Source organism: Flavobacterium chuncheonense (assembly GCF_042686145.1).
In the GTDB taxonomy this organism is placed as follows: domain Bacteria; phylum Bacteroidota; class Bacteroidia; order Flavobacteriales; family Flavobacteriaceae; genus Flavobacterium; species Flavobacterium chuncheonense.
This window is the reverse complement of record NZ_JBHUPC010000010.1, coordinates 283,953-341,623: the sequence shown is the minus strand read 5'-3', so window position 1 is coordinate 341,623 and position 57,671 is coordinate 283,953. Positions and strand designations below refer to the sequence as shown.

The 57,671-nt window shown below is 34.2% G+C and carries 46 protein-coding genes (1 of these 46 only partly in view); 37 read left to right on the top strand and 9 right to left on the bottom strand.

What is annotated here, in order from left to right:
• From eno to ACFS5J_RS03400, 12 genes are all read left to right on the top strand, one after another.
• Positions 1–879, top strand: partial view of a phosphopyruvate hydratase gene (gene eno, locus ACFS5J_RS03455; protein ID WP_379810605.1) — the 3' portion only. It extends 414 nt beyond the left edge of the window; 879 of the gene's 1,293 nt are visible here — the last part of the coding sequence; its start codon lies off the left edge, out of view; the stop codon is at positions 877–879.
• 146 nt (positions 880–1,025) lie between these two features.
• A complete protein-coding gene (locus ACFS5J_RS03450) occupies positions 1,026–2,987 on the top strand; it encodes a tetratricopeptide repeat-containing sensor histidine kinase (protein WP_379810604.1) in 1,962 nt (653 codons plus the stop codon).
• Between the two features lie 28 nt (positions 2,988–3,015).
• Positions 3,016–3,777 (top strand): LytR/AlgR family response regulator transcription factor, encoded by a 762-nt coding sequence (locus ACFS5J_RS03445; protein ID WP_379810603.1) that lies wholly within the window; start codon positions 3,016–3,018, stop codon positions 3,775–3,777.
• Between the two features lie 85 nt (positions 3,778–3,862).
• On the top strand, positions 3,863–6,457 hold the full coding sequence (locus ACFS5J_RS03440) for a T9SS type A sorting domain-containing protein (protein WP_379810602.1): 2,595 nt from the start codon (positions 3,863–3,865) through the stop codon (positions 6,455–6,457).
• Between the two features lie 158 nt (positions 6,458–6,615).
• Complete coding sequence (locus ACFS5J_RS03435; RefSeq protein ID WP_379810601.1) at positions 6,616–7,899, top strand: citrate synthase; 1,284 nt, start codon at positions 6,616–6,618, stop codon at positions 7,897–7,899.
• Between the two features lie 125 nt (positions 7,900–8,024).
• The gene (locus ACFS5J_RS03430; protein ID WP_379810600.1) at positions 8,025–8,939 is read left to right on the top strand and encodes a dimethylarginine dimethylaminohydrolase family protein; all 915 of its coding nucleotides are present in this window, start codon (positions 8,025–8,027) and stop codon (positions 8,937–8,939) included.
• 1 nt (position 8,940) lies between these two features.
• Positions 8,941–9,879, top strand: a complete 939-nt coding sequence (gene ctlX / locus ACFS5J_RS03425) for a citrulline utilization hydrolase CtlX (protein WP_379810598.1) — start codon at positions 8,941–8,943, stop codon at positions 9,877–9,879.
• A gap of 2 nt (positions 9,880–9,881) precedes the next feature.
• On the top strand, positions 9,882–10,292 hold the full coding sequence (locus ACFS5J_RS03420) for an RrF2 family transcriptional regulator (RefSeq protein ID WP_379810595.1): 411 nt from the start codon (positions 9,882–9,884) through the stop codon (positions 10,290–10,292).
• A 69-nt stretch (positions 10,293–10,361) separates the two neighbouring features.
• Positions 10,362–10,595, top strand: coding sequence for a DUF2061 domain-containing protein (locus ACFS5J_RS03415; protein WP_379810593.1), 234 nt, complete (start codon positions 10,362–10,364; stop codon positions 10,593–10,595).
• Complete coding sequence (locus ACFS5J_RS03410) at positions 10,583–11,308, top strand: phosphoadenylyl-sulfate reductase (RefSeq protein ID WP_379810592.1); 726 nt, start codon at positions 10,583–10,585, stop codon at positions 11,306–11,308. Before ACFS5J_RS03415 ends, ACFS5J_RS03410 begins: the two co-directional genes overlap by 13 nt.
• A 17-nt stretch (positions 11,309–11,325) precedes the next feature.
• Positions 11,326–12,219: a sulfate adenylyltransferase subunit CysD gene (gene cysD / locus ACFS5J_RS03405; RefSeq protein ID WP_379810590.1), complete on the top strand. Its 894-nt coding sequence runs from the start codon at positions 11,326–11,328 to the stop codon at positions 12,217–12,219.
• 2 nt (positions 12,220–12,221) lie between these two features.
• A complete protein-coding gene (locus ACFS5J_RS03400) occupies positions 12,222–13,466 on the top strand; it encodes a sulfate adenylyltransferase subunit 1 (RefSeq protein WP_379810588.1) in 1,245 nt (414 codons plus the stop codon).
• A 32-nt stretch (positions 13,467–13,498) separates the two neighbouring features.
• On the opposite strand, the gene ACFS5J_RS03395 is transcribed toward ACFS5J_RS03400, so the two are convergent.
• On the bottom strand, positions 13,499–14,122 hold the full coding sequence (locus ACFS5J_RS03395) for a MarC family protein (protein WP_379810586.1): 624 nt from the start codon (positions 14,120–14,122) through the stop codon (positions 13,499–13,501).
• 112 nt (positions 14,123–14,234) lie between these two features.
• Between ACFS5J_RS03395 and ACFS5J_RS03390 the strand changes: the two genes are divergently transcribed.
• Positions 14,235–14,591, top strand: a complete 357-nt coding sequence (locus ACFS5J_RS03390; protein ID WP_379810585.1) for a CoA-binding protein — start codon at positions 14,235–14,237, stop codon at positions 14,589–14,591.
• Here ACFS5J_RS03390 and ACFS5J_RS03385 read toward each other — a convergent pair.
• Positions 14,562–16,082: a sodium:solute symporter gene (locus ACFS5J_RS03385; protein WP_379810584.1), complete on the bottom strand. Its 1,521-nt coding sequence runs from the start codon at positions 16,080–16,082 to the stop codon at positions 14,562–14,564. The genes ACFS5J_RS03390 and ACFS5J_RS03385 overlap by 30 nt on opposite strands.
• Before the next feature lie 73 nt (positions 16,083–16,155).
• Here ACFS5J_RS03385 and recR point away from each other — a divergent pair, with 73 nt between their 5' ends.
• The 6 genes from recR (at position 16,156) to ACFS5J_RS03355 (ending at position 24,007) form a co-directional block, all read left to right on the top strand.
• The gene (gene recR, locus ACFS5J_RS03380) at positions 16,156–16,776 is read left to right on the top strand and encodes a recombination mediator RecR (protein ID WP_379810583.1); all 621 of its coding nucleotides are present in this window, start codon (positions 16,156–16,158) and stop codon (positions 16,774–16,776) included.
• A gap of 68 nt (positions 16,777–16,844) precedes the next feature.
• Positions 16,845–17,636, top strand: coding sequence for a polysaccharide biosynthesis/export family protein (locus ACFS5J_RS03375; protein ID WP_379810582.1), 792 nt, complete (start codon positions 16,845–16,847; stop codon positions 17,634–17,636).
• 4 nt (positions 17,637–17,640) lie between these two features.
• Entirely contained in the window at positions 17,641–20,082 is a 2,442-nt protein-coding gene (locus tag ACFS5J_RS03370) for an exopolysaccharide transport family protein (protein WP_379810581.1), read from the top strand.
• Positions 20,067–21,044, top strand: a complete 978-nt coding sequence (locus tag ACFS5J_RS03365) for an SDR family oxidoreductase (RefSeq protein WP_379810580.1) — start codon at positions 20,067–20,069, stop codon at positions 21,042–21,044. The genes ACFS5J_RS03370 and ACFS5J_RS03365 overlap by 16 nt, the downstream gene beginning before the upstream one ends.
• A gap of 46 nt (positions 21,045–21,090) precedes the next feature.
• Positions 21,091–22,482, top strand: coding sequence for a UDP-glucose 6-dehydrogenase (locus tag ACFS5J_RS03360; RefSeq protein WP_379810579.1), 1,392 nt, complete (start codon positions 21,091–21,093; stop codon positions 22,480–22,482).
• 247 nt (positions 22,483–22,729) lie between these two features.
• Positions 22,730–24,007 carry a nucleotide sugar dehydrogenase gene (locus ACFS5J_RS03355; protein ID WP_379810578.1) on the top strand — a complete coding sequence of 426 codons (1,278 nt, stop codon included), beginning with the start codon at positions 22,730–22,732 and terminating at the stop codon, positions 24,005–24,007.
• A 132-nt stretch (positions 24,008–24,139) separates the two neighbouring features.
• Here the strand turns inward: ACFS5J_RS03355 and ACFS5J_RS03350 are convergent, their stop codons facing one another.
• Positions 24,140–26,458, bottom strand: a complete 2,319-nt coding sequence (locus tag ACFS5J_RS03350; protein ID WP_379810577.1) for an SLBB domain-containing protein — start codon at positions 26,456–26,458, stop codon at positions 24,140–24,142.
• Between the two features lie 295 nt (positions 26,459–26,753).
• Here ACFS5J_RS03350 and ACFS5J_RS03345 point away from each other — a divergent pair, with 295 nt between their 5' ends.
• The 18 genes from ACFS5J_RS03345 (at position 26,754) to ACFS5J_RS03260 (ending at position 49,768) form a co-directional block, all read left to right on the top strand.
• The gene (locus ACFS5J_RS03345) at positions 26,754–27,800 is read left to right on the top strand and encodes a lipopolysaccharide biosynthesis protein (RefSeq protein WP_379810576.1); all 1,047 of its coding nucleotides are present in this window, start codon (positions 26,754–26,756) and stop codon (positions 27,798–27,800) included.
• 86 nt (positions 27,801–27,886) lie between these two features.
• Positions 27,887–28,696, top strand: a complete 810-nt coding sequence (locus ACFS5J_RS03340; protein ID WP_379810575.1) for an acyltransferase — start codon at positions 27,887–27,889, stop codon at positions 28,694–28,696.
• 2 nt (positions 28,697–28,698) lie between these two features.
• Positions 28,699–29,847: a dTDP-4-amino-4,6-dideoxygalactose transaminase gene (rffA, locus tag ACFS5J_RS03335; protein ID WP_379810574.1), complete on the top strand. Its 1,149-nt coding sequence runs from the start codon at positions 28,699–28,701 to the stop codon at positions 29,845–29,847.
• On the top strand, positions 29,840–31,018 hold the full coding sequence (locus tag ACFS5J_RS03330) for a TDP-N-acetylfucosamine:lipid II N-acetylfucosaminyltransferase (RefSeq protein WP_379810573.1): 1,179 nt from the start codon (positions 29,840–29,842) through the stop codon (positions 31,016–31,018). The genes rffA and ACFS5J_RS03330 overlap by 8 nt, the downstream gene beginning before the upstream one ends.
• Positions 31,009–32,292, top strand: a complete 1,284-nt coding sequence (locus tag ACFS5J_RS03325) for an MOP flippase family protein (RefSeq protein ID WP_379810572.1) — start codon at positions 31,009–31,011, stop codon at positions 32,290–32,292. The genes ACFS5J_RS03330 and ACFS5J_RS03325 overlap by 10 nt, the downstream gene beginning before the upstream one ends.
• A gap of 80 nt (positions 32,293–32,372) precedes the next feature.
• Positions 32,373–33,530, top strand: coding sequence for a hypothetical protein (locus ACFS5J_RS03320; RefSeq protein WP_379810571.1), 1,158 nt, complete (start codon positions 32,373–32,375; stop codon positions 33,528–33,530).
• Positions 33,523–34,698, top strand: a complete 1,176-nt coding sequence (locus ACFS5J_RS03315) for a glycosyltransferase (protein ID WP_379810570.1) — start codon at positions 33,523–33,525, stop codon at positions 34,696–34,698. The genes ACFS5J_RS03320 and ACFS5J_RS03315 overlap by 8 nt, the downstream gene beginning before the upstream one ends.
• Positions 34,691–35,881: an alginate lyase family protein gene (locus ACFS5J_RS03310; protein WP_379810569.1), complete on the top strand. Its 1,191-nt coding sequence runs from the start codon at positions 34,691–34,693 to the stop codon at positions 35,879–35,881. Before ACFS5J_RS03315 ends, ACFS5J_RS03310 begins: the two co-directional genes overlap by 8 nt.
• Before the next feature lie 20 nt (positions 35,882–35,901).
• Positions 35,902–37,029 carry a glycosyltransferase family 4 protein gene (locus tag ACFS5J_RS03305; protein ID WP_379810568.1) on the top strand — a complete coding sequence of 376 codons (1,128 nt, stop codon included), beginning with the start codon at positions 35,902–35,904 and terminating at the stop codon, positions 37,027–37,029.
• A complete protein-coding gene (locus ACFS5J_RS03300) occupies positions 37,030–38,250 on the top strand; it encodes a glycosyltransferase family 4 protein (RefSeq protein ID WP_379810566.1) in 1,221 nt (406 codons plus the stop codon).
• Positions 38,243–38,848 carry a sugar transferase gene (locus ACFS5J_RS03295; RefSeq protein WP_379810564.1) on the top strand — a complete coding sequence of 202 codons (606 nt, stop codon included), beginning with the start codon at positions 38,243–38,245 and terminating at the stop codon, positions 38,846–38,848. The genes ACFS5J_RS03300 and ACFS5J_RS03295 overlap by 8 nt, the downstream gene beginning before the upstream one ends.
• 280 nt (positions 38,849–39,128) lie before the next feature.
• Positions 39,129–39,740 carry an acetyltransferase gene (locus ACFS5J_RS03290; protein WP_379810563.1) on the top strand — a complete coding sequence of 204 codons (612 nt, stop codon included), beginning with the start codon at positions 39,129–39,131 and terminating at the stop codon, positions 39,738–39,740.
• A complete protein-coding gene (locus tag ACFS5J_RS03285) occupies positions 39,733–40,311 on the top strand; it encodes a sugar transferase (protein WP_379810562.1) in 579 nt (192 codons plus the stop codon). Before ACFS5J_RS03290 ends, ACFS5J_RS03285 begins: the two co-directional genes overlap by 8 nt.
• Before the next feature lie 880 nt (positions 40,312–41,191).
• A complete protein-coding gene (locus ACFS5J_RS03280) occupies positions 41,192–45,139 on the top strand; it encodes a T9SS type A sorting domain-containing protein (protein ID WP_379810561.1) in 3,948 nt (1,315 codons plus the stop codon).
• Positions 45,140–45,151: 12 nt separating this feature from the next.
• Positions 45,152–45,340 carry a hypothetical protein gene (locus ACFS5J_RS03275; RefSeq protein WP_379810560.1) on the top strand — a complete coding sequence of 63 codons (189 nt, stop codon included), beginning with the start codon at positions 45,152–45,154 and terminating at the stop codon, positions 45,338–45,340.
• A gap of 249 nt (positions 45,341–45,589) precedes the next feature.
• Positions 45,590–46,228 carry a hypothetical protein gene (locus tag ACFS5J_RS03270; protein ID WP_379810559.1) on the top strand — a complete coding sequence of 213 codons (639 nt, stop codon included), beginning with the start codon at positions 45,590–45,592 and terminating at the stop codon, positions 46,226–46,228.
• 371 nt (positions 46,229–46,599) lie between these two features.
• On the top strand, positions 46,600–47,736 hold the full coding sequence (locus ACFS5J_RS03265; protein WP_379810558.1) for a DegT/DnrJ/EryC1/StrS family aminotransferase: 1,137 nt from the start codon (positions 46,600–46,602) through the stop codon (positions 47,734–47,736).
• Positions 47,737–47,803: 67 nt separating this feature from the next.
• Entirely contained in the window at positions 47,804–49,768 is a 1,965-nt protein-coding gene (locus ACFS5J_RS03260) for a polysaccharide biosynthesis protein (RefSeq protein ID WP_379810557.1), read from the top strand.
• Between the two features lie 60 nt (positions 49,769–49,828).
• Here the strand turns inward: ACFS5J_RS03260 and ACFS5J_RS03255 are convergent, their stop codons facing one another.
• The 6 genes from ACFS5J_RS03255 to ACFS5J_RS03230 form a co-directional block, all read right to left on the bottom strand.
• Positions 49,829–50,563, bottom strand: coding sequence for a tyrosine-protein phosphatase (locus tag ACFS5J_RS03255; protein WP_379810556.1), 735 nt, complete (start codon positions 50,561–50,563; stop codon positions 49,829–49,831).
• Between the two features lie 722 nt (positions 50,564–51,285).
• Positions 51,286–51,486 (bottom strand): hypothetical protein, encoded by a 201-nt coding sequence (locus ACFS5J_RS03250; protein ID WP_379810555.1) that lies wholly within the window; start codon positions 51,484–51,486, stop codon positions 51,286–51,288.
• A 1,370-nt stretch (positions 51,487–52,856) separates the two neighbouring features.
• On the bottom strand, positions 52,857–53,714 hold the full coding sequence (locus ACFS5J_RS03245; RefSeq protein ID WP_379810554.1) for an HAEPLYID family protein: 858 nt from the start codon (positions 53,712–53,714) through the stop codon (positions 52,857–52,859).
• 81 nt (positions 53,715–53,795) lie between these two features.
• Complete coding sequence (locus ACFS5J_RS03240; RefSeq protein ID WP_379810553.1) at positions 53,796–54,131, bottom strand: hypothetical protein; 336 nt, start codon at positions 54,129–54,131, stop codon at positions 53,796–53,798.
• 233 nt (positions 54,132–54,364) lie between these two features.
• Positions 54,365–55,750 carry a S41 family peptidase gene (locus ACFS5J_RS03235; RefSeq protein ID WP_379810552.1) on the bottom strand — a complete coding sequence of 462 codons (1,386 nt, stop codon included), beginning with the start codon at positions 55,748–55,750 and terminating at the stop codon, positions 54,365–54,367.
• A gap of 203 nt (positions 55,751–55,953) precedes the next feature.
• A complete protein-coding gene (locus ACFS5J_RS03230; protein ID WP_379810551.1) occupies positions 55,954–56,622 on the bottom strand; it encodes a hypothetical protein in 669 nt (222 codons plus the stop codon).
• Positions 56,623–57,671: the final 1,049 nt, after the last annotated feature.

Below are 57,671 nucleotides of genomic sequence, written 5' to 3'. Positions count from 1 at the left end.
AATACTTTACCAGTTCCAATGATGAATATCATCAACGGAGGTTCACATTCAGATGCGCCTATTGCATTTCAAGAGTTTATGATTATGCCAGTTAAAGCGCGTAATTTTACACATGCAATGCAAATGGGAACTGAAATTTTCCACAACCTAAAGAAGGTTTTACACGATAGAAATTTAAGTACAGCTGTAGGTGATGAAGGTGGTTTTGCACCAAATTTGGCTGGAGGTACAGAAGATGCTTTAGATTCGATTAAGTTGGCTGTTGAAAATGCAGGTTATACTTTTGGTGATGATATCATGATTGCTTTAGATTGTGCTGCTTCTGAATTTTATGTTGATGGTAAATACGATTATACTAAGTTCGAAGGCGAAACTGGTAAAATCAGAACATCTGAAGAGCAAGCCGCTTATTTAGCAGAATTAGCACAAAAATATCCTATTATTTCTATCGAAGACGGAATGTATGAGGATGACTGGAATGGTTGGAAATTATTAACCGAAAAAATTGGAGATAAAGTACAATTAGTAGGGGATGATTTATTTGTAACGAACGTAGAGCGTTTGTCAAGAGGAATCAACGAAGGTATTGCTAACTCTATTTTAATTAAAGTAAACCAAATCGGAACACTTACCGAAACAATTGCTGCTGTTAACATGGCGCATAATGCAGGTTATACTTCAGTTATGAGTCACCGTTCTGGAGAAACAGAAGACAATACAATTGCAGACTTGGCAGTTGCATTGAATTGTGGACAAATCAAAACGGGTTCTGCATCGCGTTCAGATCGTATGTCAAAATACAATCAATTACTTAGAATAGAAGAAGAATTGGCACAAGTAGCTTATTTTCCTCAAGAGAAAGCGTTCAAAGTAAAATAATTTACCACAGAATATTAAAAAAACACCTGCTTAAAATTAAGTAGGTGTTTTTTTATGCGTTAAATTCTAATTCAAATGCAGCAAATTCTCAAGCACATGAAATTTAATAAAACTAAATATTACATTTGTTTTACAACACTCGCATAATGAGAACTAAATTAACACTTTTTTTATTTTTATTCCTTTCTTTTGTTTTGCAAGCTCAAAATAACGTTGTTTTGGATAGCTTAGAGTTACAATTGAAAAGTGTGAAAAATGATATTGATAAGGCCAAAACACTTAACGCTTTAGCTAATCAATATAAATATTTTGATCCTAAAAAAATGGTGCAATATGCAAATGATGCTTTATTGTTATCAAAACGTATAAAATACCATAATGAAGAGGCCTATGCCTATTTGAATATTGGGGTTTCGAATATTATTACGGGCGATTATAAACTAGCTATGGATAATTTTATTTTGGCCAAAAGTGTCTTTGAAGACATTCAGCTTTCAAATACAAATGCTGAGGAAGTGCAAATGGGATTAGCTAAAACCTATGGAACTATGGGGATTGTTTTTTCAGAACAGAGTAATTATCCCAAAGCGTTACAATACTATTTGAAATCGGTGAAATTGTATGAAAATTTAAAAGAAGAAGAAAATTGTGCTAAAATTTACAACAATATTGGTGTTGTGTATAAAGCGCAAAGTACATATTTTAAAGCATTGGAATATTTCATAAAAGCGCAGAAAATACAAGAACGCTTGAGTGATTCTAACATAGGAATTACTTTTACTAATATTGCGAATATTTATTTTAGTCAAAAAAATAATGAAAAAGCGATTGAATATTATAACTTAGCTAAAGCAAGTCTGGATAAAAATGAAGATTTTAGGGCTTTAGGCGAATGGTATAATAATATGGGGCTTTATTATGAGCAAAGTGGTAATTCAAATAAAGCCATTGAAAGTTGGAAAAGTGCCATAGTTACTTTTGAAAAAGTTGGAGATCGTTTTGGACTTACGGATACCTATATTTATATCGCCCAATTTTATCTTAGAAAAGAGAAACTTCATGATGCTTTACAAGTGGTAAACAAGGCCTTGGTATTGGCGACAGAAGTTGATGTATTGGAACAAAAAGTTTTGGCGGAAAAATTGTTAAGCACAATTTATGAAAAGCAAGGAGATGTTTCTAATGCGTTATTGCATCTAAAACGCTATTCAGTTGCAAAGGATAGTTTAACAAACGAGGAAAATATTCGTAAAGCTGTAGAAGCAGAAATGAATTATGAGTTTGATAAAAAAGAAATCATTCAACGTGAGGAGAATAGTAAAAAGGAATTGCGCTTAAAGCAAGAGTCGGAGAGTTTGAAAATGAAGCTGTTGTATGGAACTTTAATTGCAATTTTACTATTCAGTGTAGGTTTTTTGATTTTTAATCGAATGCAGCTTAAAAAACGTTTTACGTTACAAAAAGAATTAGCAGAATACGAACAAAAGGCATTGCATTTGCAAATGAATCCTCATTTTGTGTTCAATTGTTTGGGGTCGATATCTAGTTTTATTGTGCAAAATGGTACCGATTCGGCTATTAAATATTTGGCTAAGTTTTCAAAGCTAATGCGATTAACGTTAGAGTATTCAAAAGAAACCTTAATACCTATTGATAAAGAAATAGAGAGTATACGAAATTACTTAGAATTGGAACAACTTCGCTTTAATCATAAGTTTAACTTTACGATACACAAGAGTGATGAGATAGAAGATGATGTGGCTTTGCCACCCCTAATAATTCAGCCTTTTGTTGAGAACGCGATAATTCATGGGGTTATTCCGAATAAAGGAATTGGTTCAATACTTTTAGATTTTTCAATAGTAAACGATATGCTGATATGTAAAGTGATAGATGATGGTGTAGGGATTAATCAATCCAAAAAGAATAAAGAAGGTTCAGTTATTGCTCACAAGTCAATGGCACTGGATATTATCCAAAAGCGTTTGGAGATGATTGCTTCTACAACATCAAAAACAGCTACTTTGGAAATTAATGAGCGGGTTGAACGAAATATAAGTCTTGGTACCAACGTAGTTTTAACATTGCCATTACAATATGCGCAATAATGAATTTAAGGTTTGAAATAGATAATAAATGATAAAAGCAATTTTAATTGACGACGATAAAAATTTAAGAGATGGTATGAAAAGCCTATTAGCGCGTTTTGCACCAGCAATTAAAATTGTCGGAGAAGCGGATAGTGTAGCTACAGGAATTCAAGTTATGGATGCATTACAACCTCAAGTTGTTTTTTTGGATATTCAATTAAACGATGGGACGGGGTTTGATATTTTAGATCGTGTAGCACATAAAAACGGCGCTATTAAATCAAACATTGTTTTTATAACGGCGCACGAACAATATGCCATTAAAGCATTTCGATTTAGTGCATTAGATTTTTTACTAAAACCAGTTGATCCGGATGAGCTTCAGAAAGTTATAAAAAAAATAGAATCTGTTTTAGATAAGTCAAACGATTACGCGCATATCGATTTATTGCTAGAAAATATCAGAAAAAAAGTAGATAATTTCAAGAGAATTGCGCTGTCTACTTCGGAAGGTATACATCTTTTTGATATTAGTGATATTATTCGTTGCGAAAGCGCAGATAATTATACAAAGTTTTATATAAAAAATAATAAGCCTTTGTTGATTTCGAAGACATTGAAAGAGTATGAAGAATTATTAACAGAGCATGGATTTGAACGTATTCATCAATCCCATTTGATAAATTTAAATTACTTGAAATCGTATATAAAAAAAGATGGCGGGTACGTGATAATGGCTGATGATAGCCATTTGCCGATTTCACAACGAAAAAAAGAACGATTACAGGAAATATTGAAAAGTTTCTAGCGAATTCTAATTCAAATAGCTAGTTTACTCATTCACTAATGATTATTAAGATAATGATACTATTTTTATATAAATTCTTATGATAATGAAACGAATACTATTCTGCTTGTTTTTATTTGCAACAGCTTTGTTTCAAGCTCAGATAGTTAATATACCAGATGTTAATTTTAAAACTAAATTATTACAAGCCAATTCTAATTTGCAAACGGCTACTGATAGTAATAATAATAATATAAAAATTGATTTAAATAACGATGGTGAAATTCAGGAGAGTGAAGCGTTATTAGTGTATGGTTTAAAAGTGCCTTATTCTAATATTAGTAGCGCAACGGGAATAGAAGCTTTTGAAAATCTAAGAAAGTTAGAAATAGGAAATAATGCGTTAAGCAGTTTAAATGTGTCAAATTTGATAAACTTGAATTATTTGGCATGTAATAATAATCAAATTACTAGTTTAAATTTAAGTAATTTAACCACACTAACTTTTTTAAATGCAAGATCTAATCAATTGATGCAGTTGGATTTGTCAAATTTAGCACTTATGGAATATTTGTATTGTCAAAGTAATAATTTGACAACTTTAAGTTTGAATAGTGCTGCAAATTATAAAAAAATATATTGTGGATACAATGCGATTACTACTCTTGCAGTAAACACTTTTAATCAATTAATTGATTTATATTGTGAATATAATAGTCTTGGCTCTTTAAATGTTACGGGATTATCCAATTTAGAAAATTTAAGTTGTTCAGGAAATCAAATTACAGCTTTAGATTTAAGTACATTGTTTGCATTGAAAAATTTAAAATGTGGTGTCAATCAATTATCAGTTTTAGATTTAAATGGACCAATAGCTCTGTTGTCTTTAGGTTGTCAAAGTAATTTACTTACATCGGTTGATTTAAGTCCTTTAGACTATATACAAGAACTTTTGATTGGGAATAATGGCTTGGCTGCTTTAGATTTTACAGTTTTAACGAGTCCTGAAGAGTTGGTGACTTTGCAATTTTGTGGAGGTGTTCAAACCAGTATGGATGTGAGTGTATTTAATAATCTTCAATCGGTTGTTTTGTTGAATACCAATTTGACAAGCTTTGATATTTCAAATAATATTTATGTAGAAAATGTAAACGCTTTAAATAATCCATATCTCGATTATTTAAATTTAAAAAATGGAGCATTAGGTTATTTAAGTTTGTATTTATGTCAAAACCTTGATTTTGTTTGCGCAGATACGGATAAAATACAAATGGTGCAAAGCGAACTTAATAGTAATGGTTTAACAAGCACGGTTTGTAATGCATATTGTTCATTTACTCCAGGTGGGGTATATAATACCATTACTGGTCATGCGCAATTTGATGCCGATGGAAATGGATGTGATGTGGGTGATAGCATGACGCGTTATGTGGGGATGAAATTGAGTTACAATAATGTTCCTTCGGATTCTAGTTGTTATACCAATACGCAAGGGATTTATAAATATTATACGCAAACTCCAGGAAGTTATCAAATGGTGCCATTATTAGAACATCCCTCATATTTCTTTGTAAACCCTATTGCTTCAAATGTTGTGTTTTCATCAATAAACAGCACAGTCACAACACAAAATTTCTGTTTAGAGGCAAATGGCATAAAAAAAGATTTGGAAGTTGTTGTTGAACCAATAGTTCCCGCACAACCAGGTTTCAATGCGGTTTATAAAGTTGTATATAAGAATAAAGGGAATCAAACCATGAGTCAGCTTGATGGTGTAAGTTTTTCGTATAATCCAGATCTTATGACTCTGGTGTCTTGTAGTGTCCCGTTTTCTTCTCAAACAAATGGATTGCTGAAGTGGAATTTTGCAAATTTGGAGCCTTTTGAAAGTCGAAGTATCATAGTAGAGTTGAATGTTAATTCTGCTGCTGCTGTGAATCCAGTTGCCGTTGATGATATTTTAATATTTAATGTAAACGTATATCCGCAAGCAGGTGATGAAACTGTTGCAGATAATTCTTTTTCTTATAATCAGAAGGTTGTAAGTTCGTATAATCCTAATGATGTATACTGCATTGAAGGTACAATAGCACCACCTTCGTTGATAGGAGATTATTTGCATTATGTTGTAAATTTTGAAAATACGGGAACTGCTACTGTTGAAAACATTGTGGTGCAGTTGCAAGTTAATCCCTTGCAATTTGACATTAATACTTTGCAATTATTAGAAAGTTCTCACGACGCAGTTATTAGGGTAAAAAATAATATCATTGAAATTATTTTGCAATCAATTTATTTGGACACAGGAGGGCATGGAAATATACTACTGAAACTGCAATCACAAGAAACTTTGGATGTTAATGATTCAGTATCCAAAAAGGCAACAATTTATTTTGGTTATGATGCTCCTTTAAGTACGCATGTTGAGAGTACAATTTTTCAAAACCTAGCAAGTGAAATGTTTGTGGGGGATAAAAAAATAACCATTTACCCTAATCCAGTAAGTGATTTTATAAATATTTCAGCTGATGAAACTATAAGTTCATTGGAAATGTATGATGTGCAAGGAAGGTTGGTTATGGTTAAAAAGATTGATGCTGAGAAAGTTAGTTTTGATGTTGAAAGATTCTCGAAAGGAATTTATTTTATACGAGTAGTAACCCCTAAATATAAGTATGTAGAAAAAATCATTATTAATTAGTTTAGTTATTTAACAAAGGCTCGCAATTGAAAATTGCGAGTTTTTTTTTGCTATATCAATTAAGCATAATTTATTCTTAAATCTTTTAGAATTACAGTAATATTCATTAAATTCGCAAAGTTCATTAAAAAAAAATTCTAAAAAATAGATTTACAAATATGTCAAAAACTGCAGTATTAGAGCTTGATGGCAACAAATATGAGTTTCCTGTAATTGTAGGAACAGAAAATGAAGTTGCTATCGATATAGAAAAGTTGCGTGGAGCAACAGGTGCTATCACAATTGATCCAGGATATAAAAATACAGGTTCTTGTAAAAGTGCAATTACTTTCTTAGATGGTGAAGAAGGAATTTTACGATACAGAGGATATGCTATTGAAGATTTAGCGGATAAAGCAAACTTTCTAGAGGTTTCTTACTTGTTAGTTTTTGGAGAGTTACCAACAAGTGCTCAACTTGAAAAATTTGAAAACGATATTAGAAAATATACGCTTGTAAATGAAGAAATGAAAACCATTTTAGAAGGTTTTCCTAGAACAGCACACCCTATGGGAGTGTTATCAGCGCTTACAAGTGCGTTAACAGCATTCAACCCAAAATCGGTTAATGTTGAAAACGAAAAAGAAATGTATGAGGCAGTTTGTAAAACAATGGGTAAATTCCTTGTTATTGCAACGTGGACATTCAGAAGAAGAATGGGGTATCCTTTGAACTATTATGATAATACGAAAGGATATGTGGACAACTTCATGCGTTTAATGTTTGAATTACCTACTGGACCTTATAAAATGGACAGTAAAGTAGTGGCTGCTTTAGATAAATTGTTCATTTTACACGCAGATCACGAACAAAACTGTTCTACTTCTACAGTTCGTATCGTAGGTTCTTCTCATGCAGGTTTATTTGCATCAATTTCTGCAGGTGTTTCTGCACTTTGGGGGCCATTACATGGAGGTGCAAATCAAGCGGTATTAGAAATGCTTCAGGAAATCCACGATAATGGTGGTGATGTTGCGAAGTTCGTATTGAAAGCAAAAGATAAAGATGATCCATTCCGTTTAATGGGATTCGGTCACCGTGTGTATAAAAACTTTGATCCAAGAGCTACAATTATTAAGAAAGCGGCAGACGATGTATTAACAGCTTTAGGTGTTGATGATCCGTTATTGGATATTGCAAAACAATTGGAAAAAGTAGCTTTAGAAGACGAATATTTCAAAGCAAGAAATTTATATCCAAATGTAGATTTCTATTCAGGAATCATTTACCGTGCTATGGGTATTCCAGTTGAAATGTTTACAGTGTTGTTTGCAATTGGTCGTTTACCAGGTTGGATTGCACAATGGAAAGAAATGCGTACAAGCAAAGAACCAATCGGACGTCCACGTCAAGTGTATACAGGTTCTCCTTCAAGAGCATTCAAAAACATACAAGACAGATAAAATATTGAATAAAAGAATCCTGAGCAATCAGGATTTTTTTATATAAGAGAAATTTTTTTCTATTCAGGGCTTTGTTATCTTTGTTGCACAACTGGCAAAAGATAGACCTAATAAAAGCCAAAACTATGTTACAATTAAATGTAAAAAATGAAAGCGCTCGGTTAAGAGCGGTAGTGCTTGGAACTGCTGAGAGTAATGGGCCAACACCAACAATCGAGGAGGCATACGATCCCAAATCGCTAGAACATATTAAAGCGGGTACCTATCCAGTAGAGGCGGATATGGTAAAAGAGATGGAAGCTTTTAATCAAGTTTTTCAAAAATATAATGTTACGGTATTTCGTCCACAAGTAATTGAAAATTACAATCAAATTTTTGCCCGCGATATTGGATTTGTTATAGATGATATTTTTATAAAAGCAAATATATTGCCGGATCGCGAAAGAGAATTAGAGGCTATTCAGTATGTAATTGATCAAATAGATCCTAAAAAAGTAGTACGTCCACCAGAAGAAGTACATGTCGAAGGTGGAGATGTTATGGTATGGAACGATCATCTTTTTATTGGGACGTATAAAGGTTCAGATTATAAAGATTACATCACAGCACGTACCAATATGGAAGGGGTAAATTATTTGAAAGCACTTTTTCCAAACAAAATTGTAAAAGAGTTTGATTTGGTAAAATCAAAAATAGAACCACGTGATAATGCGTTGCATTTAGATTGTTGTTTCCAACCAGTAGGCGATAATTTAGGAATTATTTACAAGAGTGGTTTCAGAGAAGAGTCAGATTATATGTATTTGGTAAACTTATTCGGAATGGAGAATTTGTTCCACATTGAAAGAGAGGAAATGTACCATATGAATTCGAATATTTTCTCAATCGCGCCAGATGTTGTCGTTTCAGAACGTAACTTTACACGTTTAAACAATTGGTTGCGTAGTAAAGGAATTACCGTAGAGGAAATACCATATGCAGAAATTGCAAAACAAGAAGGTTTATTACGATGTTCAACATTACCACTAATAAGAGATTAAGATGAGTCAGACTACTAATACAATTTTAATGATTCGTCCTGTGGCTTTCCGCATGAACGAACAAACGGCTGTAAACAACTACTATCAAAAAGTGTTAGATGGTTTATTACCAGCAACGGTAAATGCAAAAGCACAAGAAGAGTTCGATGCCTATGTAGCAAAACTTCGTGCTGTTGGAGTGAATGTGATTGTAGTGGAAGATACGGTAAACCCTGATACCCCAGATAGTATTTTTCCAAACAATTGGGTGTCTTTTCACGAAACTGGGGATGTTGCATTGTATCCTATGTTTGCAGAAAATCGTCGTTTAGAACGTAGAGAAGATGTTTTGGATATCTTGGAGGATCAAGGTTTTCAAATCAATGATATTATGGATTATACATCTGCCGAAGAAGATAATATTTTTTTAGAAGGTACGGGAAGTATAATATTGGATAGAGAAAACGAAAAAGCATATTGTGCGTTATCGCCACGTGCTGACGAAGAGCTATTTATCGAGTTTTGTGAGGATTTTGAGTATTCACCAGTAATTTTTGAAGCATTTCAAACAGTTGATGGAGAGCGTAAACACATTTATCATACCAATGTGATGATGTGTATTGCAGAAACATTTGCGGTTATCTGTGCCGATTGTATTGACGACAAAGCAGAACGTAAAATGGTGTTGTCGAGCTTGAAAGAAAGTGGTAAAGATGTTATCTTGATCACAGAAGAGCAAGTAAACAATTTTGCAGGTAACATGCTACAAGTACGTGGAGTAAATGATGAATTATTTTTGATAATGAGTAATGCGGCCTACCAAAGTTTAACCCAATCGCAAATTGATAAAATTGAAAAACACTGTAAAATCATTCACGCAAGTTTAGATACCATTGAAGCTTGTGGTGGTGGAAGTGCACGTTGTATGATGGCAGAAGTGTTTTTACCAAAAGCAGAATAAAGATGTTAACCAGAAAGACGAAATACGGATTAAAAGCATTGATTTATATTGCCAAGCAAGCTAAATCAATGCCCGTATTGATTTCTGAGATTGCGGAACACGAGAATATTTCCAAAAAATTTTTAGAGGCTATTCTGTTAGATTTAAAAAAGAATGGAATTGTAGGTTCCAGAATGGGAAAAGGCGGAGGCTACTATTTGTTGAAAGATCCGAAGGAAATTAAAATGGCAACGATCATCCGTATCTTAGACGGACCTATTGCTTTGTTGCCTTGTGTAAGCTTAAATTTTTATGAAAAATGCGACGATTGTCCTAGTGAAGAAACCTGTTCTCTTAATAAAATTATGATCCAAGTTCGCGATAATGCATTGGCAATTTTGGAACATAAATCCTTATTCGATTTATCGCAGTAAAAAAATTTATTTCAATAATCTACTAAGTCTATGGATTAATTGTATATTTGAAAAAAATTAAAAATCAAAATGATTTTAGAGAGTATACTATCAAAGAAACAGGCATCTTGGGGAAAAGAAGTGAAAATTTCGGTTTTTAAAACCTTGACATGGAGATTGCTAGGAACCTTAGATACTATGGCAATTTCCTATTGGATGACGGGCAGTTTTACTGTTGCATTTTCCATAGGAGGATTTGAGGTTTTTACAAAAATGATATTGTATTTTATTCACGAAAGAATTTGGGCAAGATGGACGAAATAATAAAGAAATTAAGCGATTACAATGCGCGTTTGGCAGATGTCAGCGTAACGGATGGTATTAAGATTGTGTTACAAGATTTTTCAGGTATAAAAAAATGTTCCACTTCCTTCGGGATTGAAGATCAAGTATTGACGCACATATTGTACCCACATGCAGCGGAAGTTTCGTTTTTTACTTTGGATACAGGAAGACAATTCAACGAGACTTATGAAGTGTTTCAAAAAACGCAAGACAAATACCCAGCAATAGATTTCAAAGTGTATTATCCGCAAGAACAAGACGTTCGCAATTATGCAACGACTGACGGAATAAATGGTTTTTACAACAGTATGGAAAGTCGTATAAAGTGTTGTCATGTTCGAAAAGTAGTGCCATTACAAACGGCTTTACAAGGAACCGCGATTTGGATTACGGGTTTACGTGCCGAACAATCTAATAATAGAGAAACCATGCAGTTTTTGGAATGGGACGATACCAATAAGGTAATCAAGTTCAATCCATTGCTAGAAATGACTTTAGTAGAATTGGAAGAGTTAGTAGCGCAACACAATATTCCCATTAACAGCCTGTATAAAAAAGGCTATCTCAGTATCGGTTGTGCACCATGTACACGTGCAATTGCTGAAGGCGAAGATTTCAGAGCAGGCCGATGGTGGTGGGAATCGAGTAAAAAAGAATGCGGCTTGCATGGGCAAGCCAATCGAAATAATTAATTTTTAAAACAAGTATAATGCGTAATCATTTAGAAGAATTAGAAAACGAGAGCATTTATATTTTGAGAGAAATTGCCGCACAATTTCAAAAACCGGTTTTATTGTTTTCAGGTGGTAAGGATTCCATTACGGTAGCCCGATTGGCACAAAAAGCCTTCTATCCGGCTAAAATACCATTCCCTTTTTTGCATATTGATACCGGACATAATTTTCCAGAAACCATTGATTTTAGAGATAAATTGGTAAATGAACTGGGGGTGGATTTAATTGTGCGCTATGTGCAAACCAGTATCGATGAAAATAAAGTGCAGGAAGAATCGGGTAAATACGCCAGTAGAAATGCATTGCAAACCGTTACACTATTGGATGCAATTGAAGAATTCGGTTTTGACGCTTGTATCGGAGGGGCGCGCAGAGATGAAGAGAAGTCAAGAGCCAAAGAGCGAATTTTCTCGGTAAGAGACGATTTTGGACAGTGGGATGCCAAAAAGCAACGTCCCGAAATGTTTACGATTTTAAATGGGAAAATCAACTTTGGTGAAAACGTAAGGGCTTTTCCAATAAGCAATTGGACAGAGGAGGATGTGTGGAGCTATATCCAACAGGAAAATTTAGAATTGCCATCCATCTATTTTGCACACCACCGTAAATTGGTAAAACGTGATGGAGCCATTTTAGCCTTTTCAGAATATTTAAATATTGTGGATACAGATGAATTGGTTACTGGGCAAGTACGTTTTCGTACAGTGGGAGACATGACCTGTACGGCAGCCATGTATTCGGAAGCGACAACTGTAGCAGCAATTCAAAATGAAAACAAAGCATCCAAATCTTCAGAACGTGGAGCAAGGATAGACGATAAACGATCAGAAGCAGCATTGGAACAACGAAAAAAAGGAGGGTACTTTTAAAAATGGAGTTACTAAAAATAAATACAGCAGGAAGTGTAGATGATGGGAAAAGCACATTAATAGGTCGTTTGTTATACGACAGCAACGCTTTAACCATAGAACAAGAAGAATTAGTAAGACGCAAAACCCAAGAAAAAGGATTGGAAGATCTTGATTTTTCGGTGGTAACGGATGGTTTAATAGCCGAACGCGAACAAGGAATTACCATCGATGTCGCGCATATTTATTTCGCTACAAATACCAGAAAGTTTATCATTGCCGATAGTCCAGGTCATGTGGAATACACGCGGAATATGGTAACAGGAGCTTCCAATAGTGAGGTGTCTATTATTTTAATTGATGCCAGAAAAGGATTGTTGGAACAAACCCACCGACACTATTTTATCAGCCGCTTATTGCGATTACCGGGTATTATATTTTGCATCAATAAAATGGATAAGGTAGACTATAGTGAAGAGGTGTATTGGCAAATAACCGCTGACATCAACAAAATGATACAGCAATGGGAGTATTTGGAACAAGACATTGCAATTATACCGATTAGTGCCTTAAAAGGGGATAATGTAGTGCAGCCATCATCAAATATGAATTGGTATCCGGGTGGTACCGTTTCCGAAAAGTTACACGAGTTTCAGAAGAAACCCTACCAGATGGAAGAGTTTCGAATGGATGTCCAACAAGTATACCATGTCCAAAATGAGGAATTTGTAGATTACCGTGCTTATGCCGGACGAATTGCCTCTGGTGCAATAGCGGTAGGTGATACAATTACCGTTTTGCCGTCAGGGAAAAAATCAGTAGTAAAAGCAATTCGAAAGTTTGACCAACTATTGGAGAAAGCCACCAAAGGAGAATCCATTCAATTGCTCTTAAACGATGAAATTGATATTTGCAGAGGCAACATGTTCGTAAAAGAGGAAAAGGAAGGCTTGTTTGCAAAAGAGTTAACAGCACAAATCGTGTGGCTGGATGAAAAACCATTACAGCAACAGTTAAAATACTACATACAATCAGGAGCACGAGTAGAATTTTGTAAAGTAGAAAATATTGGGAACACCATTGCGCCTGAAACGGCTATATCAAACGAAGCGGTCACAGCGGTGCAATTGAATGATATAGCAACGATCAGTTTGAAATTGGCAAAACCACTTTTTCTAGATAAACATGCAAACAATAAAAATAACGGATCCTTTATTATGATTGATCCGAAAACCAACAATACAGTAGCAGTGGGTTTTCTAAGTTAAAAAAAATCCCAAACCTAAGGTTTGGGATTTTTTTATACGATTTTGAAAATATTGACCAGTGCACTCGTGATGTATTGTATACCGATGGCAATTACAATAAAACCAATGATACGCGATATGGCAACAATACCAGAAGCACCTAAAATACGGGATAAATAATGAGCGCTTTTTAAAATGATAAAGATGACCAAAGCCACACTAAAAATAGCAATACAAGTAATGATTTTTTGCGAAATACTAGTGTGTTCTTGATACAAGGCAATCAATAACGACATAGAGCCGGGTCCCGCAAGCATGGGGATGGCTAATGGGCTTAAAGCAATATCGTTGCGCTGACGGGCATCTTTGGTGACTTTTTTATTAACACCTCTTTTTTTGCTGAAGTTTCCTGTTAACAGGGCAAAACCAGAACTTACAATTACAATTCCTCCCGCAATACGCAAAGCATCAATACTGATGCCAAAAAAAGCCAATACATACTCTCCAATGAAATAGGAAATAACCAGAATGATAAATACATTAAGGGCAGTCCATAAGGAAATTCGAGAACGCTCTTGTTTGGTGTCGTCTTGGGTAAGTCCCACAAAAATAGGAATAGCACCTAAAGGGTTCAGTACCGAAAATAACGCGGCGAATACATAAATAAATAATTCCATAAGTTTTTTTGCAAAGGTAAACCCGCAAAGGGTTAAGGTGTTTTAAAATATTGTTATTTCAAAGTTATGATTAATATTTAAATTTAATTAAATTTATGAAAAAATAGTCGTCATGAAAACCTTAGTTATTGGAGCCACCACAAACAAAGAACGCTATGCGTACAAAGCCATTTCAAATTTAATTGGGAAAAGCCATCAAGTGGTAGCAATAGGGAAGGAACCGGGTATGGCGATGGACATCAAGATTGAAACAGAAAAACTACCTTTTCATGGAGTAGATACCGTAACACTATACATCAATCCGAGGCATCAAGTGGAATATTATGATTATATCATAAGCTTAAAACCCCGACGTGTAATCTTTAATCCGGGTACCGAAAATCCAGAGTTTTATGCGTTATTGTCGGCTAATAATATCCAATATGAGGTTTCGTGTACCTTAGTCTTGTTGGCGACGAATCAATATTAATCCAATAAAAGTCAGCAAACCGTTCAAAAGCAACAATTCGAAACCAAACTGGTAGTAATGCGCTTGCGCGTATTGTGTGGCACATTCCCACTTACTGTTAGTACAATCAGTAAAAGGAAGCGTGTAATACGCATACAGTGTGGAGGAAATACTGATGAGATAAGTCAAAATAGGAGCCAAAATGGCTACTACGGGAACAAAAACATCTTTAACCTTCCATTGGGTGAACAAACCAAAACTGTACAAGCCAAGTAGCGGTCCATACGTATACCCAGCAAAAGTGAACAGTTTTGAAATAACACTCGCGTCTTGTATCAAATATTTAAAAGTGATAATCACCAATACTAAAATAAGCGAAATCAAAACATGAATTTGTTTACGAACTTTTACTTGTGTAACAGCGTCGTATTTTTTCTCAATATCCAAGATGTCAATACTGAACGAAGTAGTCAACGAAGTCAATGCACTATCAGCGCTACTATAGGCAGCAGCAATCAAACCAAGTAGGAAGAAAATAAAAACACCAGTACCCAAATAATCTTTAGCCAAAACGGGGAACAAATCATCGCGGTGCGCGTCAATGCCATATTGTTGGGCATAAGCTGTTAACAAAAGACCCAAGACCAAAAAAATCAAATTGACAATGGTTAAAACAATGGTAAACCAAAACATGTTTTTCTGTGCATCCTTCAACGTTTTACACGTCAAGTTTTTTTGCATCATGTCTTGATCAAGCCCCGTCATCACAATGGCAATAAAGGCACCGGAAATAAACTGTTTCCAGAAGTAGTGATTCGATTTAATATCATCAAAAAAGAAAGTTTTAGAAAGGGAACTTTCCGATACATAGCGAATAAGGGAGCCACTGTCTAATGCCAAAGCATCGTAAACGGAATAAAGCGTTACCCCAAGTGCAATAAGCATAAACAGCGTTTGCAAAGTGTCCGTCCAGACTATAGCTTGAATCCCCGATTTAAAAGTGTACAGCCAAATCAGTAAAATGGTAATGGTCACCGTTTGCCAAAAAGCGATTCCTAGTGCGTCAAATAATACAATTTGCAAGACATTGGCCACCAAAAACAAACGAAAACTAGCTCCCACTATGCGGGAAAGCAAAAAGAAAGAAGCGCCTGTTTTATAAGAAAAGCGACCAAAACGACCCTCTAAATACGTATAAATAGAAGTCAGGTTCAAGCGGTAATAGAGAGGAAGTAATACGGTAGCAATAACAAAGTACCCCACTATATAACCCAAAACGACTTGCATATAGCTAAACTGAGAATGTTCAACCCATCCCGGAACTGATATAAAAGTCACCCCAGATAGTGATGCTCCAATCATTCCAAAGGCTACCAAGTACCATGGCGATTGTTTGTTACCTTTAAAAAAAGAATCATTGTTGCTACTAGATCGTCTTCCGATAAAATACGAAAACAAAACAAGAATTGAAAAATAACCGAGAATTAAAAGTATAATGGAAAAGGGTTGCATAACGACTGATTTGCAACAAAGATAAAAGAATAAATATATTTTTTGGTAGTGCATATTTTGTATTTTTGTAAGCATGGAATTACCGTCTAAATTATTGGAAAACGCTGTAAATGAAATTGCGCAGTTACCGGGTATTGGAAAGCGTACAGCCCTGCGTTTGGCGTTACATTTGTTAAAGCAACCTAATACACAAACGGAAACTTTGGTAACATCCTTAGCCAAGTTGCGTTCAGAAATACAGTACTGCAGCAATTGTCACAACATTGCGGATGCAACACGTTGCGAAATTTGTAACAATACAACAAGAGAAGCATCAGTAATTTGCGTGGTAGAAGATGTACGCGATGTAATGGCAATCGAAAATACAGGTTTGTTCAAAGGACACTATCATGTATTAGGCGGTAAAATTAATCCTATGGAAGGAGTAGGACCGAGCCAATTGAATATAAATACTTTAGTAGAAAAAGTAAAGTCGGGGGCGGTCACGGAAATCATTTTTGCACTCAGTTCTACCATGGAAGGCGATACCACTAATTTTTACATTTACAAGCAAATTCAAGAATGCAATATTATCACGTCAACCATTGCCAGAGGAATTGCTATTGGAGACGAATTGGAATATGCCGATGAGGTAACCTTAGGCCGAAGTTTAATACATCGAATCCCTTTTGAAAAAGCAATCAAACAAGTTTAGGGCTTTTTTAGTGTAGAGTTTCAAAAATTGAAGGGGAAAAACTATATTTGTTTCCTAAACAGATGAAAATGAAGAAATTTTTTTTCGTATACCTTATCATTTCCCTTTTATCGGTTTCCTGTATCCCAAATAAAGACCTGGTTTATTTGCAAAAAGGAAACGAAAAAATGAATTCCATAGAAATCAATCCTTCCAATACGAAACCCTATCGTGTACAAACCAATGATGTGTTAAGTATAACCATCAAAGCATTGGATCAGAAATTGGTCGATATTTTTACGCCTTCTACAACTGGAAATCAAAATCAAAATTCGGCACAGAGTTTATATTTTAACGGATTCACGGTAGACGATCATGGAAATATCAGAATTCCGGTTCTAGGGGAGTTAAACGTTTTAGGCTATACCACAGAGGAAATTCGCACCACCATAGAAAAAAGATTATTAGACGAATATTTCAATACGCAAGCCCGTTTGTTTGTCAATGTTAAAATGGCAGGCTTAAGCTATACGATTAATGGGGAAATTGGAAGTACAGGCACACAAGTAATTTTCAAAGACCGAGCAAACATTATGGAGGCTATTGCCAATTCCGGAGATATTACCTTTACAGGAGATCGTAAAAATGTGCAAGTAATACGCAAAGTGCCACATGGTTTTGAAACCTACTATTTAGACCTAACGGATGCTGACGCGGTGAATTCACCAGCCTTCTACCTGCAACCAAACGATTATATTTACATTAAGCCGCTACGTCAAAAGTCTTGGGGTACCGGTACTACCGTTATGCAAAGTGTAGGGACTATCATGACGGCTTTGTCATTAATTACCACAACCATTTTACTAACCCGAAACTTGTAACCTCATGTTAGACGCAAAAGATTTTAACTTTTTAGAAAGTCAGTCAAGTTTCGATTTTAAAGGGTTTTTACTAAAATTACTAGCCAATTGGAAGTGGTTTGTGCTGTGTTGCATCATCACCTTTACCATCGCCTATAATGTAAACATCCGAAAAGAAAAGGTATACGGGATGGAATCTTTTATTGTGGTAAAAGACGAAAACAATCCTTTCTTTACCTCAAACACCAGTTTAGTGTTCAACTGGGGAGGCGTGTCCGATAAAGTGCAAACGGTCATCACCACTTTAAAATCACGTTCACACAATGAGGTGGTGGTGGATAAGTTGGAATATTACATCAGCTATCTCAAACAGGGAAAGTACAATTATGAAGATGTATACGGTACGGCACCTTTTTATTTGAAAATAGACAAAAACAAAGGGCAACTTTTAGGTGGACTGATAAAAATTAAATTTGTATCGGATAAGGAGTACGAGTTAAGCGTTGATTTTAGAGAAAGTCCTACACGAACTTTAGTACACTATGTCGATAATTCCAGAAGTCAAATCGATATGGGGGAAACGCTTTTCGTGAAAAAGTACGGTATTGACCAAGAAATACAGTTGCCGTTCTTTCACGGGCGCTTGCATTTGAAACCCGATGCAACAAATTATGCCAACCAAGAATACTACATCCGATTTGAAGATTTTAACGGTACTGTAGCGCGTTACAAAGGTGTAGATGTTGCGGCAGATATGAAAGCGGCTTCGGTTGTGGTTTTAAGTTTAAATGGAACAAACAAGCATCGTTTAGTAGAGTTTTTGAACACAACTGTTGAGGTGTTGCGTAAAAATCAATTGGATAGTAAAAATTTATTTGCAACCAATACAATCAGTTTTATTGATAGTACATTGTTAGAAATGGAAACCCAATTGAAGGCTGCTGAAGACGAATTAAAAGACTTTAGAAGGGGTAAAAATGTGTTCGAATTAAAAGGAAGTGGAGGACAACTGACGGAGAAATTGACAGATTATGACGCTCAGAAGGAGTCAATTGATCGCAAACTGAAATATCTGAATTATTTAAAGTCCTATTTAGACAAGAGTACTGATTTTTCAAAGTTACCGGCTCCTGCTGTTGCTGGAATTGATGATCCTAATATTTTAACCAATGTCTCGCGTTTAATTCAGTTATCGGGACAACGTGCAGAAATGGGATATGCGGTAAAGAGTAATAAACTTTTTACTGAATTTGATGTAGAAATGGAAGCGGTGAAAAAGGTCCTTTTGGAGAATATTGCAAGTGTCAAAACTGCTACTTTAATTGATTTGGAAATTGTAAACCGGAACATAAGGATCACTGAAGGAGAAGTAAGCGAGTTGCCAGAGTTGCAGCAAGAGCACCTTAAAATAACACGCAAATACGATTTAAAAGACAATATTTACAATACGTTTTTAAAAAAACGCAGTGAAGCTGAAATTGTAAAGGCAGCGAATATTTCCGACATCGAGTTCATCGATCCAGCAAAAGATGTGGGGGGAGGATTAAGAGGACCAAAGACAAGTGTTAATTATATTTTGGCAGCAATTTTAGGAATTGTAATTCCTTTTGTGATTATTTTCATCGGAACCTTATTGGACAACAATCTACATACGGTTGACGACATACAAAAGTTAACCAAAATCCCAATTATAGGAGTTGTAGGGAAGAAGAATACAGAGAGTAATTTATCAGTTTTTGAAAGGCCTAAAACGCCATTGGCAGAATCCTTCCGAGCAATACGGTCTTCCCTCCAGTTTTTGTACAAAAAGCAAAAAAACACTGGTGCAAAAATTGTAATGTTGACCTCTTCAGTAAGTGGAGAAGGAAAAACTTTTTGTTCAATTAATTTAGCAACTGTTTTTGCCCTTAGTGAAAAGAAAACCATCATTATTGGTTTGGATTTACGCAAACCGAGAATTTTTGGCGATTTCAACGTGGACAATGTAACGGGAGTGGTAAATTATTTAATTGGGCAAAAAAGCATTGAAGAAGTAATACAGTCCACACATATCCCGTATTTGGATTTAATTTCCTCAGGGCCCATTCCGCCCAATCCATCAGAATTATTAATGGGAGAGGCCATAAAAGAGATGATGGACGAGTTGAAATTACGATACGATTACATCATTTTAGACACACCACCAGTTGGATTAGTGGCAGATGCATTAGAACTGGCACAATTTTGTGATGCAACCTTGTATGTAACACGTCAAGGATTCACCAAAAAAGGAATGCTAAGTGTAGTAAATGAAAAGCACAAACGCGGGGAACTACACAACATTAGTATCGTGTTAAACGGATTCCAAAACAAAGCGAAATACGGCTATGGTTACGGCTACGGCTACGGTTATGAAGAAGCGTATCTAGAAGATCAACAACAAACCAAAAGATGGGAAAAAATCATGAGGAAATGGAGAAAAAAGTAAAAATTTTGATTACTGGAGGGGCTGGTTTCATTGGATCCAATTTATGTGACTATTTTTTAGAAAAGGGGTATGCAGTTACTTGTTTGGATAATTTTGCAACGGGACATAGGCATAATATAGAGCACTTGTTGCAAAATGAAAATTTTGAATTGATTGAGGGAGATATCAGAAATCTTGAAGATTGTAAAAAGGCAGCAGAAGGGGTTACTTATGTTTTGCATCAAGCAGCTTTAGGTTCCGTACCACGCTCAATTGAGGATCCAGTCACATCAAATGAGGTGAATATATCAGGTTTTTTAAATATGTTGGTAGCAGCTCGTGATGCAGGGATTAAAAGATTCGTATATGCAGCGAGTTCGTCAACTTATGGAGATTCTGAAAATTTACCTAAAGTGGAGAAAATAATTGGAAAACCATTATCACCATATGCAATTACTAAATATGTCAATGAATTGTATGCAGATATTTTTAGTAAAACATATGGTTTAGAGACAATTGGGTTGCGTTATTTTAATGTTTTTGGAAGAAGGCAAGATCCTAATGGAGCTTATGCTGCGGTGATTCCACTATTTGTAAAACAGTTGATGATGCATGAAAATCCTATTATTAATGGAGATGGAAGTCAGTCAAGGGATTTTACCTATATAGACAATGTGATTCAAATGAATGAATTAGCAATGTTAACTAATGATACCGAAGCCATTAATACTGTATACAATACAGCTTTTGGAGATAGAACTACTTTAAATGATTTAGTGAAAGAGTTAAAATTAAATTTAACTTTTTATGATCCAGAAATAAATGAAGTTAACGTAATTTATGGTCCTAGTCGGGTTGGGGATATTTCTCATTCATTAGCGGATATTTCAAAAGCAAAGCTATTGTTAGGTTATAATCCAAAATATTCATTGAAAGAGGGGTTGAGAGAAGCTATAAGTTGGTATTGGGAAAATTTAAAATAATTGTTTTAATGATTGGTTAAAACTAATTTAATATTGTTGATATAAAATGAAAATAAAAAAAATATGTTGCATTGGTGCAGGGTATGTAGGTGGGCCAACAATGGCAGTTATTGCACAAAAATGCCCAGACATAAAAGTGACGGTAGTGGATATGAATGCCAATCGCATTGCAGCCTGGAACGATGAAAATGTAGAAAATATTCCCATTTACGAACCAGGATTAAGTGACATAGTGGCCGAAGCAAGAGGACGTAATTTGTTTTTTTCTACCAACGTAGACCAAGCAATCGAAGAGGCGGATATGATTTTTATTTCAGTAAATACGCCAACGAAAACCTATGGGGTTGGAAAAGGGAAAGCGGCCGACCTAAAATACATCGAATTGTGTGCCCGTCAAATTGCACGCGTAGCAAAAACAGATAAGATTGTAGTGGAAAAATCAACGCTTCCAGTACGTACAGCAACTGCCATTAAAGATATTTTGGATCATACGGGTAATGGAGTTAAATTTCAAATTCTATCCAACCCGGAATTTTTAGCAGAAGGAACGGCGGTTCCAGACTTAGTAGCGCCAGATCGCGTTTTAATTGGTGGGGATACTACACCAGAAGGGAAAGAAGCTATTGCAAAATTAGTGGAAGTTTATGCCAATTGGGTACCACAAGAGCGCATTTTAACGACTAATGTCTGGTCGTCAGAATTGTCAAAATTGACCGCGAATGCTTTCTTAGCCCAACGCGTTTCATCGATCAATGCCATGAGCGAATTGTGCGAAAAAACAGGAGCAGATGTAAATGAAGTAGCCCGTGCTATCGGTATGGACACTCGCATCGGGTCTAAATTTTTAAAAGCATCAGTAGGTTTCGGGGGATCTTGCTTTCAAAAAGACATCTTAAATTTAGTATACATCGCACAATCGTATGGTTTAAAAGAAGTAGCGGATTATTGGGAGCAGGTCATCATCATGAACGACCATCAGAAACGACGTTTTGCCACCAATATCATCAAGACTTTATACAACACGGTTTCAGGTAAAAAAATTGCTTTCTTGGGTTGGGCCTTTAAAAAAGACACCAACGATACCCGAGAATCAGCGGCTATTTATGTGGCGGACGATTTATTGGCAGAACAAGCCAATATTGCGGTATACGATCCCAAAGTAAAAGCGAGCCAAATCCAGTTTGATTTAAAAGAATTAGGAAGCCGAACGGATGCAGAAAACGAAGTCCTAGTAACAGTGACCGATTCGGTTTACGATACGTGTAAGGAAGCACACGCCATTGCCATACTAACCGAATGGGATGAGTTCAAAACCTACGACTGGCAACGCATTTACGACAATATGCAAAAACCAGCCTTTGTATTCGACGGCCGTAACTTGTTAGACCGTGAAGCTCTGGAAAAAATCGGTTTTGTATACCAAGGTATTGGAAAGTAGAAAAAAATGTAAGTAAAATACAAAATGCAGAAAGTTTTTTTTGCTCTTCTTATCGTTGAAGTTTTAAAAATTAAGTTACTTGAAATGTTAATAAAGTAGAATCTTGTTTTCTATAGAAAATAAGATTCTACTTTATTGTTATTATACCGTTAGGGGACTTGTTTTTTAATAAAGAAAGGTTAGATTTGCAAATTGAAATTTACAGACTAGTAGCTATGGTTAACTAGTATAATTATTGATTTAAAAAATGTACACAAAAATTGCAATTATAGGTTTAGGATATGTAGGGTTGCCATTAGCAAGATTATTTGCAACTAAATATCCTGTAGTGGGTTTTGATATTAATCAAAATCGCATTAACGAGTTAAATGAAGGAATTGACAGTACTTTGGAAGTAAGTAATGAGGAATTAAGTGCTGTGTTAAAAAAGAAAAATTCAGGAGATGTAGGATTGTATAATTCTAAGAGTTTGGAGGATATTAAAGATTGTAATTATTATATAGTTACAGTACCAACTCCTGTAGATAAAAATAATCGTCCCGATTTAACCCCTCTTTATAGAGCAAGTGAAACTGTTGGGAAGGTTCTTAAAAAAGGTGATATTGTAATCTATGAATCTACTGTATATCCAGGTGTAACAGAGGAAGAATGTGTTCCTGTACTAGAAAAAATTTCGGGACTTAAGTTTAATGTAGATTTTTTTGGAGGATATTCACCTGAAAGAATTAATCCTGGGGATAAAGAGCATACTGTTGAAAAAATATTAAAGGTTACTGCAGGTTCTACTCCTGAAATAGGTTTGAAGGTTGATGACTTATACAAAAGTGTTATCACAGCGGGTACACATTTGGCGCCTAATATTAAGGTGGCGGAAGCTGCAAAGGTAATTGAGAATTCTCAAAGAGATATTAATATTGCTTTCGTGAACGAATTGGCTAAAATTTTTAATTTGTTAGACATTGATACCCATGCAGTTTTAGAAGCTGCAGGGACTAAATGGAACTTTTTACCTTTTAAGCCAGGTTTAGTAGGAGGGCATTGTATAGGTGTGGATCCATATTATTTGGCGCAAAAAGCACAAGAAAAAGGATATCATCCTGAAATTATTTTAGCAGGTCGACGCTTAAATGATTCAATGGGAGAATATGTAGCTTCTCAAGTTGTGAAATGTATGATTCGAAAAGGGATACAGATTAATGGTGCGCAATTATTAATGTTAGGAATCACTTTCAAAGAGAATTGTCCAGATGTAAGAAATACAAAAATTATTGATGTAATTTCAGCTTTAGAGGATTATGGTATAAATGTTGTAACTTATGATCCGTGGGCTTGTCCTAATGAGGTTAAACACGAATACCGTATTGAAACAGTTAAGGAGTTACCAAATAATAAATTTGATGCCATTGTATTAGGTGTGGCACATCAAGAGTTTAAACAAATTGATTTAAGTAATTTTAGAAAGGATCAGTCAGTTATTTTTGATGTAAAAGGGGTGATTGAAGGTGAAATTGATGGTAGGCTTTAAAAATTTTGATTAGAAACGAGCTCTCATTAAAGATATGATAATTTTAATTTGAGCACGACTTAAAAAAAAGCCCAAAATAGTAAATCTATTTTGGGCTTTTTTTGTTGCAATGTTTTATTTAGTTTGTGTTGGTTACTTCATTATTGCGAATAAAATACCTGCAAGACTTGTTAAAACGCTTCCAATTGTTACGACTTCAGTTGTAGTTAGTTTCTTTTGTTCTGGTTTTTCAGGTACAATAATTATACTTCCTGGTTGTGGTTCAGGGTAAAACCTGAAGAACAAGAAATTTCCAATTGTGCTAGCTGAACCGTTAGGATGAACAATATAAGATCTTTTTAACCAACCCTTATCGGATATGTTTCCAGCATTTTTTAGATAATATTTCAATTTTTTACCCTTATTATAAGGCACTTCAGTTTCAAACATTACATTGCCAGTAACATGAACTGTTTGCATTCTTCTAGGAATAATAATGTTGTCACCTTGTTGGATGACAATATTTTCCGAAGTATTTTTATCTTTATTTATTTCAGCCCAATTTATTGGTATATTGATGTTGTTTCTTCTGATTTTAATACTACTAGGATCAGCTTCATCGGTTAATCCGCCTGCTCTTTTAATAAAGTTAAAAATACGTTCTTCTTTACTAACAATTGCATAGTTTCCAGAATATAATACTTCACCTGTAACTGTTGCCATTTGAGGGACTTCATAGGAAACTATCTTTCTAACAACGACTCTATCATTGGCTTGAAGCATAAATGATATAAGGTTTTCAAAAGAATCTGAATCTTGAGTTATAGTAAATGATTGTATCTTTTCACTATCATTAGGATTGAATTGATCACTTTTTTTTGTTCTAAATATTTGGATAACATTTGAGGCCTTGTCTGTTAAGTATTGGGCTTCTAAAAGTAAATCATATAAGGACATACCTTGTATGAAATCGTAATTGCCAGGTTGTCGAACTTCACCATCAATCGAAACTTTGTAGGTGTCTAATAATTCTTGATTGTAAAAAATTGTGATAACATCTTCTTTTTGAAGAACCTTGTTTTCATCTTCGTTTCCGTTTAAAGCAGCTTCTAAATTTATGCTTATGTATTCTTTAGTTAAATCACTTTTTTCTCTAATTAAAGAGGCTTTTTTTAGAAATACATTCTCTTTTAAACCATCGGCTTTTTCAATCAAATCTTTAATTGTAAGTGTTTCGTTATCTTTTAAGCTATAATTACCAGGACGATACACGGCTCCTTTAATTTGAACCCTGTTTTTATAGCGATTTAAGATTTTGTCTACATTGATTACATCGCCCGCCTTTGGATTATAGTTAGAATAATTTGTTTCATTCAAATCAGTAATTTCTAATTCAGAATTACTTTTTTTATAAACTATAATTCTGTTTTTGTAAGCATTTTCGGTAAAACCTGAGGCGTATTGTAAGATTTGTTCTAAGTTTTCGTTTGGTAAAACTTCAAAAATTCCAGGACGTTTAACTTCGCCTTCTAGTGTGATACGAGAATCATAGCTAGGAATGCGAATGATGTCATTATCTTGTAAAACGATGTTGTCACTTTGGTCTCCTTTTGCTAAAAATTGGTATAAATCTATTTGCTTTAAAATTGAATTGTTTCTGATAAGTTCAATTTTACGATAACTTCCTATTTCGTTTGGTCCACCTGCAACATGTAAAGCGTTGTAAATTGTACTCATAGAACTCAATCTGTAATTTCCAGGTTGTTGAGCACCAATAATAGTTACTGTTATACTTCTATAATTAGCAATTGAAACAGCAATTTTGCTGCTTCCATTTTTTAAAGTTGTAAAAATTGTGGAGATTTTACTATTCAATTTGGTTTTTGCAGCATCAAAAGTTAATCCACTTAAGTTAACATCGCCTACATTAGGTATTGTAAGCGTTCCATTTTTGTTTATTTTACCACTATAATTAAATTGTTGTACGCCAAAAACTGCTATTTCAACAGTATCATTTGGGCCTAAAATATAGTTATTGGGAGTTGGCATGTTTTGATTTGGTTCAAAACTTAAGCTCTTGGAGTTAAAAAGTTCAGCGCCGAAAACCTGTTTGTTAACATTTTCAATTTCAATTTCATTTTGTAAATTGTCTTGTGGACTGTCTTGCTGATTTGTGATCTGTTCTTCCTCTGAGTATTGAGTAGTTGCAGTTTCACTTTCTAAGGGTAAATTTTGAAGCCTTGATTTTAATTTGTTGAACTCCTCTTCTTGCATTCCTTTCGAGATTGCTAGAGCTTGAGCTTGTTCAAGTGTTATTTGCTTGTTGTTAAGTTCGGTTTTAAATTGTCTTAATTGTTTGTCATTAATTTGATCCGAAGTAAGTAGGCTTAAGTCTTTTTCATTGAATAGACTTTGTGAGAATCCACTAAAGGAGAAACAAATTATAATGAAAAGTAATTGTAATATTTTCATGCGAGTAAATAATTAAGACGCAAATATAATTGGAATTGTTGGATTAAAAAAAACCTTACGGTTTGATGTTTTTTCAAAAAAAGCAATCGGGGTAATTGTTTAAAGTAGAGGTTAAATTTGTGTTGCTTTTGGATTATTATGGTAGTGAATGTTTTTTTTAGTCTTAATCTTGTCAAAATTCAAGATTGTAATTTGTGATTTTGTAATAAAAAACAAGTATTTTTGCCTCATCTCCTTTATAACGGAATGTAGGTTATTTTTAAAAAAAGGAGGGATTATTCTTTAATTTAGTTTTATGATAGAAGAAAAAGAAGAACTTACTTTTAAGACAATGATAATTTTGATCCTAGAGTGGTATCATTATTTGAAGAGTAAATGGAAAGTGCTTTTTATAGCTGGTTGTTTAGGCGGTGTATTAGGATTAGTATATTCAGTATTAAAAAAGCCAGTGTATGTTGCAACGTTGACTTATGTGGTTGAAGACGCCAAGTCTTCGGGCGGAGGTTTAGGGGTATTAGCGAGTTCTTTCGGTTTTAATGTTGGAGGTGGAGGTCCCGCAGGAGTTTTTTCAGGTAATAACCTAATGGATTTTTTCAAATCACGTTCAATGGTTGAGCGTACGTTATTGTCACCTGTTCAGAGTAATGGAAAGACTATTTCATTAGCAGAGATGTATATTGATAATATGGGGTGGAAAGAAGATGATAAATTGAGTAAGATTATATTCAACCCGGGTAGTAAGAGGGAAGGGTTTACAAGGGCTCAAGATAGTATACTAGGAGTTATTTATAATAAAATAATCAAAGAGTCGCTTTCTGTTGAGCAAAAAGATTTAAAAACGGGTATTGGAACGATTACTTTTGTGGATGCGAATGAATCTTTTGCTAAGTATTTTACAGATAATTTGGTGAATACGGTTACAGAATTTTACATTGAAACACAAAGTAAAAAAGCAAGAGAAAATGTTGAAATTTTAGAGAGACAAACGGACTCTGTTAGGAATGAATTAAATAATGCAATAAAAGGAGTTGCCGTAGCAAATGACAATGTTTATGGATTGAATCCTGCATTAAATGTTAATAGGGTGCCTTCTGCCCGACGTCAAGTAGATGTGCAAGCCAATACAGCAATTTTAACAGAGATTGTAAAACAGTTAGAATTAGCAAGAGTTACTTTACGCAAAGAAACACCTTTAATTCAAATAATTGATGAACCAATTTTACCTTTGAAGATAGAACGTTTGGGTAAATTAAAAGGAATCGTTGTGGGTGGCTTTTTATTTGGATTTTTTACGCTTATATTTTTAATATTAAGAAAAGTATTCAAAGATTTACTAGTTTAAAATTAGCATTTAAAGCTGAGAAATTTTTTTAAAAATTAGAAAATAGATTTATTTAAGAATAGCATATATAGATATTTAATATACAAATGACAAATACTAAAGAAACTGCAACTATTCTAGCAGATGAAATTATTATAGGGGAAGGTACTATAATTGAACCAACGGTTGTAATACGAGGAATTAATGGTAATGCTAAGCGTATTGTAATTGGTGATAATTGCTATATAGGTCATAATGTTCAAATAATTTGTGATGATTTTGAAATAGGTGATTACAGTAAAATTCAGCACGACTGTAATATACATGGTTATAAGCCTTGTAAAATAGGTCATAATTTATGGATGGGACAGTTTTCAATTATAGATTCTATTGGTGGTTGCACAATTGGTGATAACTGCGGTGTAGGAGCTCATTCTCAATTATGGAGTCATATTAAGTATGGTGATACATTGGAAGGTTGTAGGTTTTTAATGGAGAAACCATTAAATGTTGGTAATGATGTCTGGTTTGTAGGGCATTGTATTGTTTCTCCAGTAAATGTGCAAGATAAGGCAATGGCTATGGTAGGATCTGTTATTACAAAAGATATGGAATATAATACCATTTATGCAGGATCACCTGCTAAATCAATCTCAGATAAGGTGGGGTATCAATTCAATAATGTTTCTATCGATGAGAAGTATGATAAAATGTTAGAGTATTTAAAGGAATGGAACGGTGATAAAGATTCAATTAAGATAATTAAAGATGTGTCAGAAATTGATTTAGCCGATGAAAAAGTTACTTATTTTAATGTAAGTGAAAGAACATATACGAAGAGGAAATCTGCCGCGGAAATAAGTTTTATGAAGTTTTTATTGCCTGCAAAAGGTAAATTTACCCCATCTAAAAATTAATTATGAATATACCGTTTAATAAGCCATATTTAACAGGAAAGGAATCTCATTATTTGTACGATGCAGTAAGTACAGGTAAATTGTCAGGTAATGGGAAGTATACACAGTTGTGTCAAAGTCATTTAGAAAATACTTACGGTTTTGAAAAGTGTTTGTTAACGACATCTTGTACAGATGCTTTAGAAATGGCTGCAATTTTAATAAATATAGAACCAGGTGATGAAGTTATTATGCCTTCTTATACTTTTGTGTCTACAGCTAATGCATTTGTTTTGAGGGGTGCTAAGATTGTTTTTGCAGATAGTAGATCGGATCATCCAGGTTTTGATGAAGCAACTTTAGAAAATTTAATAACGGATAAGACTAAAGCTATTGTACCAGTACATTATGCAGGGGTGGCTTGCGATATGGATTGTATAATGAAAATTGCAGATAAGCATAATTTATTTGTAATTGAAGATGCTGCTCAAGCAATTGATAGCTATTATGTGTTCAAAGATGGCAGTAAGAAAGCTTTGGGAAGTATTGGACATTTGGCTGCTTTTTCCTTCCATGAAACAAAAAATATAATTGCAGGTGAAGGGGGAATGTTGGTTGTAAACGATAATCAATTTGCAAAAAGAGCAGAGATTATTTGGGAAAAAGGAACCAATCGTTCTGCATTTTTTAGAGGAGAAGTAGATAAGTACGGATGGGTTGATGTAGGATCTTCTTTTTTACCTTCGGAATTGATTTCAAGTTTTTTATGGGCTCAGATTGAAAATATACAAAGTATACAGAATAAAAGAAAAGTATTGTGGGACCTGTATTACAAGTTACTTCAGGTTTGGGCAAATGATAATGAAATAAAAATGCCATTTGTTCCAAATTTTGCTACCAATAATGCTCATATGTTTTATTTAATCTGTAAAAATGTAAAACAACGTACAGTTATAATAGATACACTAAGGAGTGCAAATGTACATGCTGTTTTCCATTATTTAAGTTTACATAAAAGTCCTTTTTATTCCGACAAGCATGATGGAAGAGACTTGCCATATACCGATAATTATTCAGAGTGTTTAGTGCGTTTACCTTTGTTTTATGAATTATCTACAGAAGAGATATATCACATAGTGAAGGTTTTGTTAAATTGCAAATTTGATGGATAAACCTGTTAAAATTGTTCATGTTGCTAGTGATGAAAAATTTATAAATAGTGCGTTTGCCCAATTTGAAGCAGTTTATAAAGGAGCTAATTTCTTTTATTTAATTGTTGATGATATTACAGCACCGTTAAAATACGTAAATCCAAATAATCAAATTTTCTTAGAAACTAATGCTGTTGCCAATCTAAAAAAGTTACATGAAAAATTCAAAGATGCAACATTGATATGCTTTCACAGTTTAAATTATTTTAATAGTATTGTTTTAAATCATACCCCTTCATATTATAAAACGTTATGTATGTTTTGGGGACTTGAATTTTACAATAATCCTATTTTTTTCAATCAACAGGATGTTTTAGGAATACAAACCTTTGGTGCATATTTTAAGAAAGACTTACAGGAGAAATTATTAACCAGTTTTAAAGATGTTTTCAGACAGTTAAAATACCGTCTCATAGATGGTACGAATAGCCCTCATACGGAAGTTGCGAAAGCCATACGGAAGGTTGATTTTTGCGGTGCGTTATACGAAGAAGAGCATGAACTCATGAAGATAAAAGCAAGTGTGAATTTTGATTTTTTTAAATTCACTTATTATCCTCTTGAATTAATGATTGGAGAAAATTCTGATTGGGTAACGGGGACTGATATTATGCTAGGAAATTCTGCAAGTTATTCAAACAATCATTTAGAAGCATTTGAATTACTCAACAAATTTAATTTGGAAAATAGAAAAGTAGTTTTGCCTTTAAGTTATGGGAACCAAAGTTATAAAGAGGATATCCTCAAAAAAGGAGAGACTGCATTAAGAGATCATTTTGAACCTTTAACTACTTTTCTGGGTTTACAGGAATATAATAATTATCTAAAACGTTGTGGTATTGTAATAATGAACCATTATCGCCAGCAAGCTTTTGGTAACATTGTGGTGATGTTATTTATGGGAGCTAAGTTGTATTTAAATGAAAACAATACAATTTATAGGTTTTTAAAAAGAATGGGTATACACGTTTATTCTATTTCTGATGATTTTAATGCAGATAATATTAATGCTTTAGAAGTGTTAGACAATGATAAAAGGATTCATAATAGAGAAGTTTTAAAAAGTTTGTTGTCAAGAAACTTGTTGGAAGATGCACTAGTTAAACAATTAGAGAAAATACAATGTCGATAGAGAAGCAAGTTAAAAAAGGAGTAAAGTGGACGACTATTAGCACAATAGTATTGGCTCTTGTTGCGGTATTGAAAGTTTCTATTTTAACTCGTTATCTTGATAGAGCAGATTTTGGATTAATGGCTTTGGTGACTTTTGTAATGGGGTTTATGGAGCTGTTTAATGATATGGGGTTGACCTCTGCAATATTACATAAACAGGATATTACAAAACAACAATATGCAAGTCTTTATTGGATAAATTGGCTGGCTAGTGGGGTTATGTATGGGATAGTAGTAGCGTTAGCACCTTTCGTTGCTTCTTTTTATAATCAAGAAGTTTTATATGATTTAATTGTACTTATAGGGGTTAATCTTTTGTTATCAGGAATCGGGAGACAATTCAAAACAATTGAGCAAAAAAAATTACAATTTAATATAATTAGTTCAATTGATATTGGAGCAGCATGTTTGTCATTAGTTACGGCTATTTTATTAGCGGTTAAGGGGTTTGGAGTGTATGCCTTGGTGTATTCCCTTTTACTGCAATCATTTTGTTCTAATCTTTGCTATTTATTTATTGGATTAAAAAAGTATGGTTTACTTTTTCACTTTAAGTTTTCAGATACACGTTCATTTTTGAGAATTGGAATGTATCAAGTAGGAGGGCAAGTAGTAAATTATTTTAATAGGGATTTGGATATTTTAATTATTGGAAAATTCTTCTCTACGGATGTTTTAGGTCTTTACAGTTTGGCAAAACAATTAGTTTTTAGACCAGTTCAAATAATTAACCCTATTCTTGTTAAAGTTGCAACACCAACTTTAGCTTTGTATCAATCAAATGCAGATGAGCTCAAAAAAAATTATTTAAAGTTGATTAATATAGTAGCCTCAATTAATATTCCTGTGTATTTTGGTTTATTAGTATTTGCTCAAATAGTAGTTAATGTGTTTTATGGAGACGGTTTTGAAGATGCTGTTGTTTTAGTAAGAATATTGTCTGTTTATATGATGTTAAGATCTTTAGGTAACCCTATTGGTAGTTTAGTTGTTGCCAAAGGGCGTACAGATTTGGAATTTTTCTGGAACATATTTACGTTGATAATAACTCCTGGTTTTATTTTTGTTGGTTCATTGATAAGTATTGAATGGGTTGCGGTTGCTGTAATGTTATCAATGTTTTTTTTGTATTATCCTTCTTGGAGGTTGTTAGTGTATAAACTCACAGGTGCATCATTTAGAGAATATTTCGTTGCTTGTTTCAGACTTAATTTTAATTTTTTAAAATTATAGGAAAGTAGAAAATGAATATAGCGAATTTTATATTTTATGTTGTGATTTTTTTTGGCTTTTTTTTGCCAACAAATAATTCATTGGTAATACCTTTACCTGGGGTGCAACTAGAATTGAATGAGTTTGCTTTTCTATTATTACCATTTATAAATCTATTTTGCACTTCACCATATAAAAAATATAGAGTAAACGATTCAGTTAAAGCAATTATTATTCTTTATTTAGGGGTTGTTTTTTTCACAGAATTTTTTATTAAACCTTTTGTGTTTTCACAATCATTAATGGATTCCTTTAAAGCTTTTCGATTGGGAATACCACTATATTCGTCTTTGATTCTCTTATTATTTGGTATTAAGGCTGATGTTAAAAAAGTTTGGATGGTGTTATTAAGTGCAATTGGAGCCTCCGTTTTAATTTCGCTATTATCTCTTTTTGTTTCAATACCCATTTATAATACGGAAGGTCAAGACGTATTAACGGCAATGAAAGGACGCTTAATGAATTCTAATGCTTCATTTGGGGCCATTGGCCTTTTTCTTTTATTTGTGCCTAAAAGCTTATGGTATGCTAATGGACCTCTGGTAAAATGGGTGTCGTTTTTAGGTATTATTAGCTTATTAATGACTTTTAATAGGACATTTATGGCGCTTTTAGTTATTCAACTGTTGTATTTGGGATTGAAAAATTTTTCTTTTAAATTGGTTTTAAAAGCTTTTGCAACTTTCTTTGCTTTCATAACAGTTGGTATATATGTTTACCATACGTCTGAAAGTATTCAAAAACAGTTGGACAAGCGTATTTTAACAATAATCTTTCAGGAAAAATCAATCGTAGAGTCTACAGTTTCAAATAATAGAGATGTTATTTATCAAGGTGTTGAAAATAGGATAAATGAAGGGTTTTGGCTTATTGGATTGCCTTATAAAAAAGCAGTTTTTGAATATTATACCTATACAAACGAGCTTTACAAAGGTTTTAAAACAGATATTAGTTACGTTAATGTGTTATTGCGTTACGGAATTACAGCCTTCTTGCTTTTTTTATTTTTATTTTTTCTGTTTTACAAATTCAAATATGTACCTCCAATACTGTTATTTGTTTATATGGCAGCTGCGCTCAACACTGACGCACTTTTTAATCAGAATAGTATTTTTTTTATAATTGTTTTTATAATAATATTAGGAACTAAGTCTGATTTAGTTTTTAAGACACCTACAAAAAGAGAAAATTATGGATAAAATATTAGTGATTACTTCAATACTTCCTATTGCAGAATTAGAGCATAAAAAGAATGAAAATGACATTTTGCTGGTAACCGAAAATCAGTTAATGAGTCGGGATAAGAGTTTAAAGTTTGAATATCTATTTTTTTTTCCAAAGGCGAATATTGTTTTAGCTCAATTTTCTAGGAAATGGAAAGCGTATTTTAAATTAGGTCAGAATGAAACATCCTTAACACAAGGAAAAATAATACAGTTATTACCTGTTTTATTATTGCCTAAAAAAGTGTTCTTTAGAAATCTTTTAATCCAGATTAGTTTATTTCGAAAGCGTAAAGTAATTAAGGGGATTATGGAAACTTTTCAACCAACAATTATTCATGCACAATGTGCAGATACTAGTGCATTTATAGCAAAAAAAATAAGTGAAAAATACAAGATTCCATATGTAGTTACTTTGCGAGGTATCAATCAGTTCACAGATAAAAAAACTGTAGAAAATATTGAGGCTGCAGCAAATATAGTAGCAATTAGTCCAAAACAACTTATTGATGCGAAGGAACTGACGAATAAAAAAGTTCATTTTATTCCGCATGGGATACACGATTCTTTTTTTCAGTATACCCAAAGGCTTCGTAGTGAGAATGAGAAACTTCGTTTGATAACAGTTTCTAGATTAATTGCACTGAAAAATATTGATAAAGTCATTAAAAGTTTACAGAATTTTAAAAAGGATTTTGTTTTTGATATTTTTGGAGAGGGACCTGAAAAAGAGGCCTTGCAAAAACTAATCTTTGACTTGGGAATGGAAGGTAAAGTTAATTTGAAAGGGAAAATTTTAAATGAAAAATTACCAACACTATTTAATAGTTATGATTTATTTGTAATGCCAAGCTATCCAGAAACTTTGGGTAGGGTATACTTCGAAGCGATGGGTTGTGGATTACCGGTAATTGCAACAAAAGGAACAGGTATTGATGGGTTGATTTCCAATGGAGTCCAAGGGTTTTTAGTAGATGTTCATGACGAGAAGCTATTTTCAGAGAGTTTTAATAGCATTTTACAGCAACTATACAATAATCAACAACTGCAAACAGAGATGTCTAAAGCAGCGCATGAGTTTGCAAGAACATTTTCATGGGATGAAATTGTACCCAAGTATTTAGCATTGTATAAAAATGAATAAAAAGATATTTCTCTTTCTATGGTTGCTTTTTTGGGCACCGGTCCTTTTGGCAACCAATTATCCAAATACATTCGTTACGAATGTTGATGCTTTATTGTCAAATAAGGTCGGTATTTTAAATGGAAATCCAGTTTTATTGAAAGCAAAAGCACAATTGATTGCTGAAGTAGAAAAAATTTTAGAGAAAAATGAGCGATATTCAGTATGCTATGATAAGGAAGTGCCTTTCAAAGGGAGTATTCATGATTATTACAGCTTGTCACGATACGCTTGGCCCAATCCTGAAACTGAAACAGGATTACCATATGTGGGAAGAGATGGTGAGGTAAATCCTGAAATTTATTCTTTGCAAGATAGTTATATGCTGGGTTCCGTCTGTAATGAAGTATATAAATTGGGATTAGCGTATTTTTATACAGAAGATGAGAGATATGTGAACTGGATCAAAGAATTGATTAAAGTTTTCTTTATAGAGGAGGCAACCCGAATGAATCCTAATTTTGAATATGCGCAAGTTGTAAAAGGGAAAACAAATACAGGAGGGGCTACTATTGGAGCTTTTCCTTTAGTGTATTTAATTGACGGAATCCAATTGGTTCAAACTTCAAAAAACTGGGAGATGACCAATCAGGATGAAATAGAAAAGTGGTTTGAAGCTTTTTTTGATTGGATGCTAAACAGTGAAAAAGGTAAAAATCAGGGTAGGGCACCAAATAATATTGGGACATATTACACAGTCCAAGTATCTACGTATGCATTGTTTTTAAAAAAATATGATATCGCAAAAGATATTTTATTAAATCAAGGTAAACATAGAGTTGATGAACAGATAAATGAATTTGGTGAACTTTCTTTTGAACTAAAAAGAGGAAACCCTTTTGAATATGTTAAATTTGCAGTAACAAGTTTCGATTTATTAATGAATTTAAGTTCGGTCTTAGGTGTTGATTTAATAAAATACAAGAATAGTAAAGGTACTGGTGTTTTAGATGTTCATTATTGGTTGTTGCCTTATGCTCTGGGTGATAAAAAATGGGATTACAGCAAAGAAAAAGTTTCTAAAAATCAAATAGCAATTGTTTTATTGCGCAGCAATTTATGCGAATGTTCGAAGTATTTTTATGAGCAAATGGGAGACTTATCTTGTCAAGTGATTTTAACACAACTTTTTTTTAAGATTTGAAAGGTACAATTTAATAAGCGATGAAGGTTTTACATATAACTAATGATTTTTCGGGCTCCAAAGTATACCAGAAATTAATGGGCGAATTGGACAGCTTAGGAATTCCACAAATTATTTACAACCCAATTCGGGAAGTTAGCAGAATTGGGAAAAATAAAATAGAATTAAAAGAAGAACATTCAGAGATAATATATAGTCTTATTTTGAATAAGTACTCTGATAGAGTTTTTTATAAGAGAAAAATACGCAAAATAGTAAATGATTTAGAAGATAAAATTGATTTACAAAAGGTGACCTCTATTCACGCACATACATGGTTTAGTGATGGAGGCGCTGCATATGAATTATACAAGAAACATAAAATTCCCTATATAATAACAGTAAGGAATACAGATTTAAATTTGTTTTTTAAGTATATGATTCATCTGCGATCCTATGGCATAGAAATTTTAAAAAATGCATCAAAAATTATATTTATTTCAGCAGTTTATAAAAAGCGCTTTTTCGAGACAATGAATCTTCAAAATGTATATTTTGATTTTGAAAATAAATCAATTGTTATACCGAACGGAGTTGATAATTTTTGGATTCAAAATTTACAAGAAACTAAAAAGGAGTTAAATTTTCCTGTTGAATTGGTTTATGTAGGAAGTTTTACAAAAAATAAAAATGTTTTACGATTAATAGAAGCAGTAAGCGTGCTTAATAAATTTGAGATAAAATACCATTTGACATTGATTGGGGAAGGAGGCAAACATGAAAAAAAAGTGAAGCGGCAGTTGATGAATAAATCGTATGTTAAGTTTTTAGGGAAGATTGATGATAAAGCTCAGTTGTCTCAAATATTTAAAAAGTCTCATATTTTTACAATGCCTTCACATACAGAAACTTTTGGATTAGTTTATATAGAAGCTATCTCACAAGGCTTACCTATTGTTTTTACTAGAAATGAAGGGATAGATGGATTTTATGATAATATGAAAATCGGGGAAGCGGTCAATAGCCAAAAATTAGATAGTATAGTCAACGCAATTGAAAAAATTAAGACGGATTATGCTACTTATAATTTTATTGGAAATGAGATACTTAAAAATCATGATTGGGCTAAAATTGCCAAAAAATATGAAGAGTTTTACAAAATTAATTAAATGAAAAAAATATTATATCTCCATCAATATTTTAAGTTTCCTAATGAAAATGGAGGAACGCGTTCCTATGATTTGTCGCATTCTTTTATAAAAAAGGATTATCAAGTTGAAGTGATAACAACTACAGCTGATGTAAAGTATAAAGAGAATAAATGGACAAAGGTTGAAAAAGATGGTATTATTGTGCATTATTTGTATTTACCATATAACAATACTATGGGGGTTATGCAACGTATTATGGTCTTTTTAAAATTTTTATATTTTGCAACATTTAAATTATTAAAACTTGAAGGAGACATTGTATTGGCAACTTCAACGCCTTTAACTATTGGGATACCAGCGCTATTGAAAAAAGCGCATAGTAAAACGCCTTATATTTTTGAGGTTAGGGATGTATGGCCAGAAGCAGTTATAGCGATCGGTGTTATTAAGAATAAAGTACTCCAAAAAGTACTTTATGCATTAGAAAGTAAAATTTATAAGCATGCGTCAACTATAGTTCCACTTTCAACAGATATGCAACATTCGATTGTTCGACGTTATCCTCAATTTGAAAATAAAACAGATGTAGTAATTGAGAACATTGCAGAAATTAATCGATTTCAAAATAACAATAATACTATAAATATTGAAGCAATAATTGGTTTTAATCCTAGTTTCTCTGTGCTATACGCGGGCACTTTTGGAAAAGTAAATGGGGTAAATAAATTTATTGAATTAGCCGAAAGAACTTTAGTTTTGGATCCTAAATTAGTTTTTATTCTGATAGGGTCTGGAGCTGAAAAAGAATCAATTAAAGAGCTAGCTTTACGCAATAAGGTTTTAAATAAAAATGTTTTTATATTAGATTCTATTTCAAAAAGTGAGTTACCAGCATGGTATAATGCAGTATCTATGGGGGCTTCTTTTGTAGTTGATATACCAGAGCTTTGGGCAAATTCAGCAAATAAGTTTTTTGATACTTTAGCAGCTTCCAAACCAATCCTAATTAATCATGAAGGATGGCAGGCTGATGCAATACGATCTCGTAATATTGGATATGTTTTACCATTTAATATTACAGAAAAAACAGCAAAAGATTTTGTTGAGTATACACTTAATAAAGAATTAATTGAAGTGCAAAAGAAAAATTCCTTGTATTTGGCAAAAGAAAAATTTTCTTTAGAAAAAGCGACAGAAAGTTATTTAAAAATATTGGAAAAGAACATTGCTTATGTATAAAAATTATATTAAAAGGCTGTTCGATTTTATTTTAGCCCTATTCGGTTTTGTAGTTCTACTGCCTGTTTTTATTATCGTAACAATAGGTTTATTTTTTGCTAATCAGGGTAAACCTTTCTTTTTTCAAATACGTCCAGGATTAAACGAACAGCTGTTTAAAATTATCAAGTTTAAAACCATGAACGACAAAAAAGATGAAAAGGGAAACTTACTGCCAGATGCAGACCGATTAACAGCGATAGGTGCTTTCGTTCGAAAAACATCCTTAGACGAAATTCCACAGTTATTAAACGTCATTAAAGGGGATATGAGTTTAATTGGACCGCGTCCCTTATTACCACAATACTTACCGTTGTACAACGATTTTCAAAAAAGAAGGCATAAAGTACGCCCCGGAATTACAGGTTGGGCACAAGTAAACGGGCGTAATGCCATTTCGTGGAATCAAAAGTTTGAATTCGATGTGTGGTACGTAGAGAATTTCAGTTTTTTATTGGACATAAAAGTGCTAGTGTTAACCATCAAAAAAGTATTTGTCCGCGAAGGTATAGCTCAAGAAGGACAAGCAACCGCAGAAGCGTTTAAAGGGAACAATTAAACATAGGCACTTTTTCCAAGAAACCCTTGAGGTATGGATATAAAATCCCTTTTTTGGTACTTTTTTGGGCATTGAAAATCGAAGATTCATGGATTCCTTAGGCAAAATAGAATCGAGACATAAAAAAGTAAAAGTATTAAGAAGTTATAACTCCCCAACCCTCCTCCAGGAGAGAATCCCTTCTACAATTACCAATTCAAAAACTTGTCCATCTCCTATAAAATCGTACTTTTGATTGCAATCGATAAAAAGGTTTTTTACCTTAAAAAATAAAAATAAAATGTATTTATTTGGAGCAAGTGGTCATGGAAAAGTGATAGCCGATGCTATTTTAAGCAATAAGAATGTAGCGATTTCAGCCTTTATTGACGATAATCCCAATACGAAAACGATACTAGAAATTCCAGTACTACATTCGGCCAGTATCCAACTGACATCAAACGACGATTGCGTATTGTGTATAGGAAATAACAAAATACGCAAAAACGTTGCAGAAAAACTAAAAACCAATTTTACGGAAGTATTCCACCCTAAAGCCGTTATTTCTAATTTTTCTACAATAGGGAAAGGTACCGTTGTAATGGCAGGAGCTGTGGTGAATCCAGAGGTTGTCATAGGAAAACATTGCATCATCAATACCAATGCTGTGGTAGAACACGACTGTTTTATTGAGGATTATGTGCACATATCACCAAATGCTGCTTTAGCAGGTAATGTAGTTGTAGGGGAGGGCTCTCACATAGGAATTGGAGCTTCTGTTATACAAGGTATTCGTATAGGGAAATGGGCTACAATTGGAGCAGGTGCAGTTGTAATAAACAACGTTCCAAATGGGGCAATGGTTGTGGGAAATCCGGGAAGGATTATAAAAATTGAAGGCAATCATGATTAAAAAATGTTCCGATCGAATATTGGCAATGGCAGTACTCTTAATTTTACTAGTACCATTATTGATGATTTGGATAATCAACTGTTGGAACATGCGTTCCAATGGATTGTTTTACCAAACCCGTATCGGTCAATACGGAAAACCTTTTACCATTTACAAATTACAGACCATACATCCTAAAAAGAGAACCATCTCAAAATGGGGGAGCTTTTTACGCGCAACCAAATGGGATGAAGTTCCCCAACTATTCAACATCCTCAAAGGAGAAATGAGTTTTGTAGGGCCTCGCCCCGATATTCCGGGATATGCAGATAGGTTGATAGGGGAAGATAGAATCATTTTACAATATAAACCAGGACTAACAGGTATCGCCAGTATCAAATACCGAGATGAAGAAGCACTTTTAGCTACAGTACAAAATCCTCTAGTGTATAACGATACCATAATATGGCCCGATAAAGTAAGAATCAATAAATGGTATGCACAACATCAAAGTGTGCTATTAGATTGTAAAATTTTATGGTGTACCTTTTGGCAAAGAGACTGGAAGGGATCTCCTATTAGTGATCAGTAATCAGTGTTCAGAGTTTAGTGATTAGTGATCAGCCCTTCGAAAAGACCGAAACTTCGTTTCTCCTCTTAATCTCAAATGCTCAGCCTTGGGGTTATTGTATTGTCCCCTTTGAGGGGACTTTAGGGGTGTAGCCATTTGTTGTATAAAAAACACCTCCCAAACCCTCCTCAAGGAGGGAATTCCTCGTACGACTAATTACTGACCACTGCTCACTGAATACTCGAAAATAGGTTTCTGATTTTTTTACGCAAGGCTTATACTGCGGAAAGGAGGGTTTTCAGTAGGCTTTTTTCTAGAATGGGAAACCTCTATTTAGCAGATTTTTATTCGCCTTTAACATCTGGCAGGCGAGCGTCTATCAGTTGCAGAAGCCGTTAAAAAGGCGCTGCTGTTTAACGACCAACGGGAGGAGTTCAGCGGGTTTAGGCTTCAAAACTTGATAAGACCGCCGAAGATGTAGAGGCTAGACTTTTTTGTTACTTTTTTTGGCAATGAAAAAAAGTAAATGAATTAAGAAATAACACCTCCCTAACCCTCCTCAAGGAGGGAATCGTCTTGTACAATTAATCAAAGACCAGCTATTACTGCTAACTACCTACTAGAATGCGAAACATCATGGAAAAGGAAAAGCCTTTCTTTGAGCTTAAAAAAGTGAAGCATTCAGGAATACAAATAAAAAACAATAAACACGAATGAATAAAAGTTTAACTAATAGAAAGAAATAATGAAACATGGAAGATGGCTCGGAGGTCCCTTTCAAATCAGTACCTGCGCATTTGTAGTAGTTTTGTAGCAGTCCAGAAATAGCATGGTGTTTTAAAATAAACAATATTTGAAGCGTTAACCAAACCAATCAAATATATTTTAAAAACTATTGCGTATGAATTACAAAAAATTACATTTTTTAGGAGTCTTACTCCTATTATTTTATAACAGTATAACGGCACAAAGTGTTACTGCAACCTTTAGTACTGGAGACATTTCAACCAATTACAACTCTTTTTCAAGTAGTTGTATAGGAACTTTAGCGGTAACACTACCTGCGGGGCAAAACTGGACTGTAACGGGTGTTGATGTGGTGTATAATATGACCGCTGCAAATGGCGCCTATAAATCGGAACAACGTTCACGGTTATATTGTCAAAACACTAGCGTAGCGGAAGGAAGTTATAGCGCAGGAAGTGGTAGTTCTAGTGGTACACATAGTTACGCTAGAAGTAATCTTTCAATTGCCAATGGGACTTTTCCAGGAAATACGGTTGTAACTTTTGAAATGCATGCGTATCGTACTTGGGGAGGCTCAGGCTGTAATACAACTTATAGTAAAGTCGATGATGGTACTTGGACGGTTACGGTACATTATGAGCAACCACCATCTTGTCCGGCACCAACAGCCTTAGGAGCAACAGCTGTGACAGCTGCAACCGCAAATTTAGGTTGGACAGCAGGTGCAGCAGAAACGCTATGGGATGTTGAATATGGAGTTTCTGGTTTTACACCAGGAAGTGGAACAGTTGTAACAGGTGTAACGGATACTACTTATGGAATTGGTAGTTTGTTAGCAAATACTACTTACGAATTTTACGTACGAGCCGATTGCGGTGGTGGTGATTGGAGTACTTGGTCAGGGCCTTATGCTTTTACCACTTTATGTGCAGCAGTTAGTGAATTTACCTTGAATTTTGATGCCAATACAAGTTTGCCAGCATGTACACAAAAAAGTGGTACCGCTGGAAGTGTGTATGTTTCATCTTCTTATTCACAATCAGCACCAAACGGACTCTATATATATAGTTCAGGTGCTACTTATGTATTGCCAAGAATAAGCAATGCAGAAGCGACCACCCACCGGTTGAAATTTGCAGCACGTTCGTCTGCTTCGACAACCATAAGAATTGGTTATATGACCAATCCTTCAGACCCTGCTACTTTTGTAGTTTTTCAAACGGTAAATACGAGTACTAGTTTCCAACAATTTGTTGCGATACCAAATGGAGCGCCTGCTTCGGATAGTTTTTTAGCAATACAAGCAACATCAAATTCGTCAACGTATTTGGATGATGTCGTATGGGAAACGATACCAGCAGTACCGCCAACATGTGTGGCGATAACGTCACCTTCAAACAATCAAACAAATGTGAACTTGACAACAAGTATCAATTGGGCTTCACAGCTAGAGGCAACGGGATATAAAGTGTATCTGGGCACGGCTGCTGGCACTTATGATGTGTTGAATGGGCAAGATGTAGGAAATGTAACAACCTATTCGTTGAATGGGAATTTAAACTATAATACAGACTACTTTGCTAAAATTGTGCCTTACAATACGTTTGGTGAAGCTTCAGCGTGTTCAGAAATGATGTTTACCACTAGAGATGGTTGTGTGTTACCCTATACACCAGTTAATGGAGCGACTGCTGTTGCAGTGAACCCAACCATTCAGTGGTATTCGTACAATGGAGCAACGGCTTATGAGATCAGTATCGGAACAACTGCGGGAGGAACCGATTTTTTAAATGCCCACAACAATGGAACAGCTACTTCTTATACAGCATCAGGATTGGACTACAATACGGTATATTATGTGAATGTAAAAGCGGTTGGGGCAGATGAGGTAACATCGGCGATATGTGCGAATTATAGTTTTACAACAAAATCAGCACCGCAAACAGTACCTTATGTACAAGATTTTGAGAACACAACAGCTGATATAGTGTTTACAGGTACAAGTACGAATAAATTTTTTATTGGTAATGCTACCCAAAACGGCGGAAATAAAGCGCTATACATTTCAAACGACAATGGTATTTCGAATGCCTATACGATGTCCGCTTCAAGTACCGCTTGGGCAACAGTTGAGGTGGATTTAACCACAGCTACGTATGTGGATTTAGTATTCGATTGGAAAGCTTTAGGTGAATCAAGTTATGATTATGGTGAGGTATACATCAATACAGGTGGCTCAGATACTCGAATAAGTGGGGTGAAAGAATTTCAAGGTTCGGATGTGTTCCAAACCAAAAGAATACCACTTTCGTCTTATACCGGACAGATTGTTGTGATTAAATTCAAGTGGGTTAATGACGGTTCTTCTGGTTCAAACCCGCCTTTAGCGATTGATAATTTGAAAGTGATAGACTATGTAGAGTATGCCAACGGAAATTGGTCCAATGTTTCAGGGCCAACCGTTGCTTTGCATGCTTATATAGCCGATAATATTACAGTAACATCAAATGTGGAAACAAATGATTTAACTATTAATGCAGGGCAAGTAGTAACGGTTGAACCAGGAGTAGTGGTAACAGTTTCTGGAAATTTAACCAATAACGGAAGTGTTATATTTAAAAGTGATGCAACGGGTACAGCAAGTTTTGGAACCTATAATGGAGCAGCAATAGCGGGTTCAGGAACGGTAACGACAGAGCGCTATATTGGACCGCGAAGAGCTTGGCGTATGCTAACGGCTCCTGTAAAAGGAACGAGTAACAACTCGGTTTATGCCAATTGGCAAAATGATGGAGTGGTAAATGCCGGAACAGGAGTTGATGTATGGGGACCATCAGGTACGGGTTTACATACAGGGCCAGCGTATTCTATAAAAAAATATCCAACACAATCTACTGCTACAACTTGGGAAAATGTAACCAATACCATGACAGAACCTTTATTTGATGCAAATAAGAACAATGCTTTTACTGTTTTTGTTACAGGTTCTTATTCTGATACACCGACTACAATTGCTTCTGGAGCCGATGCGACAGTACTATCGGCAACTGGTGCTTTAATAACGGGTGATGTGGTGTATGCCAATCTGCCAACGGCTATTCATACGAATATCGGAAATCCATATGCAAGTCCAATAGATCCTTCGGCTTTACTCTCGGATTCGGATAATGCTTCAAATTACAACCAATTATGGGTATGGGATCCTGAATTGTCAACAGTAGGAGGGTATTTAGTCTACGATAGTGTAACGGGTTGGTCCAATACGGCTGCTAGCTATAGTAACACAATTCCAACTTTAATACAAAGCGGTCAGGCATTTTTTGTAAAACCGGCTTCCACAGCAAACTTCAATATTAAAGAGAATCACAAAGGAACTACGGTTGACAATGGAGTGTTTGCAAAAAATAACCCTGTCGCACAATTGCGCATCAACCTGCAACAACAAAATGCGGGTGTATGGCAACCGGAAGATGCATTAGTAGCAGCATTTTATGGAGGAGGTGAGAATACTATAACACCAAAAGATGCACAAAAAATGTACAAAGGAGGAGTAAATATTGCGTTTAGGAATAACCAAGAACGGTTGACGGTTGAACACCGTGAGCCTGCGAATGTACAAGATGTATTGCCAATGGAAATCACAGGAATGACAGCAGCGACAAACTACCGTTTGATGGTACAAGCACAAAATTATGCAGGTTTGCAACCGTATTTGTGGGATAGCTTAGGAAATACGTATTACCCGATTCCAACAGATGGTAGTGTATACGAACATGTTTTTACTGTGAATAATGTACAAACAGAAGCACAACGTTTTCAAATGGTATTCAATGGAGCGCAATTAGCAAGTGAAACGCATGCACTTGAGGTGGTAAAAGTGTATCCAAATCCAATCACTAACGGATTCTGTAATGTGAGTTTGCCGAAAGGAACGATACAAGCTACTTATACAGTAACATCGCAATTAGGACAGAAAATAGCAGCAGGAACCTGGAGGGGTACCAGTGGAGAAATTATTACACATGGTTGGGCAGCAGGTATCTATCATGTAAATGTAAAAATAGAAGATGCAGTATATCGTTTAAAAATAAGTGTGCAATAAATAAATAATAGAATGAAGAATATCATAACCATAATAATTTTCTTTTTAGGAACTATAGTTGTTCAATCTCAAACCCCAATTGATCCTGATGGAGATCCAGGTCAAGCAGTTCCTATTGATAATTGGATAATACCGTTGATGCTTTTGGGATTAGGTTTGTTTTGTTATACATTTTATAAAAAACAAAAGCAGGTTTTATAATAATAAAAGCGCCCTTTTCAAAAAAGGGCGCTTTTTTGTGAATTAATTAAAGCGATATAATAGAGACGGTAAAAACTTCGTTACAGTTGGTGAATGTATGTTAGAATTAATTAGAATTGTTCTATTTAATTTTTTTCCTATGTTTGCGCCCTTCTTGATAGAGAAGTGTAAATAGATTTAAAAATTACGAAACAATAAATCAATTAATATTAACCTAATGTCCCAATGGGATAATTAAAATTATTTAAAATGCTCCAATTCAATAAACTAAATTTGCTAGTTGTATTCTTATTTTCAGTAATGACTTTTGCCCAACAAGACGGTTGGAACCATTGGTCTTTGGATGCAGGATATGGATACGTACAACCATCATCGCTATTTAAAACACCACAAAGTACAGGTAAATTTGCAGGATTCCGTCATGCAGAGTTAGGATTGCGTTATATGGTTACACCTACAATCGGTGCAAAATTATCGTATAACAACGATCGTTTTGAGTACAAACGATACGGAATAGAATTCAATACTTTCCAATTGGAAGCGGTTTACAATTTAGGAAGCCTGTTTCAGTTGAGTTATTGGACATATGAAACAGTTGGACTTTTAGCACATGCGGGTTCAGGAGTAACAATAGCGGGGCCAGAAAGTATTAAAAAATATGAAACCATCGGTACAGCCTCTTTAGGCCTAACACCTCAAGTAAAAGTTGCAGATCGTTTGAGTATTTATGCCGACTTAACCTATGCTTTTCATTTCAAACAACATTATGGTTTTGATGGGGTTTTATTGGATCCAGATTACAATCCTGAAGTGGGGAAATCATTGCGTTTTGCTGTAGGAATACAATTGTATTTAGGCAAAGAAAGACGCCACGTAGATTGGTATTAATTTCAGTGAAACACGAATGATGGGTATTGAACCAATTAAATTTTTAGATATAACATTGGTTTGATATTTATGAAATAGAAGGTTAAAAAGCACACTTTCCTTGTAAAGGAAAGTGTGCTTTTTTTTGAGATAGAAAGGATTGATGGAAACGAAATTTTTATAGCTAAAATTAGCTGTATAAATTGATATGAAAAGTAAGTTTTAAAACGTTTGATATCTCAATAATGTTAGATGTATGAAATTTGAATTTTTAAAATCAACAGATAGTGAATAATTTAGCTATATAAGACTTGTTAAAAAAAAACAAATGGTTTTACAACTCATGTCTTTTAATTAGATTTGCAATAAATACCAAAAGGTAAGCTCAATTTATGGAACAAAAAATATGGTTGTCATCTCCCCACATGGGAGGTAAGGAGCAACAGTATATCCAAGAAGCTTTTGAGGCGAATTGGATAGCGCCTTTAGGACCTAATGTTACAGGTTTTGAAGATGATTTACAACAGTATTTAAAAGATAATGTTGAAGTAGCAGCTTTAAGTTCTGGTACGGCAGCTTTACATTTGGCTTTAATTTTGTTAGGTGTTCAGGCTGGGGATGAGGTAATTTGTCAAAGTATGACGTTTTCCGCTTCGGCTAATCCTATTCGGTACCAGGGAGCAATTCCGGTCTTTGTAGATAGTGAGCCGGATACTTGGAATATTTGTCCTATTGCTTTGGAAAATGCGATTGTTGATCGCATTAGAAAAGGAAATAAACCAAAAGCAATAATTGCGGTGCATTTATATGGTATGCCTTTTAAAGTAGATGAGGTATTAACAATAGCAAACAAATATGAAATACCACTTGTAGAAGATGCAGCTGAGGCTTTAGGTAGTACTTATAAAGAAAAAGCTTGTGGTACTTTTGGTACTTTTGGAGTATTGTCTTTCAATGGAAATAAAATAATTACTACGTCCGGAGGCGGAGCACTAGTAAATGCTAGTAAAGAGCAAAAAGAAAAAGCGGTTTTTTTAGCAACGCAAGCGCGCGATACAGCAGCACATTACCAGCACAGTGAAATAGGGTATAATTATCGTATGAGTAATATTTGTGCGGGTATTGGAAGAGGACAAATGGAGGTGTTAGATGCACATATAGCATTACGTCGTGAAATGAATGCCTTTTACCACAAATTGTTGTCCAATGTTAAGGGTGTTACTATTTTCGCAGAGCCAAATGAGGAATTTTATTCCAACCATTGGTTAACGGCTATAGTGTTGGATGAAAAGGTACTCGGCAAAACAGCAAAAGCATTGCGATTGGCTTTGGAAGCTAAAAATATAGAATCAAGACCATTGTGGAAACCGATGCACTTGCAACCTGTTTTTGAAGAATATCCTTACTACGGTGAAAAAGTTGCAGAAAACTTGTTTAACAGCGGTTTATGCTTGCCTTCAGGATCTAACTTAAGAGATGAGGATAGAACGCGAATCGCAGAAGTAATTTCACATTTTTTTAACACATAGAATCGGCGTATTGTCTTTCTTTGTGAATTGCTGCTATTAACCAAGAAGTATAAGAAGATTGAAAGTTATGTCAGAAACAGAAGGGAAAAAATATAGTGGGATTGATTTTAAAACTTTTGGAAAAAGTTTTTTTACGCAGCGTTTTTCAAACTTAGGCTATTTACCACGTTGGATAATTTTTACAATTGATGTAGGTATCGTAATGTTATCCTGCACCTTGACATATTTAATTGTATCCAATCTAACCTTAAGCTTTTACAATAGTTTTTCTATTCCTGTTCGTTATGCGTTCATGTTACTAGTGAACATCAGTTGTTTTTTGGTTTTTCGTACTTATGCTGGTATTATTAGGCATTCTAGTTTTGTAGATGCACTAAAATTATTATTTGCAACTGGGACAAGTTTAGCAATCTTAACATTTGTAAATTATCTACATTATTTTGTTTTTGGAACCAAAATTTACCTGTTTCCAGGATTGGTTGTAAATGCGGTAATTTCATTTGTAATGTTGTTTGTATATCGTGTATTGGTCAAATATATGTTTGAACACTATTTAAACAGGGTAGATAAAAACAAGCAATTGAAAGTGGTAATTTACGGTTCAGATGCGAATGCGGTAGCCTTGGCAAACGTATTGGCAGCAGATCAATTAAAGAAGTACCGCTTGATGGGTTTCTTGGAAAAAAGAAAATCCAGAGTAGAAAAGCAAATGCTCGGATTACCAATTATTCACTATAAAAATAATACGGCTGTAGTGTTAAGGGCACTTAAAGCAGATGGAATAATTATAGCAGATAGAAAATTATCAAAAAAAGATAAGTTACGTATTGTAGAGGAATGTCTGGAAAACAAATTCAAAGTACTAACATTGCCTGCAGTAACCGATTGGGAAGATCAGGAGCAAATTGCAAAAAGCATTAAAAAGTTCGATATTAACGATTTGTTAGAGCGCCAACCTATTGCTTTGGATAATCTGCAAATTGCATCACAAATTAGTGGTAAAGTAATTTTAATTACGGGAGCTGCGGGTTCAATTGGAAGTGAGATAGTGCAGCAGGTATTGTTATTCAATCCCAAAAAAGTCATTTTACTAGATCAAGCAGAATCTCCTTTACATGATTTGGTTTTAAACTTGCGAAAGAATGGTTATGGTATTAATGTAGTACCAATTGTGGCCGATATTAAAGATGAAATATTGTTACATCATATTTTTGAAACCCACCAACCAGAATTAGTATACCATGCTGCCGCATATAAGCATGTACCATTAATGGAGGATAATCCATATCAAGCGGTTATGAACAATGTTATTGGAACTAAAAATCTTGCAGATTGCGCAGTACGTTTTGGGGTGTCTCGTTTTGTGATGGTGTCAACGGATAAAGCGGTCAATCCAAGTAATGTAATGGGAGCAAGCAAAAGAATTGCGGAATTGTACGTGCAGAGTCTTTATTTTGAGAAGGGAAAAGCAGCCGGAATAAAATTTATAACCACTCGTTTTGGAAATGTGTTGGGGTCTAATGGTTCAGTTGTACCATTGTTTACCAAACAAATCGAAGAGGGAGGGCCGATTACCATAACGCACCCTGAGATTATTCGCTATTTTATGACGATTCCCGAAGCTTGTCAGTTGGTTCTAGAAGCTGGAGCTATGGGTAATGGTGGTGAAATTTATATTTTTGATATGGGGAAACCGGTTAAAATTATTGATTTGGCAAAGAAAATGATTCAATTAGCGGGTTTAATACCAAATAAAGAAATCGAAATTAAAATTACAGGATTGCGTCCTGGTGAAAAATTATACGAAGAGTTATTAAACGATAGCTCAAAAACCTTACCAACGCACCACGATAAAATTATGATTGCAATAGATGCTCATGATGAATCATACGAATTAATCGAGAATAAAATTGCCGAATTAAAGCACAATACATTAAATCTGGATATGGAAGCAACTGTAAGGGTGATGAAAGATATTGTTCCAGAATTTAAAAGTTTAAATTCCAACTTTGCCAGTTTGGACGTTGTGTAGTTTTGAATTTAATTTTATGACTACCACATAATAGAAGTCAATCAATTTTTTAAGTGTTGCTCACTTAAAAAATTGATTGACTTCTATTACTTTTTCCAAAGTTTTCCTGTTTTTAAGAATAACCTTATTATCAAAAGCAGCAATATGTTTGGCATGATGAATGTCTGAACCTACAAAATCCATCATATCCATTTGTAATAAAGTATCAGCTGTATTTGCAACAGCAGTTCCATAGTACCCCACGGAGGATAATAAGTTCATTTGAAAAAGACATCCTGCTTTTTTTAAAGCTTCGTAGGCTTTTAAGGAGTTATGGTAAAAAGTATAACGCTCAGGATGAGCCAATATTGGGGTATATCCTTTAAGTTGTAATTCAAAAATTATGTCAAATAGCTGTAGTGGTGCATTCAAATATGACATTTCAACAAGTATGTAATTATCTTTTAAAACCAATAAAGCTTCAGATTGTAAAAGTTGTACAAAATGTTCGTCCATATAGTATTCAGAAGCAGCTTGTAATTGCATTTGAGTACAAAGATCTGGGAAAGCAGCTTGTACTTTTCTTCTAGTTTCAGCTATGGTAGTGCTACTATTTGGCCATAAATTGAAATGCGTATGTGGAGTAGTTATAATTTTTGAAAATCCCATAGCCTTCATGCTTTCCATTAAAAACCTCGAATCAGCAGACGTTTTAGCACCATCATCAATACCGAATAAAACATGCGAATGAATGTCAGTATAATCATGGGGGATGAGTTCCTTTAATTTAGGTTGCTTTTTGAAAAGGGATAACATTTTTTATTTCTTTTAAACAAAGATATTGTTTTGTAGGCAATAGTAAAACGTAAGCTTTGCAGTAAGTGATTTTCTTTACGCAGCGCTTATGCTGCAGAAAAGGGTTTAAGAATAGCACATTTGTAGTATAAAAAACAAAATTGTATGGTCAGCACATTTTGAACCGGCCGCTTTTCCATTTGCGTCAGCCTATTGCTTAATTTTGAACAACTCTAAATATTGTATTGTCATTACCTTCCGTGTTAGAAACACTAGTTGTTTAGTGTTACGATATTTACAATAACTTTTAGCGGATTTTTATGATATCAGATGGAAGTCTGAATTATATTTGTGATTGAATAACTATTATAAATAAAACTTCATGACAGCTAACAACCACATTGTCTATAAAATTGTTTTAGCCTTTTTTTTAATCTTTAATTACAACCATTTTTTTATCGAAAACAAAAATGTATTTGGTAAGATCTTTTACGTTGTTCTATTATTAATGTTGGGGTTTGATTTGTTAGCGTTCATATTTAAAAATAGTAAACAAAAGCAGTAAAAGCGAAATAATTAAAGGAATGGTAACAAGTTTGCTTCGGTTTGTCCGTTGCTAAAAGTTGAATCCATTCAGTATGTAAATTAAAAAAATAATGGAGTTTAGATTCTTTACGGAGAGATCAAACGTGTTATAGTATGAAACTGCTTTTATTTATTTAGGCTTACAACGTACTTTAATTCTAAATTTTGTCTTTTTGGTACAAACTATTCTTTAAACCTATTGTACCGCAAAGCATTAATACAAATAATGCTCCACAAATAATATAATTATTCATTCCATATTTTTCAAAATCATTATCCCCTAAATATGAAATTAGTTTAATACAAGGGACAACAATTAATGATATTGCTGCAATTTTTTTACTTTTTCGATTATTCATTGTTGGGCTTTATAGGGATTCGTTATGGTTATAAATTTTATCTTTTTGTACATCGAGAATCATAGGATTAAAACTATAGTATTCAAGATAGAATGGATGATAGAATGACGTATGAAAAGCTGTGTTTGAAATCTATTATTTAAAGGTTTTATATTTTAATTCTTGTTCTTATAGAAAAATTTCTTAACCAGGTAAGGGCCTAATGCACCACCAATAATAGAAGAAACAATTATAATAAGAATATTTTCGGTTGATAGAATCATACTATTATTTTGAAATTATAAGGAGAGCAAATATAAAAAATTATCAAAACAGATATAACTTTTTGTGACTTTTATTTATTTAAGTATTCAATACAAAAAGCTACGGGTTATACTAGCCCCAGTTTGTACAAGCCATAGTAACAGAAGAATACGATAAATAGTGGTTGGTAAATTAAGGTAAATGTTGTTATGCGAGGTTCTTTTTTAAATGAAGTAAACAAGGCTATATATGCGATGAGGTTTATAAACAATAGGAATAGTGGAATGGTAATAAGTAGATCATTCTTGAAATCCTTAGCGGTAGCAATACTTAAGTAGGAAAATACATTAAGTATTGTAATACCTTCTGAATAAAGTTTTAGGTTGTGTTTTGACATGATTTGATACTTGACAGTTTTAATGATTACAAAATTATAGTACGGAAAGTTTTAAGTAATTATGTCTTTTAAAAAATATATAATAATACAGTAAAAATATTCTCCAGCCTTTTACATTGAGATTGTTTTCGGCACTTAAGTACAGTTCTGAATCCTTTAGATTTTCTGAATTGATACTAATTTTATTGCTATAGCACCAATCAATTTTCAATTGAATTGTACTATCAAATCTGCCATATATAGCAACGGTTTCGTTTGATTGTATAGATCCAATTCGTTTACCATCAAGTAATATTTGGTAGTTCCTGAATTTATCTTTGAAGGCATTACTTCTCGTAATTTTTACTTTAATCATTGTTTTTTTCATCCTATACTATCTTTTCTTACAAGAAATACATCACGCTAACTTGTCCTCTTATGGCTGTAACAACTTATTTCTATGATTAATTTTCTGCAAAAATCTTGTTTTAGCGGTTTCAATGCAATACACAAAAGAATGTTTTACAACTTTGAAATAATTTGTTATATTTTAAATCATAAAGCCCAGTTGAGAGACTGGGCTTTATTGTTTTTAAAATTGAAATACCGGTTTAACGGTCTGGTCTAGTATTAGCGGAGTGTGGGATTTCAGAGAAATAAACGGTCCGCCGCACTAAACTTTGATAAGTGCAATATGCTCAATTTGAGCATATCAGTCCGCATTACGCTTACACATCGTTGGTGGACGTATTTATTTTTTCTTATGTCCGGGTTCCCATATCAGTCGAAGAAAAGAGCTTAATCTCTCATTTTCACGACTTATTGGAATTCCTGCTACTATTCCAATCAACAAGTTGTCTGCAACACCCAATCTCATTTGTGGCCTTACGGTCATGTCGAAGTCTCGCTTGTCAATGGTTTTATTAAGCTCAATCCCGATAAAATTCCGTGTACCTGAAATCATATAATGAAAACTGGTATTGATGTCATAAGTCGTATGAAACTTTTTGGTACTGAAATTTTGTTCAATCATTGGTCCTGTATAAATCAAGGAGTGGAAGTTATTGCCCCATCGCTTTGCTACAACAAAGAAAGGATTGTAAATATTTCCTTGAATAAAGGGCTTCCCAAAATTCCTGAAGTTTGAAAGTTCAAACTCATTGATATATCCAAGTGCCATTGAAGTAGCCATAGGCTCGTTCACGAAAAATGACCATTGAGCAGCAATTTTGATACTATTCAATTGATTGGACGGAATAGAGTCGTTTGCTGTTCCGTTCGGTGAATAAAAAGTAAAAGGCAGTTCGACTTCTAAGCCTAATCGGTCAATGGGTGCCCACTCGTATTCTATTAAAGCTTCATAAGAGTCGAATTTCAGATTGTCCGTAAGACCTAATCCTACGTTCCACTCTTTTTCACCTTTTCGAGCTCCCAAATCTCGGATTAGGTCAACATATAAAGGTTCTGCGTGTAGGACTTTATAAGGTTCTTTATGGTCTTCAACTTGTTGAATGTATAAGCTGTCTTTTTGTGCATCAGTAACTTGAGCAGAGGCATATGTGGAAAGTGCCAATACAAGGAGTAGCACCAATTTTTTTTGGATGTTCATTTTTTTTGATTTGTTTTAAACACATTAAGAATTGCCCTGTATCCTATTGGTCACAGGGTGATGTAGAGTTAGAGAAACAAATCAAACTTTGGGTGGGGGACTGTCTATTTCGTTGAAGCCTTGTGTTAAACGAGCAACACAGTCAGAGTAGAGTTTTTTTCTTTTGTCAATTTGGTTGGGAGTGAATTTGTCCGCCTTAAACACGTGAACTAACAAGTCTATTTTTATATTTTTCTGCTTGTTGTGGTCTTCGGTGTCATGGTCGTCATACTCTTGGATGGCATCTTCAAATCCCAAAACTTTTTCGACCACTAGTTCCACGATACTTTCTTGGTCGTTGAACGACAAGTCTTCTGGAATATGTTCAGGGTTTGGGTCTGCCACGTCAACGCTAATGTTGAGCAGGTAAAGTCCCATGAATCTCCAAAGGAATTTTGTGAAAATGCTATTTCTTATTTGACCTATCACAGTTCAATAGTAACGTTTTTTTGTGGGTTTTCTGATATGGCCAACAACGGTTTTGTTGATGGTTTATTGCATGTTTTAAGCAACTAATTTAGCAACTACAATCCGAATAGAAAATCCGCGAAGATTTTCGTATGTAGGCTAGAACGAACAATTGATTATATAGGGTGTTGTGCTTAGTACTTTTAATTCAGTTTTTTCACTAGTCCATTTAATATTTCATCTTCTTCGTCTAATAAATGGTCTTTAATCACTATATCAGGTATCACACCTTCTGGTTTCCTACTGCCATTTACACGAACAATTTGTCCTTTAGACACTTTTACTACAATTCCGGTATGAGGTAAAGTGTAGTGAAACTGTGAAGCGTAAAGTGTTGGGAAATCGCCTGTTTCTTCTCCTACAATCGTCCCAAACTTATAATCTTGAATTTGAGAGGCTGTCACGGCTGATTGAGAATGTGATTGTCTATTGACCAAAACATATACTTCTCCATTAAATCGCCTTTGTTTCGGTTGTGGCGGGTATTCATCAAATTCATAATTGTAGATTTCTCCATTTTTGTGAGAAAGAATTTTTTGAAAATAAGTATTCGTAGTATCATGGTGTTTCCTTGTATGCTCTTTAAGAAATTGACTCGTTTTAAGAGTAAATTCCGAATTCCATTTAAAGGGTTTATCTGCAAAATATGAAACTAAGTAATCACTAAAAGAGTCATTACCACCAGCATTATTTCTAAGGTCAATGATTAAATTTTTACGCTTACTTTTTTTTATTTCTACAAAAGCTGAATCAATGAATTGATGGTACTTTTCTTCGTCACCCGAAAAGTTTCCTGGATTTATATAGGCACATTTATCTATAAATTTTAATTCCATCTTAGCATTCAAAACATCAGTTCTTTTCATTTCATAATCCTCGATAAGGCGTACCGCTTTTATTGAATGCTTTTGGACAGTCCCATTTGAGATAATTTCAATTTCAAAGTCATCTTGCTTTCCAAAAACTTGCCAGTATAATCTAGGAAACGAATACATTTCAATTTTTGCGTTTTTAAAGTATGTTCTTTCAGCCGAAACTTGAGGATAAATTTCTTCTAAGACGTCTTTTATTAAAACGCCATTAATACTTATTATTTCTGCACCAACCTTAATACTAGAATTGTCAGAAAAGTTTTTTCGGATAAAATTTTTGTTATTCTCAAAAGCAATTTCTATTGGAAATATAGTTCCGCCATTATATGCATAAGCACTGTAAGAAGCTCCTGGGAAGTCTATTTCAGTATGGCCGTTATTTACTACCGATATCACTTTTTGAAAAAGAGTAGTTGCTTGTAATAGCGTTACAGAATCCTTAGAAATTGATTTTTTTATTTTCTCAAAATTCCTTGAAAAGTCTTTTTCTGAAGTATAGGCGTAGAGGTTATAGTGAGCATCTTTTAATGAATTATTAAGATATTCTAAATCTTCAATGATTGTATTTTTCCCAAATTTGTTTTCGGATTGTTGGGCTAGAGAATTTAGCGAGAAAAATGGGAATAGAAAAATCGCAAGTATAAATGGTTTTTTCATTAGTTGTTTTTATTTTCTTTAAAAGACAATTGAAGTCATCGAATGTTACTTGGTATTAAGTACAACGGTCTTCGGCCATAAGTAGTGGTGCCAAACCAAAACCAATCCATTTCAAATATACTGCAAACTTTTGAATGTTCGGAGACACGAGCACAACGTGCAAACTAGCGCAGCAAAATTCGGAAGGGTGCCGTAACTGGGGATTAGTTATAATCGATTTTGGAAGCGGTATTTTTTACTTTTTTATTGAGGGTCTTGTTTATAAATAATTTCATGGTGTAACCATATCCAAGTCCGCCAATTGTCCAGATTATAATTCCTAACAACAAAGTTTTCCAAGTAATTTCTTGTCCATCAAAGTATGGAAATCCAATTGACATAGTCAAAAACATAAAGCCACCCCAACTTAAACCTGTTTTTATCCAACTCTTCTTGTCAAATGGGTTTGGAATATGTTCAATGTCTATATTCTCGTAACGTTTCGGTTGTTTTGCCATCCATTTAGTTTTTAAACTTTTTCTAAACCAACCCCAAAGAGGAAAGGTTATGGTAAGAATTAAAAAACTCAATCCGTTTGTCAAACAAGGAATTGTATTCCCACAGTTTTTACAATAAAGTCCAAACCAATTTTTAAAAGCAGTTCCGTTTTCTGTCGACCAAGTTCTACCATCGTGAAGCGCTTCACAATGAGGACACGGGACAAGTGTTCGTTCAATTCTCGGCTTGTCAATTGTTTTATCCTCTAAACTGACCTTTGGAATTCTTTGTCCTAAAATCAATTCGTTTATTGCTAAACCAGGATTTAAAATCCAATGTAGCATCATCCAATTTTTCCATGTATATACTTTATACTTTTCTTGATCAAATTTCATTATGTGCTGTTTTTATATAGCTGCTAACGCTCCTTGGCAAGCTGTTGTTGTAATCTTTGTTGGTGGCCAAAACAAATATAAGAATACTTTCGGATTTTCTTTACGCAGGACTATACTGCGGAAAAGGGGGCTTTCAGTAGACTTTTTTCTAAAATGGGGAATCATCTGTTCAACACAATTCTCAATTGTCCTTAGCTTCCGCAATCGAGGGTCAATTATTTGAAGAAGGCGTAAAAAATAAAAGCTGTCTGAGGCTGAAAGCCGAGTTCTTTTATTTTAGCCTTTAAAAATAGAAATTGACCGATGAGGAAGCAGGGACTTGATTTTTTGTTTCTTTTGCATCAAGGCAAAAGAAAGGATTTAAGACCTGCAAAGATGTAGAGGCTAGACTTTTTTGTTGCTTTTTTTGGCAATGAAATCGACGAAGGAGATTCATGAACTCCTTAAGTCAAATATGAAATGTTGAACTAAAAAAAGTAAAAGAATTAAGAATTGATGCTAACACTTCGAAAAGACCGAAACTTCGTTTCTCTTCTTAATCTCAAATGCTCAGTGACCGCATCTTTGCTCAGCCTCCGGAATATAGATTTTCTTTACGCAGGGTTTATACTGCGGAAAAGGGTTTGTAGTAGTACATGTTTAGTGTAAAAATTGAAAATAGTTTGTATAGCAAGTTTTGAAACGGCCTAGCGCCCCGCAGTCGAGTGTCGACCCTGTGCAATTACCGTACAAAAGAAAAGCTGTTTGAGGCCGAAGGCTGAGTTCTTTTCTTTTAGGTAATAAACAGTAGGCAGACCGATGAAGGGTGCAGCCTTGATCTTTTTTGTTTCTTTTTTGCATCAAGGCAAATCAAAGATTCATGGATTCCTTAGGCAAAATAGAATCGAGACATAAAAAAGAAAAATAATATAAAAACACCTCCCATACCCTCCTCGAGGAGGGACTCCCTCGCATAACAAATCGCAGACCAATTACCGTAATACAATTACGAAGTCAAATTGTATATTTACTACTATTGTCCTTTTCCGCAGTGTAGCAAATCCTTTCCG

What these genes read in the sequence shown, in the direction of transcription:
- ACFS5J_RS03450 (WP_379810604.1), top strand. Translation starts at nt 1,026, where the DNA reads ATGAGAACTAAATTAACACTTTTTTTATTTTTATTCCTTTCTTTTGTT.
- ACFS5J_RS03445 (WP_379810603.1), top strand. Translation starts at nt 3,016, where the DNA reads ATGATAAAAGCAATTTTAATTGACGACGATAAAAATTTAAGAGATGGT.
- ACFS5J_RS03440 (WP_379810602.1), top strand. Translation starts at nt 3,863, where the DNA reads ATGAAACGAATACTATTCTGCTTGTTTTTATTTGCAACAGCTTTGTTT.
- ACFS5J_RS03435 (WP_379810601.1), top strand. Translation starts at nt 6,616, where the DNA reads ATGTCAAAAACTGCAGTATTAGAGCTTGATGGCAACAAATATGAGTTT.
- ACFS5J_RS03430 (WP_379810600.1), top strand. Translation starts at nt 8,025, where the DNA reads ATGTTACAATTAAATGTAAAAAATGAAAGCGCTCGGTTAAGAGCGGTA.
- ctlX (WP_379810598.1), top strand. Translation starts at nt 8,941, where the DNA reads ATGAGTCAGACTACTAATACAATTTTAATGATTCGTCCTGTGGCTTTC.
- ACFS5J_RS03420 (WP_379810595.1), top strand. Translation starts at nt 9,882, where the DNA reads ATGTTAACCAGAAAGACGAAATACGGATTAAAAGCATTGATTTATATT.
- ACFS5J_RS03415 (WP_379810593.1), top strand. Translation starts at nt 10,362, where the DNA reads ATGATTTTAGAGAGTATACTATCAAAGAAACAGGCATCTTGGGGAAAA.
- ACFS5J_RS03410 (WP_379810592.1), top strand. Translation starts at nt 10,583, where the DNA reads ATGGACGAAATAATAAAGAAATTAAGCGATTACAATGCGCGTTTGGCA.
- cysD (WP_379810590.1), top strand. Translation starts at nt 11,326, where the DNA reads ATGCGTAATCATTTAGAAGAATTAGAAAACGAGAGCATTTATATTTTG.
- ACFS5J_RS03400 (WP_379810588.1), top strand. Translation starts at nt 12,222, where the DNA reads ATGGAGTTACTAAAAATAAATACAGCAGGAAGTGTAGATGATGGGAAA.
- ACFS5J_RS03395 (WP_379810586.1), bottom strand. Translation starts at nt 14,122, where the DNA reads ATGGAATTATTTATTTATGTATTCGCCGCGTTATTTTCGGTACTGAAC.
- ACFS5J_RS03390 (WP_379810585.1), top strand. Translation starts at nt 14,235, where the DNA reads ATGAAAACCTTAGTTATTGGAGCCACCACAAACAAAGAACGCTATGCG.
- ACFS5J_RS03385 (WP_379810584.1), bottom strand. Translation starts at nt 16,082, where the DNA reads ATGCAACCCTTTTCCATTATACTTTTAATTCTCGGTTATTTTTCAATT.
- recR (WP_379810583.1), top strand. Translation starts at nt 16,156, where the DNA reads ATGGAATTACCGTCTAAATTATTGGAAAACGCTGTAAATGAAATTGCG.
- ACFS5J_RS03375 (WP_379810582.1), top strand. Translation starts at nt 16,845, where the DNA reads ATGAAGAAATTTTTTTTCGTATACCTTATCATTTCCCTTTTATCGGTT.
- ACFS5J_RS03370 (WP_379810581.1), top strand. Translation starts at nt 17,641, where the DNA reads ATGTTAGACGCAAAAGATTTTAACTTTTTAGAAAGTCAGTCAAGTTTC.
- ACFS5J_RS03365 (WP_379810580.1), top strand. Translation starts at nt 20,067, where the DNA reads ATGGAGAAAAAAGTAAAAATTTTGATTACTGGAGGGGCTGGTTTCATT.
- ACFS5J_RS03360 (WP_379810579.1), top strand. Translation starts at nt 21,091, where the DNA reads ATGAAAATAAAAAAAATATGTTGCATTGGTGCAGGGTATGTAGGTGGG.
- ACFS5J_RS03355 (WP_379810578.1), top strand. Translation starts at nt 22,730, where the DNA reads ATGTACACAAAAATTGCAATTATAGGTTTAGGATATGTAGGGTTGCCA.
- ACFS5J_RS03350 (WP_379810577.1), bottom strand. Translation starts at nt 26,458, where the DNA reads ATGAAAATATTACAATTACTTTTCATTATAATTTGTTTCTCCTTTAGT.
- ACFS5J_RS03345 (WP_379810576.1), top strand. Translation starts at nt 26,754, where the DNA reads ATGATAGAAGAAAAAGAAGAACTTACTTTTAAGACAATGATAATTTTG.
- ACFS5J_RS03340 (WP_379810575.1), top strand. Translation starts at nt 27,887, where the DNA reads ATGACAAATACTAAAGAAACTGCAACTATTCTAGCAGATGAAATTATT.
- rffA (WP_379810574.1), top strand. Translation starts at nt 28,699, where the DNA reads ATGAATATACCGTTTAATAAGCCATATTTAACAGGAAAGGAATCTCAT.
- ACFS5J_RS03330 (WP_379810573.1), top strand. Translation starts at nt 29,840, where the DNA reads ATGGATAAACCTGTTAAAATTGTTCATGTTGCTAGTGATGAAAAATTT.
- ACFS5J_RS03325 (WP_379810572.1), top strand. Translation starts at nt 31,009, where the DNA reads ATGTCGATAGAGAAGCAAGTTAAAAAAGGAGTAAAGTGGACGACTATT.
- ACFS5J_RS03315 (WP_379810570.1), top strand. Translation starts at nt 33,523, where the DNA reads ATGGATAAAATATTAGTGATTACTTCAATACTTCCTATTGCAGAATTA.
- ACFS5J_RS03310 (WP_379810569.1), top strand. Translation starts at nt 34,691, where the DNA reads ATGAATAAAAAGATATTTCTCTTTCTATGGTTGCTTTTTTGGGCACCG.
- ACFS5J_RS03305 (WP_379810568.1), top strand. Translation starts at nt 35,902, where the DNA reads ATGAAGGTTTTACATATAACTAATGATTTTTCGGGCTCCAAAGTATAC.
- ACFS5J_RS03300 (WP_379810566.1), top strand. Translation starts at nt 37,030, where the DNA reads ATGAAAAAAATATTATATCTCCATCAATATTTTAAGTTTCCTAATGAA.
- ACFS5J_RS03295 (WP_379810564.1), top strand. Translation starts at nt 38,243, where the DNA reads ATGTATAAAAATTATATTAAAAGGCTGTTCGATTTTATTTTAGCCCTA.
- ACFS5J_RS03290 (WP_379810563.1), top strand. Translation starts at nt 39,129, where the DNA reads ATGTATTTATTTGGAGCAAGTGGTCATGGAAAAGTGATAGCCGATGCT.
- ACFS5J_RS03285 (WP_379810562.1), top strand. Translation starts at nt 39,733, where the DNA reads ATGATTAAAAAATGTTCCGATCGAATATTGGCAATGGCAGTACTCTTA.
- ACFS5J_RS03280 (WP_379810561.1), top strand. Translation starts at nt 41,192, where the DNA reads ATGAATTACAAAAAATTACATTTTTTAGGAGTCTTACTCCTATTATTT.
- ACFS5J_RS03275 (WP_379810560.1), top strand. Translation starts at nt 45,152, where the DNA reads ATGAAGAATATCATAACCATAATAATTTTCTTTTTAGGAACTATAGTT.
- ACFS5J_RS03270 (WP_379810559.1), top strand. Translation starts at nt 45,590, where the DNA reads ATGCTCCAATTCAATAAACTAAATTTGCTAGTTGTATTCTTATTTTCA.
- ACFS5J_RS03265 (WP_379810558.1), top strand. Translation starts at nt 46,600, where the DNA reads ATGGAACAAAAAATATGGTTGTCATCTCCCCACATGGGAGGTAAGGAG.
- ACFS5J_RS03260 (WP_379810557.1), top strand. Translation starts at nt 47,804, where the DNA reads ATGTCAGAAACAGAAGGGAAAAAATATAGTGGGATTGATTTTAAAACT.
- ACFS5J_RS03255 (WP_379810556.1), bottom strand. Translation starts at nt 50,563, where the DNA reads ATGTTATCCCTTTTCAAAAAGCAACCTAAATTAAAGGAACTCATCCCC.
- ACFS5J_RS03250 (WP_379810555.1), bottom strand. Translation starts at nt 51,486, where the DNA reads ATGAATAATCGAAAAAGTAAAAAAATTGCAGCAATATCATTAATTGTT.
- ACFS5J_RS03245 (WP_379810554.1), bottom strand. Translation starts at nt 53,714, where the DNA reads ATGAACATCCAAAAAAAATTGGTGCTACTCCTTGTATTGGCACTTTCC.
- ACFS5J_RS03240 (WP_379810553.1), bottom strand. Translation starts at nt 54,131, where the DNA reads ATGGGACTTTACCTGCTCAACATTAGCGTTGACGTGGCAGACCCAAAC.
- ACFS5J_RS03235 (WP_379810552.1), bottom strand. Translation starts at nt 55,750, where the DNA reads ATGAAAAAACCATTTATACTTGCGATTTTTCTATTCCCATTTTTCTCG.
- ACFS5J_RS03230 (WP_379810551.1), bottom strand. Translation starts at nt 56,622, where the DNA reads ATGAAATTTGATCAAGAAAAGTATAAAGTATATACATGGAAAAATTGG.